At 60.4% G+C, this 57,671-nt stretch carries 51 protein-coding genes (2 of these 51 cut by a window edge); 36 read left to right on the forward strand and 15 right to left on the reverse strand.

Annotated features, from left to right (window positions below; all coding sequences use genetic code 11):
* The 3 genes in view from ABF990_RS07160 to ABF990_RS07170 are tightly spaced (at most 46 nt apart) and all read left to right on the forward strand, a layout consistent with a single transcriptional unit that may run on beyond the window.
* On the forward strand, window positions 1-163 hold the 3' portion of the coding sequence (locus ABF990_RS07160; RefSeq protein WP_415490404.1) for an iron-containing alcohol dehydrogenase. It extends 995 nt beyond the left edge of the window; only the last 163 of its 1,158 coding nucleotides appear in the window; the start codon falls outside the window, past its left edge; it ends in the stop codon at window positions 161-163.
* A gap of 20 nt (window positions 164-183) precedes the next feature.
* Window positions 184-1,560, forward strand: a complete 1,377-nt coding sequence (locus ABF990_RS07165) for an MFS transporter (RefSeq protein ID WP_415490403.1) — start codon at window positions 184-186, stop codon at window positions 1,558-1,560.
* Window positions 1,561-1,606: 46 nt separating this feature from the next.
* Complete coding sequence (locus ABF990_RS07170; RefSeq protein ID WP_415500388.1) at window positions 1,607-3,100, forward strand: CoA-acylating methylmalonate-semialdehyde dehydrogenase; 1,494 nt, start codon at window positions 1,607-1,609, stop codon at window positions 3,098-3,100.
* A 127-nt stretch (window positions 3,101-3,227) separates the two neighbouring features.
* Here ABF990_RS07170 and ABF990_RS07175 read toward each other — a convergent pair whose 3' ends face one another.
* From ABF990_RS07175 to ABF990_RS07185, 3 genes are read right to left on the reverse strand one after another with little or no spacing between them, the layout of a single operon-like run.
* Window positions 3,228-4,862 carry a GMC family oxidoreductase gene (locus ABF990_RS07175; protein ID WP_415490401.1) on the reverse strand — a complete coding sequence of 545 codons (1,635 nt, stop codon included), beginning with the start codon at window positions 4,860-4,862 and terminating at the stop codon, window positions 3,228-3,230.
* 16 nt (window positions 4,863-4,878) lie between these two features.
* Window positions 4,879-6,333, reverse strand: coding sequence for a c-type cytochrome (locus tag ABF990_RS07180; RefSeq protein WP_415490400.1), 1,455 nt, complete (start codon window positions 6,331-6,333; stop codon window positions 4,879-4,881).
* Window positions 6,334-6,346: 13 nt separating this feature from the next.
* Window positions 6,347-6,859, reverse strand: coding sequence for a sugar dehydrogenase complex small subunit (locus tag ABF990_RS07185; protein WP_415500389.1), 513 nt, complete (start codon window positions 6,857-6,859; stop codon window positions 6,347-6,349).
* Window positions 6,860-7,684: 825 nt separating this feature from the next.
* Between ABF990_RS07185 and ABF990_RS07190 the strand changes: the two genes are divergently transcribed.
* A complete protein-coding gene (locus ABF990_RS07190) occupies window positions 7,685-9,175 on the forward strand; it encodes a carbohydrate porin (protein ID WP_415500989.1) in 1,491 nt (496 codons plus the stop codon).
* Between the two features lie 78 nt (window positions 9,176-9,253).
* Window positions 9,254-9,805: a GlcG/HbpS family heme-binding protein gene (locus ABF990_RS07195; RefSeq protein WP_415500990.1), complete on the forward strand. Its 552-nt coding sequence runs from the start codon at window positions 9,254-9,256 to the stop codon at window positions 9,803-9,805.
* An 87-nt stretch (window positions 9,806-9,892) separates the two neighbouring features.
* Here the strand turns inward: ABF990_RS07195 and ABF990_RS07200 are convergent, their stop codons facing one another.
* The gene (locus tag ABF990_RS07200) at window positions 9,893-11,188 is read right to left on the reverse strand and encodes a PQQ-dependent sugar dehydrogenase (protein ID WP_415500992.1); all 1,296 of its coding nucleotides are present in this window, start codon (window positions 11,186-11,188) and stop codon (window positions 9,893-9,895) included.
* Between the two features lie 289 nt (window positions 11,189-11,477).
* A complete protein-coding gene (locus ABF990_RS07205; RefSeq protein WP_415490396.1) occupies window positions 11,478-12,410 on the reverse strand; it encodes a LysR family transcriptional regulator in 933 nt (310 codons plus the stop codon).
* A 118-nt stretch (window positions 12,411-12,528) separates the two neighbouring features.
* On the opposite strand from ABF990_RS07205, the gene ABF990_RS07210 reads away from it, so the two are divergent.
* The 6 genes from ABF990_RS07210 to ABF990_RS07235 all read left to right on the forward strand — a co-directional run bounded on the left by ABF990_RS07210 (window position 12,529) and on the right by ABF990_RS07235 (window position 19,746).
* A complete protein-coding gene (locus ABF990_RS07210; RefSeq protein WP_415506534.1) occupies window positions 12,529-14,166 on the forward strand; it encodes an MFS transporter in 1,638 nt (545 codons plus the stop codon).
* A gap of 16 nt (window positions 14,167-14,182) precedes the next feature.
* A complete protein-coding gene (locus tag ABF990_RS07215; protein ID WP_415500279.1) occupies window positions 14,183-15,259 on the forward strand; it encodes an HlyD family secretion protein in 1,077 nt (358 codons plus the stop codon).
* Between the two features lie 7 nt (window positions 15,260-15,266).
* Window positions 15,267-16,781, forward strand: a complete 1,515-nt coding sequence (locus ABF990_RS07220) for an efflux transporter outer membrane subunit (protein ID WP_415500278.1) — start codon at window positions 15,267-15,269, stop codon at window positions 16,779-16,781.
* 8 nt (window positions 16,782-16,789) lie between these two features.
* Window positions 16,790-17,518 carry a hypothetical protein gene (locus tag ABF990_RS07225; RefSeq protein WP_415490392.1) on the forward strand — a complete coding sequence of 243 codons (729 nt, stop codon included), beginning with the start codon at window positions 16,790-16,792 and terminating at the stop codon, window positions 17,516-17,518.
* A gap of 219 nt (window positions 17,519-17,737) precedes the next feature.
* The gene (locus ABF990_RS07230; protein WP_415506535.1) at window positions 17,738-18,319 is read left to right on the forward strand and encodes a DedA family protein; all 582 of its coding nucleotides are present in this window, start codon (window positions 17,738-17,740) and stop codon (window positions 18,317-18,319) included.
* Window positions 18,320-18,591: 272 nt separating this feature from the next.
* Window positions 18,592-19,746 (forward strand): alpha-hydroxy acid oxidase, encoded by a 1,155-nt coding sequence (locus ABF990_RS07235; RefSeq protein ID WP_415500276.1) that lies wholly within the window; start codon window positions 18,592-18,594, stop codon window positions 19,744-19,746.
* An 85-nt stretch (window positions 19,747-19,831) separates the two neighbouring features.
* On the opposite strand, the gene ABF990_RS07240 is transcribed toward ABF990_RS07235, so the two are convergent.
* Window positions 19,832-20,647: a DODA-type extradiol aromatic ring-opening family dioxygenase gene (locus ABF990_RS07240; RefSeq protein ID WP_415500275.1), complete on the reverse strand. Its 816-nt coding sequence runs from the start codon at window positions 20,645-20,647 to the stop codon at window positions 19,832-19,834.
* A 251-nt stretch (window positions 20,648-20,898) separates the two neighbouring features.
* Between ABF990_RS07240 and ABF990_RS07245 the strand changes: the two genes are divergently transcribed.
* A complete protein-coding gene (locus tag ABF990_RS07245) occupies window positions 20,899-21,504 on the forward strand; it encodes a YceI family protein (RefSeq protein ID WP_415490452.1) in 606 nt (201 codons plus the stop codon).
* Window positions 21,505-21,632: 128 nt separating this feature from the next.
* On the opposite strand, the gene ABF990_RS07250 is transcribed toward ABF990_RS07245, so the two are convergent.
* The 4 genes from ABF990_RS07250 to ABF990_RS07265 form a co-directional block, all read right to left on the reverse strand.
* Window positions 21,633-22,517, reverse strand: a complete 885-nt coding sequence (locus tag ABF990_RS07250; protein WP_415500274.1) for a LysR family transcriptional regulator — start codon at window positions 22,515-22,517, stop codon at window positions 21,633-21,635.
* A 90-nt stretch (window positions 22,518-22,607) separates the two neighbouring features.
* Window positions 22,608-23,243 carry an alpha/beta hydrolase gene (locus ABF990_RS07255; protein ID WP_415500273.1) on the reverse strand — a complete coding sequence of 212 codons (636 nt, stop codon included), beginning with the start codon at window positions 23,241-23,243 and terminating at the stop codon, window positions 22,608-22,610.
* Window positions 23,243-24,244, reverse strand: coding sequence for a glutathione S-transferase family protein (locus ABF990_RS07260; protein WP_415500272.1), 1,002 nt, complete (start codon window positions 24,242-24,244; stop codon window positions 23,243-23,245). Before ABF990_RS07260 ends, ABF990_RS07255 begins: the two co-directional genes overlap by 1 nt.
* 149 nt (window positions 24,245-24,393) lie before the next feature.
* Window positions 24,394-25,047 carry a 2-hydroxychromene-2-carboxylate isomerase gene (locus tag ABF990_RS07265; RefSeq protein ID WP_415500271.1) on the reverse strand — a complete coding sequence of 218 codons (654 nt, stop codon included), beginning with the start codon at window positions 25,045-25,047 and terminating at the stop codon, window positions 24,394-24,396.
* Between the two features lie 471 nt (window positions 25,048-25,518).
* Between ABF990_RS07265 and ABF990_RS07270 the strand changes: the two genes are divergently transcribed.
* The 9 genes from ABF990_RS07270 to ABF990_RS07310 are packed head-to-tail and all read left to right on the forward strand — an operon-like array spanning window position 25,519 to window position 36,589.
* The gene (locus ABF990_RS07270; RefSeq protein WP_415490384.1) at window positions 25,519-27,864 is read left to right on the forward strand and encodes a TonB-dependent receptor; all 2,346 of its coding nucleotides are present in this window, start codon (window positions 25,519-25,521) and stop codon (window positions 27,862-27,864) included.
* Between the two features lie 15 nt (window positions 27,865-27,879).
* Window positions 27,880-28,848, forward strand: a complete 969-nt coding sequence (locus ABF990_RS07275) for a LysR family transcriptional regulator (protein ID WP_415490383.1) — start codon at window positions 27,880-27,882, stop codon at window positions 28,846-28,848.
* Window positions 28,835-30,292, forward strand: a complete 1,458-nt coding sequence (locus tag ABF990_RS07280; protein WP_415490382.1) for an NAD(P)-binding domain-containing protein — start codon at window positions 28,835-28,837, stop codon at window positions 30,290-30,292. The genes ABF990_RS07275 and ABF990_RS07280 overlap by 14 nt, the downstream gene beginning before the upstream one ends.
* On the forward strand, window positions 30,289-31,293 hold the full coding sequence (locus tag ABF990_RS07285; RefSeq protein ID WP_415490381.1) for a membrane dipeptidase: 1,005 nt from the start codon (window positions 30,289-30,291) through the stop codon (window positions 31,291-31,293). The genes ABF990_RS07280 and ABF990_RS07285 overlap by 4 nt, the downstream gene beginning before the upstream one ends.
* Window positions 31,290-32,351, forward strand: a complete 1,062-nt coding sequence (locus ABF990_RS07290) for an extracellular solute-binding protein (protein ID WP_415490380.1) — start codon at window positions 31,290-31,292, stop codon at window positions 32,349-32,351. Before ABF990_RS07285 ends, ABF990_RS07290 begins: the two co-directional genes overlap by 4 nt.
* Complete coding sequence (locus ABF990_RS07295; protein ID WP_415490379.1) at window positions 32,344-33,420, forward strand: ABC transporter ATP-binding protein; 1,077 nt, start codon at window positions 32,344-32,346, stop codon at window positions 33,418-33,420. Before ABF990_RS07290 ends, ABF990_RS07295 begins: the two co-directional genes overlap by 8 nt.
* The gene (locus tag ABF990_RS07300; RefSeq protein WP_415490378.1) at window positions 33,417-34,283 is read left to right on the forward strand and encodes an ABC transporter permease; all 867 of its coding nucleotides are present in this window, start codon (window positions 33,417-33,419) and stop codon (window positions 34,281-34,283) included. Before ABF990_RS07295 ends, ABF990_RS07300 begins: the two co-directional genes overlap by 4 nt.
* On the forward strand, window positions 34,280-35,074 hold the full coding sequence (locus ABF990_RS07305; protein ID WP_415490377.1) for an ABC transporter permease: 795 nt from the start codon (window positions 34,280-34,282) through the stop codon (window positions 35,072-35,074). Before ABF990_RS07300 ends, ABF990_RS07305 begins: the two co-directional genes overlap by 4 nt.
* A 21-nt stretch (window positions 35,075-35,095) precedes the next feature.
* Window positions 35,096-36,589, forward strand: a complete 1,494-nt coding sequence (locus ABF990_RS07310) for a carboxylesterase/lipase family protein (protein WP_415500268.1) — start codon at window positions 35,096-35,098, stop codon at window positions 36,587-36,589.
* 109 nt (window positions 36,590-36,698) lie between these two features.
* Here ABF990_RS07310 and ABF990_RS07315 read toward each other — a convergent pair whose 3' ends face one another.
* Together ABF990_RS07315 and ABF990_RS07320 are read right to left on the reverse strand one after the other, a co-directional pair.
* Complete coding sequence (locus ABF990_RS07315; protein WP_415490375.1) at window positions 36,699-37,031, reverse strand: DUF6525 family protein; 333 nt, start codon at window positions 37,029-37,031, stop codon at window positions 36,699-36,701.
* Entirely contained in the window at window positions 37,024-38,259 is a 1,236-nt protein-coding gene (locus ABF990_RS07320) for a GTP-binding protein (RefSeq protein ID WP_415490373.1), read from the reverse strand. The genes ABF990_RS07315 and ABF990_RS07320 overlap by 8 nt, the downstream gene beginning before the upstream one ends.
* Window positions 38,260-38,326: 67 nt before the next feature.
* On the opposite strand from ABF990_RS07320, the gene ABF990_RS07325 reads away from it, so the two are divergent.
* From ABF990_RS07325 to ABF990_RS07340, 4 genes are all read left to right on the forward strand, one after another.
* Window positions 38,327-38,938, forward strand: a complete 612-nt coding sequence (locus ABF990_RS07325; protein ID WP_415500267.1) for a DUF1826 domain-containing protein — start codon at window positions 38,327-38,329, stop codon at window positions 38,936-38,938.
* A 423-nt stretch (window positions 38,939-39,361) separates the two neighbouring features.
* Entirely contained in the window at window positions 39,362-40,177 is an 816-nt protein-coding gene (locus tag ABF990_RS07330; RefSeq protein ID WP_415500266.1) for an ImuA family protein, read from the forward strand.
* A gap of 10 nt (window positions 40,178-40,187) precedes the next feature.
* Window positions 40,188-41,627, forward strand: coding sequence for a DUF6504 family protein (locus ABF990_RS07335; RefSeq protein ID WP_415490451.1), 1,440 nt, complete (start codon window positions 40,188-40,190; stop codon window positions 41,625-41,627).
* The gene (locus ABF990_RS07340; RefSeq protein WP_415500265.1) at window positions 41,624-44,785 is read left to right on the forward strand and encodes an error-prone DNA polymerase; all 3,162 of its coding nucleotides are present in this window, start codon (window positions 41,624-41,626) and stop codon (window positions 44,783-44,785) included. Before ABF990_RS07335 ends, ABF990_RS07340 begins: the two co-directional genes overlap by 4 nt.
* Window positions 44,786-45,012: 227 nt before the next feature.
* Here the strand turns inward: ABF990_RS07340 and ABF990_RS07345 are convergent, their stop codons facing one another.
* Complete coding sequence (locus tag ABF990_RS07345) at window positions 45,013-45,693, reverse strand: flavin reductase family protein (protein ID WP_415490366.1); 681 nt, start codon at window positions 45,691-45,693, stop codon at window positions 45,013-45,015.
* A 112-nt stretch (window positions 45,694-45,805) separates the two neighbouring features.
* On the opposite strand from ABF990_RS07345, the gene ABF990_RS07350 reads away from it, so the two are divergent.
* From ABF990_RS07350 to ABF990_RS07375, 6 genes are all read left to right on the forward strand, one after another.
* Window positions 45,806-46,591 (forward strand): IclR family transcriptional regulator C-terminal domain-containing protein, encoded by a 786-nt coding sequence (locus tag ABF990_RS07350; RefSeq protein WP_415490365.1) that lies wholly within the window; start codon window positions 45,806-45,808, stop codon window positions 46,589-46,591.
* Between the two features lie 165 nt (window positions 46,592-46,756).
* The gene (locus tag ABF990_RS07355; RefSeq protein WP_415490364.1) at window positions 46,757-47,461 is read left to right on the forward strand and encodes a 3-oxoacid CoA-transferase subunit A; all 705 of its coding nucleotides are present in this window, start codon (window positions 46,757-46,759) and stop codon (window positions 47,459-47,461) included.
* Complete coding sequence (locus ABF990_RS07360; RefSeq protein WP_415490362.1) at window positions 47,458-48,120, forward strand: 3-oxoacid CoA-transferase subunit B; 663 nt, start codon at window positions 47,458-47,460, stop codon at window positions 48,118-48,120. Before ABF990_RS07355 ends, ABF990_RS07360 begins: the two co-directional genes overlap by 4 nt.
* Complete coding sequence (gene pcaF, locus ABF990_RS07365; RefSeq protein WP_415490361.1) at window positions 48,113-49,318, forward strand: 3-oxoadipyl-CoA thiolase; 1,206 nt, start codon at window positions 48,113-48,115, stop codon at window positions 49,316-49,318. Before ABF990_RS07360 ends, pcaF begins: the two co-directional genes overlap by 8 nt.
* Window positions 49,319-49,437: 119 nt before the next feature.
* The gene (locus ABF990_RS07370) at window positions 49,438-50,304 is read left to right on the forward strand and encodes a 3-keto-5-aminohexanoate cleavage protein (protein WP_415490360.1); all 867 of its coding nucleotides are present in this window, start codon (window positions 49,438-49,440) and stop codon (window positions 50,302-50,304) included.
* 178 nt (window positions 50,305-50,482) lie between these two features.
* A complete protein-coding gene (locus tag ABF990_RS07375) occupies window positions 50,483-51,862 on the forward strand; it encodes a short-chain fatty acid transporter (RefSeq protein ID WP_415490359.1) in 1,380 nt (459 codons plus the stop codon).
* Window positions 51,863-51,985: 123 nt separating this feature from the next.
* On the opposite strand, the gene ABF990_RS07380 is transcribed toward ABF990_RS07375, so the two are convergent.
* On the reverse strand, window positions 51,986-52,654 hold the full coding sequence (locus ABF990_RS07380) for a GntR family transcriptional regulator (RefSeq protein ID WP_415500264.1): 669 nt from the start codon (window positions 52,652-52,654) through the stop codon (window positions 51,986-51,988).
* Window positions 52,655-52,750: 96 nt separating this feature from the next.
* Here ABF990_RS07380 and ABF990_RS07385 point away from each other — a divergent pair, with 96 nt between their 5' ends.
* Window positions 52,751-53,968: an MFS transporter gene (locus tag ABF990_RS07385; RefSeq protein ID WP_415490356.1), complete on the forward strand. Its 1,218-nt coding sequence runs from the start codon at window positions 52,751-52,753 to the stop codon at window positions 53,966-53,968.
* Window positions 53,969-54,022: 54 nt separating this feature from the next.
* Here the strand turns inward: ABF990_RS07385 and ABF990_RS07390 are convergent, their stop codons facing one another.
* Complete coding sequence (locus ABF990_RS07390) at window positions 54,023-54,913, reverse strand: LysR family transcriptional regulator (protein WP_415490354.1); 891 nt, start codon at window positions 54,911-54,913, stop codon at window positions 54,023-54,025.
* A gap of 119 nt (window positions 54,914-55,032) precedes the next feature.
* On the opposite strand from ABF990_RS07390, the gene ABF990_RS07395 reads away from it, so the two are divergent.
* From ABF990_RS07395 to ABF990_RS07410, 4 genes are all read left to right on the forward strand, one after another.
* Window positions 55,033-55,194, forward strand: coding sequence for a hypothetical protein (locus ABF990_RS07395; protein ID WP_415490352.1), 162 nt, complete (start codon window positions 55,033-55,035; stop codon window positions 55,192-55,194).
* On the forward strand, window positions 55,187-55,822 hold the full coding sequence (locus ABF990_RS07400) for a glutathione S-transferase family protein (protein WP_415490351.1): 636 nt from the start codon (window positions 55,187-55,189) through the stop codon (window positions 55,820-55,822). The genes ABF990_RS07395 and ABF990_RS07400 overlap by 8 nt, the downstream gene beginning before the upstream one ends.
* 28 nt (window positions 55,823-55,850) lie before the next feature.
* Complete coding sequence (locus ABF990_RS07405) at window positions 55,851-56,942, forward strand: alkene reductase (protein ID WP_415500263.1); 1,092 nt, start codon at window positions 55,851-55,853, stop codon at window positions 56,940-56,942.
* Window positions 56,943-57,044: 102 nt separating this feature from the next.
* Window positions 57,045-57,671, forward strand: the 5' portion of a protein-coding gene (locus ABF990_RS07410) for a peroxiredoxin-like family protein (protein ID WP_415490349.1). 51 nt of this gene lie beyond the right edge of the window; only the first 627 of its 678 coding nucleotides appear in the window; its start codon is at window positions 57,045-57,047; its stop codon lies off the right edge, out of view.

Below are 57,671 nucleotides of genomic sequence, written 5' to 3' on the forward strand. Positions count from 1 at the left end.
TGGCGTGCCCAGCCCCAAGGGGTTCGGGCTGGATGCCAAACGCTGGGACAACCTGCTGCCGCTTATGGCCGAACAGGCTCTTGCCTCCGGCTCCCCCGCCAACAACCCCCGCGTGCCGACGGCATCAGAGATCGTCGAACTCTACTGCCGTGTCTGGGCCTGAATGGAAGGGAGGGTACGACCATGGCTACCGCACCAGCACAGACCCGCTCCATGCACGGTCTTGTTTTCGCCTCCAGCGTCGGCACCGTTATCGAATGGTACGACTTTTTCCTTTACGGCAGTCTTGCCATTTTTTTCGCCAAGCTGTTCTACCCCCCGGGGGAAGGTGTTGCCGCAACCCTGATCAGTGTCGCGACCTTTGCAACCGGCTTTGCCGTGCGCCCTCTGGGCAGCCTTATTTTCGGCCACCTGGGAGACAGGTTCGGCCGCAAGGTGACGTTCCTGTCCACATTGCTGATCATGGGGTGTTCCACCGCCGCAATCGGCATTCTGCCAACCTTTGCCACTGCCGGTTACACGGCTCCGGTGCTTCTGGTATCGCTGCGTATCATCCAGGGGCTGGCGCTGGGGGGCGAATATGGCGGGGCGGCAACCTATGTCACCGAACATTCCCCACCGCATGAACGGGGCAAATGGGCCAGCTATATCCAGGCCATGGCATCTGGCGGGTTTATCCTGTCGCTGGGCATGGTTATCGGGCTGCGTCTTTCATTGGGCGAGACCGCGTTCGGGGATTGGGGATGGCGCCTGCCTTTCCTGATTTCGATCGTGCTTGTCGCCGTGTCGTTCCGTATCCGCCTGCGGCTGCATGAATCGCCGGTTTTTGTCGAAATGCAGCAGAACCGCCAGCTTTCGGCCTCGCCCATACGGGACACCTTCGCCATACCGGGCAATGCCCGCCGGATCGTTACCTTCCTGTTCGGGGTCGCCTGCGCACAGGCTGTGACGTTCTATACGGCGCAGTTCTACGCCCTGTATTTTCTGCAAAGCGTGCTCAAGGTCGCCTTTCTGCCCGCGACACTGGCAGTCGCTGCCGGTGCTTTTCTGGGCCTGCCGTTTTTTGTCATTTTCGGCGCCCTGTCAGACCGGATCGGCCGCAAGCGTCTCTCGCTCCTTGGTATGGCGGCTGCCGTGGTGCTTTACCTGCCGCTGTTCATGCTGCTGCGCTCCGCCGTTCACCCTGACGGGATTACGTTCCTGCCCGTCATTTTAACGGTTTTTGCTCTGGTCGTCATTGCCGCCCTTATTTACGGACCTTACGGCGCGTTCATTGTCGAGAGCTTTCCGGCCCATGTCCGCTATACCTCCATTTCCATCCCCTACCATATCGGCAACGGCATTTTCGGCGGTTTTCTGCCCCTTATCAGCCTCAGCTTGGTCAGCCGGACCGGCAATGTTCTTTCAGGCCTGCTTTACCCTGTTCTGGTGTGCGCCGTGGGTTTTGTCGTCACACTGATATGCGTGCCCGAGACACTGCCCGCCGGACACGACGAAAAACGCCAGGCCTCGTCCCTGTCACATACTCCGCTCATGCCCGAACCCGACCAGGCCGCCTGAGCCCCGCAAGTATTCAATCATTTCCTGTCATTCGAGGATCGCACACATGACCATCATTCCCCACGTTATTGGCGGCTCGCACACACAGGGGGTGGGCACACGCCGCTCAGATGTGTTCAACCCCGCGACGGGCGCTGTGACCGCGCAGGTCGCACTTGGCACGCAGGCTGACCTTGACGCCGCCATTGCCGCCGCACAGAAGGTGTCCGCAAGCTGGGCCAGCACCCCGGCACTGACCCGCGCGCGCATTCTCTTTCGGGTGCGGGACCTGCTGGAAACCCGGGCCGATGAACTGGCGGCGGCCATTACGGCCGAACACGGCAAAATCCATTCAGACGCCAGGGGCGAAATCACCCGTGGGCTGGAAGTCGTGGAATTTGCCACCGCCGCGCCGGAAATTCTCAAAGGCGATTATACCGAACAGGTCAGCCGCGGGATCGACGCCTATACCGTGCGCCAGCCACTGGGCATTGTCGCGGGCATAACGCCGTTCAATTTCCCGGTCATGGTGCCGCTCTGGATGGCGCCCATGGCTATTGCCACAGGCAACTGCTTCATTCTCAAACCCTCTGAACGCGACCCTTCGGCATCCGTCATACTGGCGGATATCTTCAGGGAAGCCGGGCTGCCCGATGGTGTGTTCCAGGTTGTGCAGGGCGACAAGGATATGGTGAACGCCATTCTCGAACATCCCGCCATCCAGGCGGTCAGTTTCGTAGGCTCCACCCCCATTGCAAAGCATGTCTACGCGACTGGCACAGCCCACGGCAAACGTGTGCAGGCCCTGGGCGGCGCGAAGAACCACGCTATTGTCATGCCCGACTGCGACCTGGAAAAAACCGTGGATGCGCTGCTGGGCGCGGCCTACGGTTCAGCCGGGGAGCGCTGCATGGCCATTTCCGTCGCGGTCGCGGTCGGCCCCGTTGCCGATCCGCTGATCAAGGCGCTGGCGGAACGGGTACGCACGCTGCGGATCGGCAATGGCACGGATGACAGCAACGAGATGGGCCCCCTTGTTACAGCCCAGCATCTGGCCCGTGTGCGTGATCTTGTCACCTCGGGCGAGCAGCAGGGGGCGACACTGGTGGTGGACGGACGCAACCTGAATGTTGCAGGACACGAGAAGGGATTTTTTATCGGCGGGTCACTGTTCGATGCCGTGACGGCGGACATGCAGATCTACCGGGAAGAAATTTTCGGCCCCGTCCTGGCCGTAATGCGTGCTCCTGATTTCGAAACCGCACTCAGGCTGGTCAATGACAGCCCCTATGGCAACGGCGCCGCCATTTTCACCCGCGATGGCGACACCGCACGCACATTCACCCACAGTGTGAAAGCCGGCATGGTGGGCGTGAATGTGCCTATTCCCGTGCCTATGGCATTCCACTCCTTTGGCGGATGGAAAGATTCCCTGTTCGGAGACCACCATATGCACGGGCCCGAGGGGGTACGGTTCTATACACGCCTCAAGGCCGTGACCACGCGCTGGCCCCAGGGTATTCGCCAGGGAGCGGAATTTGTCATGCCAACCCTGGGCTGACATCCGCAACCGGACGTGACTTCAAACAGCGATGGCGCGGCCCTTTCCAGGGTCGCGCCATCCGCGCTTGCAGGTATCGCCAAGGTCCCGAAATAGACTGGATTTTTCAGAACCCCATGGACAAATATCAGCCGTGTTTGTGATCGTTCAGAATGGCATCCCCCGCGCGGAGCGACAGTGCAGCCATTGTCAGCGTGGAGTTCACTGTTCCTGACGCCGCCATGGCCGCCCCCGTGGCCAGGAACAGGTTGGGATGGTCATGCGTTCTCAACCAGCTATCGACCACGGAATCCTTGGGGTCATGCCCCATCATGGCCCCGCCCGTAATGTGGTTGTTAGGCGTGAAAAAGGGCGACATTTCAATTTCTGTCCCGCCCATGGCGTGGGCGATCTTCATCAGGTGCTGGCGTGACAGTACCGCCGATTTACGCACATATTCGCCCACATCATACGTGACTTCGGGGTGGGGAATACCCAGCGCGTCCTTGTGCTCCCTGGACAGTACAAGACGGTTGTCGGGGTTGGGCAGCACTTCATGGTTGGCGTAGATATCCACCCCATGGGCCGTACGACGGCGGATTTCCTCATCCAGTTTTCTGCCAACCAGCCCCATGGACAGGGCTTTCATCCCTGCGCGGGAATTTTGGGCGGTATTGTTGTAACCGATCTGGATTGCCGCATATTCCGACCGGAAATCGCCATCACGGAAATTGGTGATGGAACTCATCTGCACCGAACCTCCGCCAGCCCATACAGGTTCGGCCGACTGGAAACTCATGCCGATACCGGGGTGGTCCATCATGTTGCGCCCCACCTGGTCCGACGAATTGGCAATACCGTTGGGGTTGCGCTCATTGGCGGCCAGCAGCAGCAGCTTGGGCGTTTCGATCCCGTTGGCCGCGATCACGAACGTTCTGGCGACAACACGGTGCGACCCTTTGTCCGGATCGTAATAGTTCATGGCGACGATGTTGTTTTTGCCGTCGGTCTCGATCGAATAGACAACGGCATTGGCAATAATTTTCGCACCATGACGTTCGGCTTTCCACGCCCCGTACACGCCGTGATACATCGCCCCGATCGGGCAGATCGGCATGCAGTTGTTATTGCCCACACATTGCGGGCGGCCATCATAGGGGCGGCTGTTGCGCGCCTGGGGCACGGGCGTGTTGTCATAGCCCATGGGCTTGACGATATCGGTAAACAGCCGGTCACCCGGGCCGAACGGCATGGAATCCATGGGCCAGGGATTTTTGCGGGGGGCGGAAGGTACAATCTCCTGCCCGTTCGGACCTTTTACGCCCATTTCAAGTTCAGCCGCATAATAATACGGTTCGATCTCGTCGTAGCTCAGGGCGTAGTCCCGCCCGACGCCATAGGTCGATTTCAGGCGGAAGTCGTTGGGCAGGTAACGCCAGCTTGACCCGGCCCAATGCCAGGTTGTGCCGCCAACCCCCTTGATAATACCCTGCCGGTAGGCGCTGGCATCTGGCCCCTTGACGATCAGATACCCGTTATCGGGGAAATAGTTCGTATGCGGCGCCCACGGAACGGACGGATAGGGCGTGGCGTAATCATATTCGGATTTATTGTGCGGCGGCATGTTGCGCCAGTTTTCCACGATCTGGTCGCGGTCGCGATGCGGCCCCGCGTCCAGCAGAAGCACCGACAGACCATTGCGTGCCAGCTTGTGCGCCAGCATTGACCCGCAAATACCAGCGCCAACGATAACGACATCCGCCGTCTGCGTATCTTGTGCCATGACTAATTTTCTCCTGTTACCGGGCTTGACGTCTGGATTTGATGGCGTAACGCAGCGCCAGAACGAGAGCGCCCAGCACTACCAGCCCTGCAAGGACAAGCCCCGCCAGCACCCTGGGGTCGGCCAGCCTGGCAATGGGAACCTGCGAACTGCCCGCCCGGACCATGGCCACGGCCTCGGGCGTTACCGACGCCTGAGCGTTACCGAAATGGGTCAGAACATAATTGGCGATGGAGGCGATCTGCCGGTCATCGAGCTGCTGGACCAGTGAATTTCCGTCAAAACCGGGCATAAGCACGCGGTGGCCGTTCACGCTGCGGTCGACCCCGAACAGAATACTGGCGACCAGATCGTTCGGGTTACGCTGCCCCGTGGTCGTATTGCCGACCAGGGACGGATAATAGCCATCCGCCGTGCCCCTGCCGTCAGAATGGTGGCAGCTTGCGCACACGGCCTCATACAGCACATTGCCCGCGGCGTCGCTGGCCAGAAGGCTCTGGCCACGACGGGCATTGGCGGCACCGTAATCGAACGGCTCAGGCGCTCCGCCATGGCTGAAATTGGGCCGTGTCACACCGGGTTCGGCAATGGGCGGCACGGTTTTCAGATACGCGACAATCGCCGCCATATCGGCTGGTGACAGATACTGAAAGCTGTGCTCGACCGCCTCGGCCATGGGGCCTGCGGCGCGTGCGTGAGCGGTCTTGCCGGTCAGCAGGTAGTCCTGCAGGTCCTGCGCGGACCAGGCCCCGATCCCCGCTACCGGGTCGCTGGTGATGTTGGGCGCTCTCCACGACCCGATATCCGCCCCTGCCAGATAGGCGGACGCCTTGGGGGCTAGCAGCAGGTTTCTGGGCGTGTGGCATTCCCCGCAATGGGCCGGGCCGTCGGTCAGGTATTTGCCCCGGTTCCATTGGGCGTCATGCCTGGGGTCGGACACGTAAGGTGCCTGAACAATGCCGTTCGCCAGTTTCCAGCCCCACAGGCTTGCACGGACCGAGAACGGAAAAGGCAGGCTGGTCCTGGGGGCAGGCTGGTCGAGTGCCGGCACTTCATGCATGAAATAATCATACAGGGCCGCGATGTCGGCATCCGTCAGCAGGCTGAACGACCCATAAGGCATGGCGGGGTAAAGCTGCGCGCCGTCACCACGGACACCATGCCGCACCGCCTGTTCGAACTGTGCGAGCGAATAATTGCCGATACCATACTGTTTGGAAGGCGTGATGTTGGTGGAATAGATCGCCCCCATGGGGGACTGAATGGCGTAGCCGCCCGCCATATAGGCACCGTCGCGCCCGTTGGTATGACATGCCGCGCAGTCCGAGGCGATTGCAAGGTAATGGCCCCTGCTCATGGGGGTTTCGGCATGGCCGAAAGACGGGCAGAGCGGGCCCAACAGCGCCGCCAAGGGGGCCGCCAGCAGGAAACGCCGAAGAGACACCCCGGCTTTCGAGACAGATTTTTTCATGGTTCGGCCCAGTTTAGAAGTTTGGCATCTGCTCGACGGGAGCAGGTTCGGCGACCCAGTAATTCGGGCCGTTATGCGCGTAGGTCGGGATAACCACTACGTCGCGGGCGGGCTGGTACATCAGCGCGTTCTCAAATGCGTAAACCCTGGCCTGCGTGCCGTCCTCGATCACGCCCGAATACCACCCCCGCACGATCAGCAGCAGCGTGTCATGCAGCGGAGTGCCGCGCAGGGCGAGTTCCAGCGCCTCCACATCGGCGGGGGCGGTGTCGGCCACCGTCTTGGCCAGAGCTGCCAACTGCGCTGCAAACCCGGCATTCTGCGCCTGTAACGCCGCCAGCAGGCCACGCCCGACAAGCGGGTCCAGATTGGCGTGCCCCGTGGCGAAGCGTGAAAACGCCAGGAAGCGGGATGTCTGCTCGTCCACCGCCCCCGCAGCGGCCTGGGCCACGGCAGGCCGGAAAGACGCCGCAACCATCCCGAAACCCACAGCGCCAGACACCATCAGCAGGCTGCGACGAGACACTCCGCGGCTGCCAGGATGCAGCACCCTCCGTCCTTCAGTGTTTTCCATCTCATTCCCGAACTTGTCAGATATTAGTCGTTACGATACCGAAATACGCAAAGCCTGTTCACAAAACAGGAAACTTTAGAAAAATTATCCAAATTCAGCGCCACCGTCGGATCGTGCGAAGTCGGGGCACCATAGCCGCAGACATCTGGATGGATTTGTAACTTTTTTTTGATAAATTACGAGAAAGCCGCTTCAATTCATAAATTTTATGTATTAAACTGTCATAACAAATGCGTTTGGCGTTGAATATTTCATTCAAATATACGATTACCAAAACTTCCGACTAAAAAAAATTGCATTAATGTTAATTAACAAGGTATTTACAGATCAAATGTCGCCGCAGTAGTCATGTCAATTCAGTATAATTCTTGATTTGCCAAATCTATAACCAATATAACGAAACGTGATCGTTGTATTTTATTTTGGTTTTAGCGCATATAAAAACTTCTAAAATAATTTTTAACTGGATATTATAATCGTTAACACATTATTCGACTGGGGAACGCATGACAGAATCGATACGTTGCATTTTCGATGATTATTTTTCTGTAACAGGTGCCTTGCCATGATCAGAGACTTTGCCCACGAAGTCCGTACACCGTCCGGGCCGCTGACGGCATGGTACCACAGCAGCAAGGTATTCAGGGATATTGAAACACATCATGCAGGCATTTGCGCGCGTGCACAGGTAAACAGGCTTCACTGACCTGCCTTTTGGCACTTAATCGTACCAGTAAATTCAGATCACAGAACTTAGCGGTTTTCTACAGGACTCCAATGGCTCGACACAACATCCGGAACCATTCACGTTATTTCTTGAAAAGTGCCATATGGTCCACTCTCATTTACGGTCTGGTATGCTTTTTCCACATCCATGCCTCGTCTGCCCAGACCTCTCCGACCAAGGACACTCTTGATATCAAGAGCACGCCCCCTGCCCCCGCATATGTACCCACAGCGTATCCGATGGATAATATCGGCGAATTCAACGTCGGTCCCATCATCCCGACGCTGGCAGGTGGCCCCCATCTGTTCGGAGACTGGCATGGCATGCAGCCATGGCTCCTCAAGCACGGAATTTTCCTGAATTTTTCCCTCAATGAAGAATTCATGGGCAACGTCACCGGTGGCAGAACGCGGGCCAACGTGCTGGCAGGACAGGTCGCGGGCGAACTGGACATCGACTGGCAGCGCCTTGCCGGGCTGGACGGTGTATGGACGCATATGCTGGTCATCAACGGCCACGGGCGCAGTTTCAGCTACACGCTGGGTGATTCCATCACCAACCCCGAGCAGATCTATGGCGCGCGCGGCAACGTGGTTGCCCATCTTGTCGAACTTTACATGGACAAGGCGTTCCTGAACAAACGCATTATCCTGTCCCTGGGGTATATCCCGACGGGCAGCTTTTTCGCGTATGATTACACCGCATGTTTTTTTATGAACGTATCGGTCTGCAGCAACTTCGCACCGGGCAAGTACAATCCGGGCGGGCGTGACTGGCCTTCGGGCAATCTGGGCGGGGTGCTCCGTGTACGCCCGACAGAGCAGACCTATATCATGGGTGGTATTTTTGCCGTCAGCCCGCATGCCTATAATGGTGGCATTTCTGGCTGGGCTTGGGCACAGGACGGGCTCGGCAAGTTTTCCTCGCAGGTCGAAATCGGCTGGATGCCCGAATTCGGCAAGGACAAGCTGCGCGGCAACTACAAGATCGGCTATTGGTACGACAATTCGCGCTACCCCAACCTGTATGAAGACATCAACGGCAATTCGTTCCAGGCAACCGGCCTGCCCCGCCGTTATGAAGCAGGCATGAGCGTCGCGTGGGTCATGTTCAACCAGATGCTGGTGCGCAACGGCCCGGGGCTGATGAACGGCCTGATTATCGAAGGCGGCGCGGGCTATGCACAGGGGAACGAGGTTGCCATGCGTGACCGTGAATGGGTCGGGTTCGTGGACAGCGGCACCCCCTGGCAGCGCCCCAATGATTCAGCGGGCATTCTGTTCCAGCATGTCGATATGAGCCACACCGTGCAACTGCAGCAGGAATCTTCTGCGGCACTTGGCATGCCGTTCCTGTCCAACCAGTGGGGGCCGGTTTATGGCGTTCAACGGTGGGAGAACATGTACGAAGCGTTCTACAGCTTCAACCTGGCTCCGGCCACAAACCTCCAGGCCGATTTCCAGTTTCTGCAACATCCCGGGGCTACAACGACCTTCAAGGACATTGCCGTTCTCGGTGGCCAGTTCACAACGAATTTCTGACCGGCTGCCCATGGGTGCGGACCGCCTTGCCGGGCGTGCCCGCAGCCATGACCTTCATGTAACAATGGTGGATTTATCATGACTTTTCTTACCCGCAGCTTTTCAGGCCCTGCCGGCCACGCCACGCCGTCACGCAGCGTGACATTACGCGGCACAATGCTGGCAGCCGCCACCTGCGCCATGATGGCAGCACTCGGTCTGGCCCGGCCGGCACAGGCGGCGGATGTCCAGGCCATGGACCTGAAAACCTCTCTCGCCTTCATTGAACAGGCCAGGCAGGCAGCCAATGCTGCTCATGCCCATGTCGCCATTGCCATTGTGGATGCGGGCGGCAATCTGGTAGCGTTCGAGAAAATGGATGAGACACAGCTTGGCAGCACCAGGCTGGCGGTGCTCAAGGCCAAGACGGCGGTAAACTACCAGCGCCCGACGGCGGACATGGAACACGCCCTGAACGCCGGCAACTACATGATTGCCACCCTGCCCGACACCCTGCCCGCCGGGGGTGGCTACCCTATCGTGGTGAACGGCAAACTGCTCGGTGCGCTGGGCCTGAGCGGTGGCGAAGGGGAAACCGATGCCAAACTGGCCAGGCAGGCGGTAACCACCAGCCTCCAGTCCGGCAGGTAACCGGCAGGTAAACAGACCCCGCCCGGCATGGCGTGCAGGGTCCTGCGCAAGCGTGCGGGGCCTTGCAGCCAGGCGGTACCGTAACCGTCAGGGCTGCTCGGCGCTGCTGACACGCCAGACGGTTTTACCGACATCATCCGTGACCAGAAGCGCACCATCCTTGGCCAGGAGCACGTCGACAGGCCGCCCATAAACATGCTCCTCACCGGGGGTGAGAAAACCGGTCAGCACATCGACCGGCAGGCCCGAGGGCTGCCCGTTCTCGAAGGGTACGTAAATCACCTTGTAACCGCTCTTGGGTCTGCGGTTCCATGAGCCGTGCTGCGCAACGAAAAGGCCGTGCCGCCATGTTTCGGGCAGAGCGTCAGCCCCCTGCGAAAACGCAATTCCCAATGACGCCGTATGCGGGCCGACCGCATAATCCGGTGCAATCGCCTTGACCACAAGATCAGGCTGGGCCGGCTGGGCTCGCACATCGACATGCTGGCCATAATAGCTGTAGGGCCAGCCATAAAATGCCCCTTCCTTCACCGCGGTTATGTAGTCGGGCACGAGATCGCTGCCGATTTCATCCCGCTCGTTCACGACGGCCCACAGGGCACCGGTCTGCGGTTCCCACGCCATGCCATTGGGATTGCGCAGTCCCGTGGCAAAGGGGGTCAGGGTACCCGTTGCAAGATCCAGCCGGTCGATCCGCGCGCGCCCTTCCTCCACTGCCATGCCGTTTTCGCCGACATTACTGTTCGACCCGACGGTAACATAAAGCATCCGCCCATCCGGGCTGGGCAGGATGTTCTTCGTCCAGTGGTGATTATACCCCGAAGGAAGATCCACAACCTTGACCCCCGGTTCCGTAATGCGCATGTCGCCGTCATGATAGGGAAAACGCATGATGGCATCGGCATTGGCGACGTACAGGTCATGCCCGATCAAGGCCATACCGAATGGCGAATGCAGTTTTTCAAGAAATACCGTGCGGGTTTCCGCTTTTCCGTCGCCATTCGCATCTCTTAAAAGAACAATGCGGTCCGGGCTTGGAACGCCTGCTCCGGCACGGCTCATGATAAGACCTGCGATTTTCGTCTTGAGTGTCGGCACGTCGGTGCCGGGCGAATTGCTTTCGGCCACCAGAATATCGCCATTGGGCAGACGATAGAGCCAGCGCGGATGGTCCAGTTCATTCGAAAAGGCCGAAACGCTCAGCCCGGGGGCTGCCACCGGTGTCTGACCGGCCTGCCACCCGACCGGGCGGGCAATGTTGACTGTCGGCATAAGGGTTGCATCGGGCTGGGGCAGTTTGGGATGCGGGCCCATTCCCTCCATAATTGTCAGGGTCGCGTATTCGGGCCGTGCCACGACATTCCAGAACACCACGCACGCCATTCCGATACTTGCCAGTATCGCCACAAAGACCAACGCGTTCCTTGCCATTTTTGCCCTCGCCCTCATTCTGCCGCCACATGGACTGCCCCCGTACCCAACCCAGGGTCACTGGACATATGCCCTGTCGCCCAAATGGTACTTACGGCGTCAAACGCTGTGCTGGCGGCAATGTTCCGATAAAAACAGTATAAAAACCGATACTTCCGCAAAGTTCGAGATAAATCGCACCGGACAGAACTCCCCCAGTCATCCGGTTAAGGCCGGGGCTCGGACAGGCATGCTCCATGCCTCAGCTTCCGACTGTCTTGCCTGCAAAGACCTGTTTGGAGACCTGGAACAGGGTTTCCCTCAGCCACCTGTGTACGGGGTCCGTGTCCTGGCGCGGGTGCCATGCCTGAAAAGATTCAATCCTTGGCAGGGAAAGGGGAAATTCGAAAGTCGTAAGCCCCAGCGCATCCATGGAGATATGATCGAGCACGATGCCGGGTAGCGGCAGAATAAGGTCGGTATGGCACATGCTCTCCACCATGGCGTGGTAGGTGGGCACCACCATGGCGATCCGCCGTTCCAGCCCATGATGGTCGCGCAGGGCCCAGTCGATGGGACCATGCGCACGCCCCCGGCGCGACACGCTGATATATTCGTAAAGAACCATGTTCTCGGGCGTTATGGGCCGGGACAGGATAGGATGTCCCCGTCGCACCAGCCCATGCATGATGTCGCGGAACAGCGTCTGGCGGCGGATTTCGGGTTTAAGCGCATCCATGGTCGCCCCGATATACAGGTCGATGCTGTTATAACGCAGTGGGTCGGATGCCGGGTCGTCCACCTCGGGCGCGAAAACGATCTCGCATTTCGGGCAACTCTGGCGGAGCGTGCGCAAAAGCGGCAACCCCAGGGACGATACGATCAGGTCGTTCGCACGGATCGTGAACCGGGGGGCCATGTTGGCGAGATCGGCCAGAGCCTGGGTTTCGACCAGGCTGTCGGCCGCGCGCACGGTCTCCTGCACACGGGTAAGGATATTGGCCGCGAAGGACGAGGCGATCATCCGCCGCCCCGACTGGACAAGAATGGGGTCCGCAAACACCTTGCGCAATTTCGCAAGCTGTCGGCTCATGGCCGGTTCGCTCACCTGCATACGGCGGGCGGCGGCGGACACGCTTTCCTCCTCCACCAGCACCTGGAGGTAGCGTAGCAAATCAAGGTCGTAACGTCTCATTCCTCCATTTTTAGACATCATTGATTGCAGGCGCCAACCTTTATGGTTCCAGAAAGTGGAATCGTCGTTTGTCAGGAATGAGGGTTTTCAGCGCCTGTAATTTTTTGAACATAGCGGCATGACAAGTGCCGCAACCCCACAGGCTGATGTGACTCCGGTCATTCATGCCTCACCCCCCATACCGTCGTATATTCCCCCGTTCGGCATTCGTACGGTCATTGGCTGCCTTGGCATGCTGCTGGCAGTACACGTTGCGGGATTTAACGAGCATGTGACGGAAATCGGGCTTTCCGACATCCGTGGGGCCATGCATATCGGTCACGACGAAGGCACCTGGCTGGTCGCAATCTACGAAGCGTTCAATATCGCGGCCATGGCTTTCACGCCGTGGTTCTACATGACGTTTTCGATCTATCGCTTTTCCATGTTCATGACGGCGGCCATGGCCTTGCTGGCCATTCCCGCCCCGTTCATGCCCGATGTGACATCGCTGTGCATCCTGCGCGCCTTTCAGGGCCTTACCGCAGGGTGCCTGCCCCCCGTGCTCATGACCGTCATGCTCAAATACCTGCCGCCCGAAATCCGTGTTTTCGGCATTGGCGGATATGCCATGAGCGCGACTTTCGGCCCCAATCTGGGCCTGCCGCTTGAGGCATTCTGGTTCGAGCATGTCGGCTGGCACTGGCTCTACTGGGAGATCATCCCCCTTGCGGCCCTGGCAGTGGCCATGCTGGCATACGGGCTACCGCGCGACCCCATGCATTTCGAGCGGTTCCGGAGCTTCAACTGGCTCGGTCTGGTCGTGGGCCTGCCCGCCATCTGCTCGCTGGTGATCGTCCTTTATCAGGGCGACAGGCTGGACTGGTTCCGCTCACCTGTCATTACCGACCTGACCCTGTGGGGCGGTGCTGCGTTCGTGGTGTTTGTCGTCAACGAGGCATTTCACCCCAGCCCGTATTTTCGTATCCAGTACTGGAAGTCGCGCAATATCCAGGCATCCCTGCTGTCACTTGTCGGCATTCTGGCCATATGCGCGCTTATGGCCGATATTCCCGCAACCTACCTCCAGGCCGTGCGCGGCTATCGCCCCATCCAGACAGCCCCGGTCTCGCTTCTGGTGGCGTTGCCGCAGCTTGTCCTGCTGCCGCTTATTGCCGCACTCTGCAACAGTCGCAGGGTGGACTGCCGGCAGGTGCTGGCCGCAGGCATGCTCTGCCTGGCCGCCGCCGCATGGCTTGGCACATGGCTTACGCCCGACTGGGTGCGCGACAACTTCTATCCGCTGCAAATTCTCCAGATCTTTGGCCAACCCATGACGGTCATCCCCACACTCATGCTGGCCACTCTTGCCATGGGGCCGGCCGACGGACCGTTTATCTCGGGCATGGTGAACATGCTCAAGGGGTTGGCCAACGCCGTGGCGTTCGCGTTGTTCGCCGCCGTCTCCCGCCGCCGCGAACAGTACCACTCCACCATGCTGCTGGACCAGCACGGTACACACCGGACCGCCCTTGCGGGTATGGGCGACCCCGTGACCCAGCAACTTGCAGGTACATCCCCCGACACAGCGCATGTGGCCCGCAACGCGCTCCAGGTTTTCCATACCTATGTTCACGAACAGTCGCTCGTGCTCGCTCTGGCCGATGTCTACTTCGTGCTGATCTGGGTCTGTATCGGTTATGCGGCGCTCAATCTCGTGCTGCCGCACCGTGTCTACCCGCCCCGAGCCCCATCCCCCAATACGCCCGCACGCTGAACCCGGAATACAAGCCATGATTTACCGAAAGCCCCTTCTTTACGCCGGTTGCACCGCCGCGGCCCTGGCCCTTGTCGCATGGGGCGGAACACGCCTGATCAATGGCAACGGCGTGGACCAGTATACGAACGACGCCTATGTGACGGCGGATTTTACGACGGTCGCCCCCAAGGTGGCAGGGCGTATCGACCGGGTCAGCGCGCAGGACAACGAACGCGTACACACCGGCGACGAACTGGCCCACATCGAGGACGACGACTACCGCGCAGCCCTTGAGGTCGCGCGTGGCAACCTGCTGGCAGCCCAGGGCGATGTCGCCAATCTGGAAGCCGAACTGGCCCGGCAGGATGCCATTATCGCCCAGGCCCGCGCGGCCGTGCAGGCAGATGACGCCGATCTGGTATTCGCCCACCAGAACGCCACCCGGTATCGCACGCTTTCCACGGGCGGCGCAGGCACCGTCGAGCAGAAACAGGCGTCGGAATCGCGCGAAAAGGAAGTCGCGGCTACTCTGGCCCGCGATCATGCCGGGGTCGATGCCGCGATCCGGCAGGTGGATGTGCTCAAGGGTCAGCTCGACCATGCGCGTGGCGCACTGGCCCGCGCGCAGGGCGATGCCAGACAGGCCGAGCTTGACCTGTCCTACTGCACCATTCCCGCACCTGTAGACGGTACGGTGGGCGAACGTGGCGTGCGTGTTGGGGCCTACGTCCACCCTGGCACCGGTATTCTGGCCGTGGTTCCGACACAGGCGGCCTATGTCCTGGCCAATTTCCAGGAAACCCAGCTGACAAAGGTGCAGACCGGCCAGCGCGCCACGGTCTGGGTCGATACGTTTCCCGGTCATCCGCTCAAAGCCCATGTGGACTCCCTGGCTCCGGCCACGGGGGTTGCCTTTGCCCCGATCCAGCCAGACAACGCCACCGGCAACTTTACCAAGGTTGTGCAGCGCGTGCCGGTCAAACTGACATTCGACGCGGGCCAGCCCCTTGCCGACAGGGTTCGGGTAGGCATGTCGGTGGAAGTCAGTATCGACACCGCGTCCAGGCCGGAAGGGCCGCATGCCGGGGATGCACGCTATGTCTGGCAGTAAGCGTTGCATGCGCCCGGTGCTTCTGGCCTTACCTGCTCTCGCCCTTGCCGCCTGCACGGTCGGGCCGGATTTTCACAAACCCCAGGTCAACGCTCCGAACGGGTGGCGCCAGACCCTGCCAGCAGAGGCAAGCCGCCCCGTTACGGCATCCAGCGATCCGGCATGGTGGACCGTGTTTCACGACCCGGTTCTGACCCAGCTCGAGAATGACGTGGCGAACGCCAATCTCGACCTCAAGGCTGCCTCTCTCCGGCTGGCTGAAAGCACGGCTGAGCGGCGCATTGCCAGTGCGGCCCAGTTTCCCCATGCCGAAGCCAACGCCTCCTACGCACGCGAACGCGCCAGCACCAACGGTATTCTGGGCCTGCTTGGCGTCATGGAACGTGAACAGGCGGGTACTATTGCCAGCGGCACACAGGGCTTTGGCCCCACAGCCCTGCCCGGCGGCATGGGCAATCCGTCCTTCAACCTGCCGCAATATGGCATGAGCGCATCGTGGGAGGTGGACCTGTGGGGGCATGTGCGCCGGCAGGTGGAGGCCGCCACCGCCGCCATGCAGGAAACCGAGGATATGCGGCGCGATATTCTGGTCTCGCTCATGGCGGAAACGGCGCAGGACTACATCGCACTGCGCGGCGTGCAATCGCATATCGCCATTGTGGAACACAATATCGACATTGCACGCCATAGCGTGCGCCTGACGACCCTGCGTTTTGAACAGGGTGCGGCCACACGCCTGGACGTGGCGGATTCAACCGGCCAGTTGCACGACTTCGAATCCCGCCTTGCCCCGCTGAAAAGCCAGAAAGTCCATCTGCTGAACGCCCTGAGCTTTCTGGTTGCGCGCGAACCCGGCGCACTGGACGCGGAACTGGGCAAACCCGCCGCCATTCCCCCAACCCCACCAACCGTGCCCGTCGGACTGCCGTCCGAACTGGCGGAGCGCCGGCCCGATATTCGTATGGCGGCAGACAGGCTGCATGCCGCCACGGCCAGCATTGGCGTGGCTGTGGCGGATTTTTTCCCGCGCATTACACTGTCTGGCAGTCTGGACGTGCAGGCGTTGCAGTTCAGCGGTCTGGGCTCCTGGGCGTCACGCCAGTACGGGTTCGGCCCCACCGCCACACTGCCTATTTTTGAAGGCGGGCGGCTGACCGGCCAGCTTCATCTGCGCAAGGCCCAGCAGCAGGAAGCCGCCATCCTGTTCCAACGCACGGTGCTGAAAGCCTGGCAGGAAATAGACGATGCGCTGGCCGATTACACGGCCGCGCAAAATCAGCGCGACCGTCTGGCTGAAGCTGTGCACGACAACGAAATTGCCGTTCAAACCGCGCAGGCCCAGTATGTGCAGGGGGCCTCGGACTTCCTGAACGTGCTGACCATGCAGAACGCGCTCCTTGCATCGCAGAATGCGCTGGTCGATGCCACAGCCAGCGTGGCGGGGTCTCTGACCCATGTGTACCGCGCACTTGGTGGCGGGTGGGAACGTCTTTATCCTGCAACCCGGTCCAGACAGGGATAGGACGAGCCATGATCAGCATCCGCCGCGCCGCAACACGTGGAAGCATCCATTCCGGTGCGACCGAACTGTTCTGTTATTTTTCCTTCGCCACATGTCTCGATCCGGAACACGGGCATGACGGGCGACTGCGCGCGGTCAATGCCGGGCATATTCCCGCCGGGCAGCATTATACGCTCGGCGCCGAGCAGGACATGGATATCCTGACCTGGGTGGAATATGGCATGCTGAGCGCCACCACCGAGGGATTTGAGCCCCAGACACTCTCGGCCGGTGGGCTCCATGCCGTCAGCACCGCCACGGGATGCCGTTCCCTGGACTGGCACGCTGGTTCAGAGACAACCTTCTTCCAGTTCTGGGTCCTGCCCGATACCGAAGGTGGCGACCCGGCGCAGGAGATACGCCCCGCGCCAGCCCAACCCGACGATGACGGTTTCAGAATCCTGGCGTCCGGTTTTCCAGAGGATGATCCCGAAGAAAGCGGGAGTGTCACGGATGGCGCGCCGGTCGTTTTACGGGCCAGGGCCCGACTGCTGCATGCCGCGATCCGGCAGGCGGAAGGTGCGGCCTACCGCACCACAGCGGGGCGCGCCCTGTACCTGGTGGTCGTAACCGGCGAGGTCCGCATAGGCAACGAACGTCTGGGCGCCGGGGACGCGGCAGCATTGGACAATGAAGACAGCCTGACTGTCGTCGCGGAAAAAGAATCCGTCGTGCTGCTGACGGATGTGGCGCTATAAAACACGCGAACGAAGGATGCCGCGCATGCCCGCGCAAAGTGCTGGAAGGCAGCCATGCAAGGCGTCCGTCTTTCCCTGATAAAAATATTGATCCATTGTCCGCCGGCACAGGACGTATAAATGTCCCGACCGTTCTCCGGATGAAGGTTCTGACCGCTGCTTCACCACCTGGATCACCTGCTTCAGCACTACGGTTACGGTATTGTAACCCTGATCGTCATGATGGAAAGCATGGGCCTGCCGGTCCCGGCCGAAGCCTGTATCATTACCGCCTCGCTCTACTGCCTCAAGACACATCATCTGGCCATTCAGGGCGTGGCTTTTGCGGCAATAGCCGGCGCGATCATCGGCGATAATTTCGGCTATCTGATCGGGCGGCGGGTCGGGTTTCCGCTCCTGCAACGCTATGGCCCCAGAATGGGCCTGACACATGACCGGCTGATCCTGGGCCAGTATCTGTTCAGCCGTCATGGCAACGCTATCGTCTTTCTGGGGCGGTTTGTGGCGGTCTTGCGTGTTTTTGTAGCAGTACTGGCCGGAGCATGCCGCATGCGCTGGCCGGAGTTCATGGTCTTCAATGCTTTGGGCGGGACCTGCTGGGCGGGTGGTTATGCGCTTGGAACCTACATGCTCGGCCGGCGGATTTCGGAAGTATCCGGCCCGGCGGGTATCGCGATCGGGATTGCGACTGTGCTGGGTCTGATCGTAACCGGCGCTTTTTTGAAGAAAAACGAAAAAAGACTGACCGACCAGGCCCTGCAGGCCGCCAGGCAGCAGGCCAACACCGGGCCGAGCCTATAGGGCGTTCTGCGGCACACACCGAACACGGCCGGGCCGGGCCGCGTTTTCCACAGCGCAACACATACCCCTGCACCCGGCTTATCGGGTACGCCACCCGTTATTCCGGTCATGCGCATCCAACATGACCGGAATGGGAAACACGGATTACCCATTCCCTGTCCGCTCAACAAAAAATGTTCTGACATCAAGGCCGTGCAGGCGTACGAATGGGAACGCCCGGTCGTTAAGGCGTGTGCCATCCGTTTTGCTGGCGTCCTGCAGTCGAGCTGCCCATGAAACCTGCCTCCTTTCTCGCCCTGAAAGACTTTGAACTTTCAGCCCGCAAAAAGCTGCCCCGGCCCGTTTTTGCCTATGTATCCGGCGCGGCGGAAGACAACCTGTCCTATACCGCCAACGATGACGCCTTTTCCGACCTGGACCTGATCCCCCAGGTTCTGATGGATGTTTCCGCCAGAACGCAGCAGACCACGCTACTGGGCAGGACATATGCCGCACCCTTTGGCATAGCACCCATGGGGCTTTCAGCCCTGTCGGCTTACCGTGGCGATATTGTCCAGGCCATGGCGGCCCGTAAAGCCAGCATCCCCATGGTGCTCAGCGGTTCCTCCCTGATCCCGATGGAGGACGTGATTGCCGCGGCCCCGGGCACGTGGTTTCAGGCCTACCTGCCAGGTGAAACCACACGGATCGACGCCCTGCTGGACCGTGCCCGCAACGCAGGATTTCACGAGCTTGTTGTCACGGTCGATATCCCTGTCGCGGCCAATCGTGAAAACAACGTCCGCGCCGGGTTCTCCACCCCCCTCCGCCCCAGCCTGCGCCTGGCTCTGGACGGCCTCAGTCACCCACAATGGCTTATCCGCACATTTGGCCGCACCCTGCTCCGGCACGGCATGCCGCATTTCGAGAATTCTTTTGCCGAACGCGGGGCACCTATCCTGTCCTCAAACGTACTGCGTGACTTTACCGCCCGCGACCATTTCAACTGGGATCATATCCGCCATATCCGCCAGCGCTGGAAAGGCCCGCTGATTATAAAAGGCATTCTGCATCCCCATGACGCCCGCATTGCGCAGGATGTCGGTGTTGATGCGATTATCGTCTCCAACCATGGCGGTCGTCAGTTGGATGGCGCTATTGCGCCCATGCGTATTCTGCCCGACATTGTTGCAGCAACAAGCCTGCCGGTCATGATCGACAGCGGCTTTCGGCGAGGCAGCCATATTCTCAAGGCCATGGCGCTGGGGGCTGCCTTTGTTTTTGTCGGCCGTCCGTTCAATTACGCCGCAGCCCTTGGCGGAGAAGCCGGAGTGACCCATGCAGTCGGGCTTTTGAAAGCGGAAATCGATCGGGACATGGCCATGCTGGGTGTATGCACATGCAGCGAACTTACCCCCTCGCACGTACGCTACCGCCATAAAACCTGAACCCTGCGTGCGACCGGCCTGCTTTCGGTCCGCCACATCAATCAAACGTCCGCCGTTGCACTCCGCCCCTGTATAGCCCGCCCTGTCAACCGAAGCGAAACCCCGAAAGGGCCTTGCCCATCACGGTATCCGCGTAATCATGCACACCGGCTTCGTCCCCTGCGGCACCGGCGGCAAACATGAGCGGGAGCAGGTGTTCCTCCCTCGGGTGGCAGATCCGTGCGCCGGGTGCAGTCTCCCACTCCAGCAAAAGGCGGTTACGCTTCTCTGCCGGTGCTTCTACTGCGGCGGACAGCCATGTGTCGAACCGGCGGGACACCTCATCCGTCTGCGGGCTGCCGCTCATGAAATGCCGCAGGTTGTGGTATGTCATCCCCGTCGCCACGATCAGGATGTTCTCGTCCCGCAGGGAGGAGAGTGCCTGCCCGATCCGCATTTCCTGCGCGGCGTTCATGTCCTGCCCCATCGATAGCTCGACAACCGGAATATCCGCCTCCGGAAAGGCCAGCATGAACGGAATGAACACCCCATGATCGAGACCGCGCGCACTATCTCCATCGCATGGCAGGCCATCCGCCCGCACAAGCTCCTGCACGCGCGACGCCAGGGCCGATGATCCGGGAACGGGGTATTGCAGTTTATAGGTGTGATCCGGAAAACCATAATAGTCATAGATCAGTTTCGGGTTTTCGGCTGTTGTCACCGTGGGGCGGGACGTTTCCCAATGCCCCGACATGACCACAATACCTGCCGGTTTCTGCGGTAATGTCCGGGCTATGTGCTTGAGATATGCGGCAAGCTTTTCCCAACCCGGCCAGTCCATGAAAAAACACGGCCCCCCGCCATGCGGCAGAAACAGGACAGGCTGGCGGGCTATGTGTGTGGCTGGTGGGACGGACATGGACAGCTTATCCTTCAACTGGAAGCAGGTCGTGACCGACGCGACGGCGTGTATTCCATAAAACGTCAGATCGGTATCGTGCCATAGCATGGCCTGCCACGCTTTATTACTTCCGTTTCAGACGGAATGAAGTTCCATCCGACGTGTAGATGAACGTTCTGCCCCGCGGCATGTTGAATGTCATGATCATTTGCGCCGATGCAAACCCGGCTTTGACATCGGCCACCAAAAAGGAAGGAAACACGCTTATGATGCTAACGCGCACATTGCTGCTGACAGCCGCCGTTCTGGCCGCGCCGCTCGCCGCGTCCGCCCAGACCGGCACCAGTTTTTCGCAGGTGCAATCCGGCACCTATGCGGTTGAACCCGGTCACACGCAGATCGGCTTTTCCGTCCTGCATTTCGGGTTCACCAACTATTCGGGCGTGTTCTCCAACGTATCGGGCACGCTGACGCTGGATACAAAAACACCGTCGGCCTCCAGGCTGTCCGTGACTATTCCGGTATCCTCCGTGCAGACCACAAGCGACAAGCTGACGGATGAACTCAAGGGCGATCAGTGGTTCGATGCCGCAAAATTCCCCAACGCCACCTTTGTGTCGACCAGCGTAAAATCCATCGGCAAGGCTGACGCGGTGGTAACTGGCAACCTGACCCTGCATGGCGTCACAAAGCCAGAAACGCTGAAGGTGCATTTTATCGGCGCGGGTGAAAACCCGATGGATAAAAAATACACAACAGGCTTTGAGGCCACGACAACCATCAAACGCAGTGATTTCGGCGTGAAGATGTACGTTCCTTATGTCAGCGACGACGTGCAACTGACTATCGCCGGCGCTTTCGAAAAGCAGGACTGAAAACATGCCGCTGTGCCGTCCCGCACAACCAAGGGGTGGCACAGCCCTTATTTATCCGTTTTTTTGAGGGCGGTGTCCGCAAAGGGGGCCGCCCTCCCCCAACACCACATGGAACCGGCTGCCTGTAGCTACCAGCCTTTGTCCCAGTCCGGCTTTCCCTTGAAATGCCGGGCCAGAAAATCCGAGGCGGCCCTGGTTTTCAAAGCCAGATGGCGGGCGGGCGGGTAGACCACGTATACGCCCAACGATCGTGGTTCCGCATCGCGAAGAATGGCCACCAACCTGCCATCCCTTATGCAAGGCCCCGCAATAAAGCTTGGAACACAGGCAATGCCCAGTCCTCTCTGCGCTGCGGTCATGCAGGCCTCCCCATTGGAAAGAGACAGCCTTCCCGAGACGGGCACCGTCATGGGCTGGCCGGAAACCGGATCGCTGAAAGGCCAGCTCCGTGGGGTGCGGAGATTGGTGTCGATGATACACGTATGGTGTATCAGCTCTTCCGGTCTCCGGGGTGCGCCGTATTGTTCGATATATGCGGGTGCCGCCACGGTCACGAGCCGCGCGTCGCACAATTTACGGGCAACCAGCGTGCTGTCGGCAAGTTGACCGACCCTGACTGCCAGATCAAAGCCATCTTCCACAAGATCGACCATTCTGTCGGTAAAGCTGACATCGATCTGGATCGCGTCATACTGTTCGGCAAAATCCAGCAATGCGGGCATAAGCTGCGTGGGGCCGAACGATGTCGGCGCCGTAATCCGCAACCGCCCTGAAGGCGCGCCTGCAATATTGCGAATGGACGCATCCAGTTCGTCGCGTTCATCCAGAATGGCCCTGATCCGCTCATAATAGGCCTGCCCGACCTCTGTGGGCGAAAGCGCGCGGGTGGTTCGCTTGATCAGTTGCACGCCCAGATCGGCTTCCAGCCTCGAAACCATTTTTGACGCCTGCCCGCTGCTGATCCCCATTCTGGCGGCGGCGGCGGCAAAGGTGCCGGTATCAAGCACAGACACAAAAAGACGATCCAGGCTGAGACGGTCTACCACGTCATACACACTCTCTCAGTGATGTTCGGGCAAAAGCCGGCTTACGCACAGGCCCGGTCACGCGCCATGACCTGGAGGAGATGGCGGCAGGCCCAGCACCTTGCGAATAAACGATGCAGCGATAGCCACCCCGGCCCCCGACAGGTTATGCCCCAGGCCAGGCAGCACGTGCAGTTCCGCGGCAAGACCCGCATTGCTGAGCGTCTTTTCGGCGTTGACGGAATCCTGTGCTGGTATGACCGGATCGGCATTGCCATGCACAAGCACAACAGGAGTGCCCACAGCAGGCGTATAGGGCCGGGGCGAGGCAAGGCGGCCAGAAAACGCAACAACCCCCGCAAAATTCCAGCGCCCCGACATGACCACATCCAGCGCCATGATGGAGCCCTGGGAAAAACCGACAAGCACCACCTGTTCAGGCCTGCTCTCAAAACCCGCTTCAGCCAGGCATTGCCGGAGTATCGTATCGAACGGCTCACGCGCGGCTACAATGCGCCCTGCACGATTGTCCTGCGTTACATTTTTGACGCTGAACCACTGCCGGCCAACCGGTCCCATATCGAACGGATAGGGACCGTCGGGCGCTGCAAAGCGAAGGCCGGGCATTTCGGTGCGCCATAGCTGAACCAGCGCCGCAAAATCCGCCCCCTGGCTCCCCACCCCGTGCAGAAAAATGACCAGACCGTCATGCATCAGATAAAGTCTTTCGTTTGGGAAGCAATACCGCCCGGCAGGCCGTGGCTCCAGCGCAGCAGCGGCCCGGCCGGCACGATCCCGTTCGGATTGAGCGCCTTGATGGAATAATAACCTTGCTTGATATGATCCAGGTTAACCGTTCCGGCAACGCCGGGCACCGCCAGCATGCGTTCAAGATACCGACTGAGCGCGGGGTAGTCGGCAAGACGTCGCAGATTACATTTGAACAGGCCGTTATAGGCCGCATCGAACCTGACAAGCGTGACGAAAAGACGGATATCGGCTTCAGTCAGGGTGTTCCCGACCAGCCAGTTGGTGCCACTGTCTGCCAGACGCTGTTCAAGTTCATCAAGCATCCCGAACACGTCGGCAAAAGCTTCCTCATAAGCCTGTTGCGTCGTGGCAAAGCCCGCACGATACACACCGTTGTTCAGGCGCGGATATATACGACTGTTCAGGCTGTCGATTTCATGACACAGGTTTTGCGGATACAGGTCGTATGCGGACGATGCGAATGCGCGAAAGCCGCTGTTGAACATCCGCACAATATCGGCAGACTCATTGTTTACAATTGTTTTACGCTGCCTGTCCCACAGCACCGGAACAGTCGCCCTGCCGGTGTAATGCGGGTCGGCACGCGTATAAAGCTCGTGTATCCAGGCAGCACCGTTCAGATCGTCACGGTTGGCACCCGGATAATCCCCGAAGCCCCAGCCCTGATCGGCCAGAAACGGCTCGAGAACAGAAACGCTGATAACATCGTCCAGCCCCTTCAGGCTCCGGGCCATGAGCGTGCGTGACGCCCACGGGCAGACCAGCGCGACATAAAGATGATAACGCCCCTTTTCCGCCTGAAAACCGCCAACGCCCGCAGGCCCTGGCTGTCCGTCTGGCGTTACCCAGTTGCGGAAAGACGAGATCTGGCGGACAAAGCCACCTTTCTCGTCCTTTGCCTGAATGGGTTGCCAGTTTTCGACCCATGTTCCATCGACAAGCATAATGGTGCCTTTCGGTTTGGAAGCACCCGAACTGGGGCGTTCATGGTTCCAGTTACACGATCCTTGCGGGTCGAATGAGAGGCAATGCGGTAATACACTCTTTCCTTAACGGAATGGATCGGGGCAGAGAAAAATAAAACCGCCAACAGTCAGGATATATCTTCTTTTTCCATCCGATGAGCTGCAGATGCTTTCATGGCCTGCAATTTGCGTTGCACAAAGTCCAGACGATCCTGCCCCCAGAACAGTTCATGATCCACAACGTAAGTGGGAGTGCCAAAAATACCGAGCCGTTCGGCATCCTCAAGGTTATTCAACCACGCCTGCATGACATCAGGCGCGTCTGACGCGGCCATAAGAGCCTGCCCATCCGTGCCGGTGGTTTCCTCCACCAGAGCGCAGAGCGTCGCAGGATCGGCAATATCCCTGTCTTCGGCCCAGAGCGCGGACTGGATACCCCACGAAAGCGCCGCACCATCAAGCCCCTGAAGGTCTGCTGCAATGACCAGGCGGGCGGCGGGTTCAATGGTGCGACACGGATAAAATGCCGGGTCCAGGTTCAGGGGAAGAGACAGGAAATCGCGCCACCGGCGCAGTTCCATACGGTGGTATTCCTGGCGTGCGACGGGCCGTGTACGCAGCGGAATGCCCCCATTGGCCTGAATGATACGGATCGGGCGAAGCACCAGACGGGCGCCTTCCTGCGCGACAATCTGCCTGAGCCGTGGAAAACCCAGATACGCCCACGGGGAAGAAATGCCGTAAAATGCCTCGACCACGGGCTGAGAGCCGTTTCTGTTCACTTGTGATGTCCTTTCGCTATGGAAAACGATTCCTGAAGGGTTATCCCCAAAACAACAAAATGAATTCGCTTATCTTCTTGGTGGCAGACATAAACCCCAAAACCAATCGTGTTCATTTTGAAATCTTTCAATCTGTGATGTTATTTTTTCACGCCGATTTTTTGTTTATAATTCACTATATTTATCCGTTTATTTATTCAATAATAAATTGATATATATGCATAATATTTTTTCCATCCCCCACTCATTCTTTTTGCCATCAAAAAAAATGAAGTCCATGACGCTGATCGCGCTTGATGATATTATAGAATTCATGTTGCTATGTCATTCTGAAACATCATATAAGGACCAACGAGACAGACTCGTTTATTTATAAAAACACATTATGGAAATGTGGTTTACGGAGTTCCCGCCATGGTTTTCGTTGTCGCGAAAATACGTTTCATACCGGTTGCGTTTGTCCTCACCTGCATGAGTTCGACAGCGCTGGCGACCACGACACCGACGAAAAAGCCCGTAACGAACAAGGTCGCCCTGCCCGCCCCGCGCTCAGCCTCAGCCTCAGCCGTCAAGAAGGTGCATTCCGGCCCGGTCAGCGCCCGCCAGAGAGAAGAGCTGGATGTCGTGTCGACCCGTGCGCCGGACGGGGTCGGCAACACCACGCCCGGCGGCGGGCTGTTGCCTGTGCAGACAACGCCACACCTGCAAAGCGGCGTAACGCGCGATTTCATTGCCAAACAGGCACAGACCTCCAACGCGCTGAGCCTTCTGCAGATGTCTCCCGGTGCGGTCGTCGGCAGTGCCGACCCCCTTGGGCTGTCGGATCATGCCGGGATCAGCGTGCGGGGTATGGATGTCAGCGAACTTGGGCTTGTGTTCGAAGGCATGCCGGCGGGCGATCCCATTTATGGTATCGCCGATACTGCCGAATGGGCAGATACGGAAAACATCTCCCGTATTGACCTGACACAGGGCAGCAGTGACATTGCAACACCGTCTTACAGTGCTGTAGGCGGACAGATCTCGGCCGAACTTCGGAACCCGTCAAGCAAACGTGGGGGTTTTCTGGAACTGAGCGGCGGATCGCATGCCACGAACAAGGATTTCCTGCGCTTCGACACCGGGGAACTGGGGCATTCGGGCGTATATGCTTTTGTTTCCGGGTCTTACACCCGCAATAACAACTGGCGCGGCCCCGGCACGAACCGCCGCTACCATGTGGATGCCAAGCTGACCAAGAGCTGGGGCGAAGGAAGCCATACCGCTGCCGTGTTTACGTGGAACACAGTCGATGAATCGCCCACGCGGTACCTCTCCCTGGCCCAGTGGCAGCAATATGGCCGTTCCTATAACTATGCGGGACAGTACAAGCCCGGCGCCACCGACTATTACCGCCAATTCCAGTACGATCGCACATCGGTCATGATCAGCGCACCCACGCATTTCAAGCTGACGAACAGCCTGAGCGCCGATATCACACCGTATTATCAGTGGATGAGCGGCTCCGTTCCCAGCGCCACGACACTGACCCCGGGCAAGATCTATTATGGAGATCAGTCTGCCGGAACGATTGATTTCCCCACCGTCTACAATGGCAAGGCGGCAGTTGCGGCCATAGCGGGTTCCAACAGCTACAATGCGGGCTTCACGGGTAATCTTGCCCTGCACACAGGTATCAATACGCTGCGCCTTGGCTACTGGTATGGCAATCTGAACAAGAACTCCCTGTACGACTACGCCCCCGTCAGCAGTACCGGCAACATTATGGACGGAACCATCCACACCCAGTCCGGAGCCGTGCTTGCGACGAAGAATTTCCACCTGATGCAGCAGGTCAATGGCTTTTATATCGAAGATACACTCTCGCTGCTGGATCACCGTCTTGATATCACCGGTGGTTTCAAGGAAGTTCTGATGTCCCGGTCCGGCACAAACAATATTCCCGGAGCGACGTATCGCTGGTCCACCAACACAGCCACGCCGTTGCCGCGCATGTCTGTCAGTTATAAAATCACGCCGCAGGATACGGTGTTCTTCAATGCATCGACCGGGTTCCATGCGCCCGCGTCCGACGTGCCCTATTATGACGCGTTCAACATGTCCACCGGCAAGCTGGCCACCCGCGGCCGCACAGACCTGAAGAACGAATACGCAATCAGCGAGGAGCTGGGTTTCAGGCATACCGGGTTGGTCAACGTTTCCGTCGGCCTGTTCAACTACAACTTTACAAACCGCCAGGTATCCAGCTCGGTTTACGTCGACGGCGCCCTGACCACCAACTTCATCAACGCAGGGGGGCAGACCACGCGCGGTGCGCAGGCAGAAGTCGCATTAAGGCCATGGCACCATTTCAGCCCCTATGTTTCGGGTCAGTATCTGCATGCCACACTCGACAACAACATCGCGGTCGGGAACGATTACCTGCCGACCAAAGGCAAGACAGCGATCATGAGCCCCAAGTTCACGGCATCGATCGGTGTATCCTACGATGACGGACGTTTTTTCGGAAATGTCTACTTCAACTATGTCGATTCCCAATATTCGACCTTCATGAACGACGAAAGCATTCCGGCTTACAAGACTGCCAACGTCACGCTTGGCTATCGCATGAAATCGATCGGATTCCTGCATAGTCCGCAGATCATGGTCAACCTGATCAATGTGGGAGACAGCAATTACCTGTCTGGTATTTATTCGGCAAAAACCAATACCAAGACAACCCGGGGCATCTATGGTACATCCATCGCAGGGAGCGCGCCGACCTACTACCTTGGCGGTGGATTTGCGACTGTTGTTGGAATTAGCACAGGCTTTTGATCTCTCATGCTCACAATGCGGCAAATCGAGGCGTTCCACGCTGTCGTATCCATCGGCAGCATGACAGGGGCTGCAAAATATCTTGAAAGAACGCAGTCCGCTGTCAGCCGCCTGATCCTGGAACTGGAACAGGCCACGGGCCTGACGCTGTTCCAGCGTTCGGGCACGCGTATCCGAGCGACCGAAGATGCCATGCTGCTTTACGAGGAAGTCCGGCGCTCGTTTATCGGCCTGCGTTCCATAGAGGACAAGGTGCGCGAAATTGCCAGCGGCGTGGGCCGCAGGCGGATTACGGTCGGGGCAACGCCCGCCCTTGCAAGCGGGATCGTGCCACGGGCCATAGCCCGCATGGATGACGACATCACAACCACCCTGACAGCCATGACGTCGGAAAGCGTGTGCCATGCGGTGGCTGATGGGGGAATTGACCTCGGGCTGGCCACGCTGCCCCTGGAACACGAAAACGTGCATCTGCACTGGATCGGGGAAGCGCCCTGCGTGGCTGTTCTGTCCGAGCACGATGCGTTGGCGGGAGAAGCCATTATCTCGCTCAAGCACCTGTATAACCGCCAGGTTCTGACGGTGGCCAATCCTTTCCGGCTGAGGGGGGTGGTTGACGTTGCATTGAAGGCCAGCGGCGTCAGCACCCATGCTAGGCTTGAAACCAACACGTCCCTGACCGCAGTTCTGGCCGCACGGGAAAATCTGGGCATCGCCCTGGTGGAGCCTGTTACGGCTTACGGCATTCCCGTGCAGGGCACCGTGGTACGGCCGCTGGCCGAAATCATACCCTGGGTATGGAGTGTGCTGACACCTGTTTTCAGGCCCCTGAACACCGAGGTCGAACGTCTGATCGAAAGTATCGGCGGCCTTGCGGAAGATCTGATCCCGGGCTTTAACCGGCATCCGCCCGAAGATCTGGAAAAACTTCAAAAGCGACTGTTCAGAGCAGGCGCGGAGGACAAGGCTCTTGGCGCACGGTAATGGCCTGGCAAGGCTGGAAGAGCGGCTGAAACGGGAAATGGAAGACCTGAATCTTCCCGCCCGCCCCTGGGTTTGCCGCAAAAGCAACGAAACCAGACCAGATTACGACGTGATCGTCATTGGCGGTGGCATGCTTGGGCTGTCCGCTACCGCGGCATTGCTGTTTCAGGGCGTGACATCCGTAATCTGCCTCGACCGTGCGGAACAGGGGCGTGAAGGTCCGTGGCTGAATTACGCCCGCATGCGCACCCTGCGCACCCCCAAAACCGCCGTAGGGCCAGCACTCGGCGTTCCTGCCCTGACATTCCGCGCATGGTTCAGCGCGCAATATGGGACCGATGCCTGGAACGAACTGGATAAAATTCCAACACCGCTCTGGATGGCGTATCTGTGCTGGTATCGCAAGGTTCTGGCTTTGCCGGTGCGCAACCAGACGAACGTGACGGATATCGCCTTTTGTGACAATGGGTTGATAGCGGTCTCGACCATGGGGGGTGCCGCTCCGCTGACCGCGCGCCGCGTCGTGATCGCAACCGGAATTGACGGGCTGGGCCAGCCAGCCCTGCCGCCAGTAGCTGGCAAAATTTCCCGCCGGTTTTATGCGCATTCGTCAGACATGGTGAATTTCGAAGCCCTTCAGGGCAAGCGGGTTGGCGTGGTGGGAGCCGGAGCCTCCGCCATGGACAATGCTGCAACCGCGCTGGAGGCGGGGGCCAGCAGGGTTGATCTGTTTGTCAGGCGCGCACACCTGCCGGATATCGACAAATTCAGCGGCATCAGCCATGAGGGCCTGATTGTCGGCTACGTAACGCTGCCCGATGAGATCAAGTGGAAAATCATGCGTTCGGGCTACGACTTTCCGGTTCCCGCCCCACGCGAGAGCGTTCTGCGTGTTTTCCGCCATGCCAATGCCCATATGCGTCTGGGCAGCCCGATTGTGGATGCGCGCGAGAATGCCGACGGGCTGACAGTAAGCACCCCCCATGACGAGGTGGAACTGGATTACCTTATTTTTGCAACCGGCTTTGCCTGCGCGCTGGACAAAAGGCCCGAACTGCACAGGATCGCCCCTCTGGTGCGCCTGTGGCGGGACAGCTTTACCCCCGCAACCGGGGAAGACTGCGCCGGGCTTGCTGCACTCCCCGACCTCGCGGACGATTTTTCATTCAGGGCTAAAAACCCCGAACATGCGGCTGAGCTTTCCCGTGTTTACGCATTCAGTTTCGACGCGACACTCAGCCATGGCAAACTGACCAGCGGTGCCCCCGGACTGACCGAGGCGGCCCAGCGCCTGGCCCGTGGCATTGTCTCGTCCCTGTTGCGGGAAGATGCAAAATTCGTCCTGCAACAGTTCCACGATTACAGTCGCTCCGAACTGCTGGGCAACGAATGGTCGCCCGAACAGGTCGTAACGACCGCCAACACAAAGGAGGCAACGCCATGACACGCGACGCGCAAACGCTTTACAGCAACAGCCTGGTGATAGACGGCCTGCAGACCTGCGCATGGAGCCGGCCTGTTTTCGAGGAAATGCGCGCCGCTGGGCTGACCGTGGTGAATGCTGCGTCCCTCCTGTGGGAAAACTTCAGCGAAGGCATGGCGTATATCCGCACATGGGAGCAGCTTTTCGCGGACAATGCCGATCTGATCATGCCGATCCGCAATGTGGGCGATATTGAAACGGCCAAACGCACCGGACGGACAGGTATCAGCATTGGCTGGCAGAATACCTCGCCCCTGGAAGACAGGCTGGACTATATCCGCCTGTTCAAGCTGCTGGGCGTCAACATCATGCAGTTGACCTATAACACGCAGAATTACTCCGGCGCCGGCTATCTGGAACTGCGCGACAGCGGGCTGACAGGTTTCGGGCGTGAGGTCATTGCTGAAATGAACCGCCAGGGCGTGCTGTGCGACCTCAGCCATGTGGGTGACCTTACGGCAGCCGAGGTCATTGCCCACTCGCGCAAGCCGGTCTGCATTTCCCATGTGCTGCCGCGCGCGCTGCACGATGTCAAACGCAACAAACCCGACGATCTGTTCAAGGCCTGCGCGGCCAAAGGCGGCGTGATCGGTCTCAGCCTGTTCGCACCGGGCCTGAAGGCCGGGAACGATGCCACGATAGAAGACTATCTGGACGCCATGGCCCATGTTCTGGACCTTGTGGGGGAAGACCACGTCGCTATCGGCACCGACTTCAGCACGGGGCACCCGCGGCCTGGCCCGTGGCAGGTCTGGGCGAACCGTGACAAGGGCTATGCCCGGCAACTGACCAATTTTGCCCAGACGGTTATCCGCAAACCGGCGGGTATCGCAACGATCGCCGAAACACCCAACCTTGTTCCGGCCATGCTCCGCCGGGGCTGGCCGGAAACACGGATTACAAAAATTCTCGGGGAAAACTGGCTCCGTATTTTCCGCGAGACATGGACGGCTGAAACATGACTGCGCCGCCACTGCTGGACCGGCGCGGTTTTCTGCTCGGGGGTACTGCGGCTGGCGTCACGCTTGCCGCCAGCACCCGCGCGGACACCATGACCGTGCTGACGGTCGCGGGTTTCGCGGGGCCGTTCCAGAGTATTTTCCGCTCGGTTGTCATGGATACGTTCGAGCGCAGGCGGCCTGATGTCAGGGTCGTTTACAGACCGGTCATGAATTCCGCCCAGATGCTGGCCATGCTGCGGCTGGAACGCCAAGCCCCGCAGATAGACGTGGCCATTACCGATATTTCGATCTCGTTTCTGGCGACCGCGGAAAACCTGCTGGCGCCGCTGGCCGAGCAGGCCATACCCGCTCTTGCGGCACTTCCTGCGTGGGCGCGGCCCGAGGGCATGCACGGCGTTGCGTTTTCCACCGATAACCTGACCCTTTTATACGATACCCGCGCCCTGACACCGCCCCCGACAAGTTGGCTCGATCTGGCCAACCCGGATCTGGCCGATCAGATCTGCCTTCCTGTGGAAGACACGAGGGGCGTCGTGCTCCTGCCCTTGCTGACCCGTATGCAAGGGGGCGACTACCGGCAGAGCATAGAACCCGGTCTGGCGCTGATGCGCCGGTTCGCCCCCCTGGTCGCGACATGGAACGCCCAGCCCGACCTGTACACCCTTTTACTGGCCGGAACCGTGGCACTGGGCGTTGGCTGGAACGGCCGTGGGCGCATGATCGCGCAGGCCAATCCGGGCACGCTGTCCGCGGTAATCCCGCGTGAGGGCAGTGTGGCGCAGATCAATACACTCAACCTGACCGCACATGCGCCTGCGGGCGATCTGGCCCAGGCGTTTATCGATCATGCCCTGTCAGCGGACGTTCAGGCGGCGTTTGCAGCCAAGGCGTATTATGGACCGGTGAACACCCATGTCGAGCTGCCCGACGCCCTGAAGCGTGCCATATCGGGGCCACCGGACGTGGCGGCCAACGCCATGCAGCTCGACTGGCGTTTTGTCAGCGCGCATTACAGTGAATGGGTACGCCGTATCCAGCGGGAGGTTATCAGTGGTTGATGCCGCATCCTACCTGACGATCCGGAACCTGCGCAAAACCTATCCCGGTTCAGCGGTGCCGGCGGTGGCGGACGCCACACTGACGCTCGAACGCGGGCGCATGCTCACACTTCTGGGGCCATCGGGCTGTGGCAAGACCACCTTGCTGCGGATGCTCGCCGGGCTGACACTGCCGGAGTCAGGACTGATACTGGTCGGTGGCCGCTCCATGATCGGTGTGCCGCTGCATAAACGCAACATGGGCATGGTGTTTCAGTCCTACGCCCTGTTCCCGCATCTGGATGTCGCGCGCAATATCGCATTCGGACTGGAGGTGCGAGGGCTGAACGATGCGGCCCGCCGCAAACGCGTGGGCGACATGATAGACCTCATGCATCTGGGCGGGCTGGAACGCAGACGCGTTGCCGATCTGTCAGGCGGGCAAAGGCAACGTGTCGCCCTGGCCCGGGCTCTCGCCATCGAGCCCGATATTCTCTTGCTGGACGAACCTCTGGCCAATCTGGATGTCAAGCTGCGGAGCATCATGCGCGATGAAATCCGCACCCTGCAACGCCGTCTTGGCATGACCTCGGTCTTCGTGACACACGATCAGGAGGAAGCCCTGTCGATCGCGGATGTCGTGGCCGTCATGTCTGGCGGCCATATCCGCCAGATCGGAACACCAGTCGAGATTTACGACCGCCCTGCCAGCCGTTTTGTCGCATCCTTTGTCGGGCGCGGCAATTTTCTGCCCGCACGCTACATCCACCCTGGCAGCGCCGATGTGGACGGTCTGGGCCGCATACCCGTTCCAGACGACATCCCCCCCTGGGATGGCGTCGGCACCCTGTTTGTACGCCCCCACCATATCCGCCTTGGCGCGGCACAGGCCGAAACCTGCACATGCACCGCAAATGTGGAGGATATCGTCTACGCGGGGGACCGCTACCTTATCGCGGCAAAGGCCGGCCAGCATCGCCTGTGCGTGGAACAGGCCGCTCCCCTGCCTGCGGGAATAAGCATCGGGCAGGACGTGTCCCTTTCCTGGCTGCCAAGGGACATGCGCCTTGTCGCAGAGGACAGGGCATGAGCGGGAGCATGCAGGCACAGCCCCGCTGGCTGCGCGGGCTTCTGCTTGCGCCGGGTCTGCTGGCACTGGCCGTAACCTTCATACTGCCGCTGATATGGCTGGGCCGGATATCGGTTCTGCCCAGAAGCGGTGACGGTGCGACCCTTCCCGGTTTTACACTGCAAGCCTACCAGCACGTGCTTGGTGACGGGTTCTACTGGTGGGTGCTCTGGAAAACTGTCTGGCTCGGGGTTCTGACGGCAGCGCTTGCCGTGCCCATGGCTTTTCCCATCGCACTCTTCCTGGCCCGCACGACAACACGCTGGCGCGGGGTTCTGGCGGCTCTGGCGATAGCACCGCTGCTGACATCCACGGTGATCCGCACCTATGGCTGGATGGTCATTCTGGGGCGGCATGGCATGATCAACGACATGCTGCTGTGGTCCGGACTGCTGGCCATGCCTGTCAGGCTTGATAACGGCACACTGGCAACGGTTATCGCACTGACCGAAATCCTGATGCCTTATGCCATCATATCGATCCTGAGCAATCTGGGTCGGCTGGATACGGAAATCGAACAGGCCGCCGCCCTGCTGGGGGCACCTCCCCTACAGGTGTTCCGCCGCGTCGTCCTGCCCCTGGTTCTGCCGGGGCTGATGACTGCGGCATTGCTGGTTTTTGTCCTTGCTGTCAGTTCCCTTGTCACACCACAGCTCATGGGCGGAGGGCGGGTCTTTGTACTTGCCACCGAAATTTTCAATGAAACGACGGTTACCCTGAACTGGCAGGCCGCCGGAGCCCTCTCCATTCTGCTGCTGGTTCTGTTCGGCGGGGTCATTACCGTCTACCAGCGCATTCTCAGTCGTATGGAGGAGCGGTTTTGAAACGCTCTGTCGGCCTGCTGTGCTGGAGGGGGCTGATTGTCGCCCTTTATGCGTTTCTGCTCGCCCCGCTCGTGGTTGTGCTGGTTGTCTCGTTCGACACCAGACCCTACCTGCGTTTCCCGCCCGAACACCTGTCTTTGGGATCTTACGCAGCTGTTCTGCACAATACCGCGTTCCTGCATGCGGGGCTGCTCAGCCTCCTCGTCGGAGGGGCGGCGGCGGCAGTGTCTCTCGCTGTGGGTACCGGGGCGGCCTTTGCATTGGGTGGCAGGTCTTTTCCCGGTCGGGCTGCCGTGCAGGCCCTGCTTTTTTCCCCCATGGTGGTGCCCCATATCGTGCTCGCGGTCGGGCTGATGATGACATTGCAGCCGCTCGGTCTGCTGGATACCCTTAGCGGTCTGGTTATCGCGCATGTCGGCATTACCCTGCCCTATGTCGTGCGGATCGTGCTGTCCGGACTGAAAGGCCTGGACCCCGCCTGCGAAGAAGCCGCCCGCCTGCATGGTGCCACACCCTGGCAGGCATTCTGGCGTGTGACACTGCCCGGCTTACGCATGACACTGGTTGCGGCCGGGCTGATCGCCTTCCTGTTCTCGTTTGACGAGGCGGTCATCGTTCTGTTCATCGCGGGGCACCGGGCCACGACTTTGCCGCTTGCCATCTACCATTATATCCAGTTCAGGACAGATCCGCAGGTCGCGGCCCTGTCCGTTCTGGTTGTCCTGGCCAGCATGATCCCGGTGGTCATCATCGAGCGCGGCATAAACATTCGTCGCGCGCTGGCAGGATAGAACGGGAGCAATTCGGGACACATGGCTGACATAACACATGCGCGCACGCAGTATGGCCTTCTGGAAGGGCGTGTGGTCGACGGGGTTCATGCTTTTCTGGGCGTTCCCTATGCCGCGTCCCTGCGTCCTGGCAGGCGTTTCGCCCTGCCACAGGAACCAGAATCCTGGCATGGTATCCGCCCCGCCCTGACACATGGGCCTGTGTGCCCGCAACGCCCCACCTACGGGCCGGTGGGGCATGGCGCCACATCCGCGCTGAATGCGGGAGAAGACTGTCTGACGCTGAATATCCGCACGCACGACATGCAGGGCAAGGCACCTGTACTTGTCTGGGTGCATGGGGGTGGATATGCCCTTGGTTCGGCAAACGAAACCGTTCTCCAGAGCGGTGCTTTCGCGGCCAGCGGCATTGTGGAAGTCACGCTGAACTACAGACTGGGGGCCCTGGGTTTTCTGCATCTGGACGATGCGCCGGATAATCGCGGGCTGCTCGATATCATCCGTGCGCTACAGTGGGTGCGTGACAATATTGCCGGTTTCGGGGGCGACCCTGCACGCGTAACCCTTGCCGGCCGGTCGGCTGGCGGCTTTGCCGTGGCAACCCTTATGGCCATGCCGGAGGCCCGCGGGCTTTTTTCCCGCGCCCTGATACAGTCCGGCGCGACACCTGCTGTCCTGCCGGTGCACTGCGCCCAACGCACGACAGAACGGTTCCTGTCCTGCCTGGGGGCCAGGGCCTCCGCGCTGGAGACGACGGATATCACGCATATCCTGAACGCCCAAAAGCAGATATGCGATGAATCCTATAACAGCCATGACTGGCAACGCGACGGTTCCGTCACGGTCGTTGGCATTCCCTTTCAGCCCGTTATCGACCCGCACACCCTGCCCTGCCACCCCGAGCAGGCGGCAACGCAGGGCCGCGTGGCACCCGTGCCAGTCATGATCGGCACAACATCGGCTGAATATCTGACGCATTCACGCATGCACCCGCACCTTGACTATCAGGATCTTGTCCCTTTGCTGGACCCGCGCGTACGCCCCCTGGGAACAAGCGGAAAAACCATGGTCGAACGCTACCGACAGGCATTGCCCGAGCACAGCCCCACAGGACTGTGGCGCGCCATAGCCGGCGACCTGGTGTTTCAAAACCCCACGACACGCTATGCGTCTTTGCTTTGCCAGACCCAGCCGGTCTACAAATATCTGTACGGAGATATCCTGCCGGATGAAACGGGTGCCGCGCACGGCGCAGAACTGGCCGAGGTCTGGTGGCGCGAAGGCCTGCGCGTTCAGAACCTTCCCCAACGCTATCACGGACTGAACGCCGTTTCTGCACGGCAGGTACATGAGATATGGCGCAGCTTCATTGCCGATCCGGCACCCACCCTGCCACACGGGGCGCATTGGTCACCTTACACACGCGCTGAACGGACTGTTCTGTCCATTTCGGGCGATGTCATCGGACAGAATGCAGACCCTTTTGCGACCAGGGAAGACCTGTGGCACCCCTGACCTTCCGCTTTGCAACAAACAGCAAACGCGCCCAAAGTGCTGCGGGATCGGAGCCTCCCCCAACGCCGCATGCTGACAGCGCCTGTTCCGGGCCGCGTCTGCTGTCGTATTATCTCAAGACCGCCACGCATGCAGCCTCATGCGGCAGAACGGCACGGTAGGCTTCGGTATAGCGCGACGCAAAAGCGGCCCGTTCCAGTCGTTCGCAGTAATCGAGATACCGGATCAGGGCCCGTTCCGCACGGGGGGTGCGTCCGTAAAGCCGTTTGTAATGCTGCCAGAGGATCATGACATTGACCGACCACGCGTCGTACGCATGTTCCGCCACACGTTTGCGGATTGCAGCAGGCAGGGCATCGAACGCGGCCCAGTCATCCCCCGTATAGCGGCGCCACATCTCATGGCGCAGCGTACGCTCATTATCGTTGCGCGCTTCAGGCATTTTCCGGCACCACATCGCTCCCCCAGGCAGGGAACGGGTCAGGCAGATGTGCAAACAGCAGCGGGTCGAACCGCTCCATATCCAGTTCCGGCACAAGGCAGGCCGTCAAGGCTGCACGTATAGCGGCCTCATCCATATCAGACGTGCCGATAAACACGATTTCCTGCCGGCGGTCCCCGTAGACCGGGTTCCATTTCGACAGGATCAGATCCCGCCATTCGTCACTGTCCGGCCAGTGTTCCCGAGGGATCGTCACCCACCAGCGCCCGAGCGCCTGCGTGCGGACCAGTGCCCCCGCCTGCCCCAGTTCTCCCACCCATTGCGGGCGTGTCGCCAGCCAGAAATGCCCCTTGGCCCGCACCACACCCGGCCACATGCTGTCGATGAACGCCTTGAACCGTTCGGGAATCAGCGGCCTTTGCGCCCGCCAGACAAAACTGCGAATCCCGTATTCCTCAGTTTCGGGAACATGGCTGTTAAATTCAAAAAGCTCTTTGTACCAAAGCGGATGTTTTTGTGCCCGGTCATGATCGAACAGATGCGTATCCAGAATTCTGTGGCACGGTACGGCCCCCATATCCGCCTCAATCACATCCGCATCGGCATTCAGTGCCAGAATGATATGCCGCACCGCCTCACGCTGTTCTGGCGTTGCGGCAGAAACCTTGTTCAAAACGACAACATCTGCAAATTCAATCTGTTCGACCAGCAGGTCCACCAGTGCGCGATCATCTTCCTCGCCCGCCGTTTCTCCCCTGTCGCGGAGAAAATCCGTGGAGCTGTAATCCTTCAACAGATTGACCGCATCCACCACCGTTACCATGGTGTCCAGACGCGCTATGTCGGAAAGGCTCTGCCCGGCTTCGTCCCGGAATTCGAATGTCGCGGCAACCGGCAGCGGTTCCGCGATCCCGGTCGATTCTATAAGCAGGTAATCGAACCGTCCTTCCGCCGCGAGGCGTCGCACTTCGTGCAGAAGATCATCTCGCAAGGTGCAGCAGATGCAGCCATTGCTCATCTCGACAAGCGCTTCGTTCGTGCGTGAAAGATCGCTTCCGCTCCGCACCAGATCGGCATCGATATTCACGTCGCTCATGTCATTGACGATCACCGCGACCCTACGGCCCTCGCGATTGTTCAGCACGTGGTTGAGGAGCGTCGTCTTTCCAGCGCCCAGAAAGCCGGAAAGCACGGTGACCGGCAGTTTTTCAGCCATGACAGATACCATTCAATCGGTTGCGACCGGCGCAGCTTACATGTTATATTATAACATAACAATAGCTATGGAGCCCGAAATGAGACAGGCCTGCCCGACCCGCCAGCTTTTCGCTGCCCCTCCGCCGTTTCATACAATCCGCAACCCCGCCTGCTCCATGGTTCAGGAACCACGGCAGTTGAACGAGGATCTCCGCAAAGCCGCAGCGCTGTGGACCGCACAGGGCCCCAGGCTGTTCCTAAAGCGCGGAAGCACCGAAATCCTTGAAACCGAACTCATCGCACTCATGCCTGCGGGGGCACAGGCACTCATTCATGACATGCTCGCTCTCGCGCACCGTTATCAGGCCCTGTCAGACACGCGCGAAATCCGCTTCCGTCTGGAAAAGATCAATCATGACAGTTGTTGCCGTTTCCATGTCGACACTGTTCCCCTGCGCCTTCTGTGCACCTACACAGGTCCCGGCGTTCAGTGGAAACACAACGACAGCGAGACCGTCCATGAAACACCGGAAGGCTGGCTCACTCTTCTCAAGGGTCGACTTTACCCCGGCTGGTCGGCGGACACATCCGTCCTCCATCGCTCCCCACCCCTGTCCGGTCATGCAAAGCCCCTTACACGCCTTCTGCTGACCCTTGATCATCCCGATGCGTGTGGCATGAACCGGCGCGCCCCCATGATGGACACATAATGTTTTACATGATTGTGCGGCCCCATAAGTTTCAGCAGGCATAAAGCCGCTCATGGCTATCTGCGCATGCCCCGTTCTGTTCCGGTTTGTGAACCCGGCCGTCAGGGGGACATCCTTCCCATACCGGCGCGTGTTCCTATTTCGTTCTCGATCATTGCAAACACCCCCATAAGCCGGGCCAAACCCCGGCCCTGACTGAAGACTGCCTATGCCGCGCCTTGGGTCGCGCAACAGGCAAGGCCATGGTCCGGCGAATACCGCACAGGCGCCAGAAGGCGCCGTCACCAACAGTCCCGGCTGGCGACACATTCAACCTTTATGCCTGGAATGATCCGCCTTGCATTGGCCTGCGTACTATAATAAGAACAAATCAAGAACATATACCGTGAAAGCAAGCCGGACAAGGTGTGACAGACCCGTGATATGACAGCCCGACCCAAGACAAAGCCCGGCCTGGAAACGCTGCGTGCCGCAATCGGCCGTCTTGAGGGGCACGGCAGCCGCAGACATGTGACATTGCCCTTTGGTGTGCCGGAAATAGACCAGAAACTTCCCGGCGGGGGGCTTGCCCTTGGCGCCCTGCACGAAGTGGCGGGGGGCGGTCATGATGCCCTGAACGCCAGCGCCGCGGCACATTTTGCAGCAGGCATTGCCGCACGCACGAAGGGCCAGGTGCTGTGGATCGTCATGGTGGCCGATCTGTTCGCGCCCGCGCTACAGCAGGCCGGGCTTGCCGCCTCCCGGGTGCTCTTTGTGCAAGCCCGCACCGACCGCGAAGCGCTGGCCTGTTTCGAGGAAGGGCTGCGTCATGGCGGCCCGGGCGCTGTGGTGGCCGAGGTCGGACGGCTGGGCATGACCGCCTCGCGCCGGTTGCAGCTCGCGGCCGAAAGCGGGGGCGGGATCGGCCTGCTGCTCCGGCGCTGGCGGCGGCAGGCCGATATGGTGGATTTTGCCCAACCAACGGCCAGCACGACACGCTGGCGAGTTTCACTGCTGCCATCGGCTCCACTGCCGGTGCCGGGGGTGGGTCATGGCCGATGGCGGCTGGAACTGCTGCGCGCCCGTTCGGGCGAAAATGCCGCTTTCGAAGTGGAGGTGCAAAATGGACGGGCAGAACTGCGGATTGCCGGGGCACCCGGGCAGCCAGCGACCGGCACGGCGGATCACGTCGATCTGGCTGCCGCTATGGGCCACCGACCGGCTGCGCCGCGCACTGGGCGACGCAGCACCGCCGCCTGAAGCACCGCTGGTGCTTGCCGGCCGCGAAGGCAGCCGCCGTGTGGTGCTGGCTGCCGACCGCGCCGCGCGCAGAACCGGGCTTGCGGTCGGCATGCCGGTGGCGAAGGCACAGGCTCTTCTGCCCGGCCTGACTGTCATGCCCGCCCGGCAGGATGAAGATCGCGCAGCCCTCGTGCGTCTGGCACTCTGGCTGCAACAGCGCGTGACACCCATTGCCGCCACCGACGGGGCCGACGGGCTGGTTCTGGACACCACAGGGGCCGACCATCTTCTGGGTGGCGAGCCGATGATGCTGCGCGATATTGCCCGCCGCCTGAAAGGTGCCGGCATTACGGCACGGACAGCCGTAGCCGATACGCTGGGGGCGGCCCACGCCATGACACGCACCTCAGTTGGTGCCGCAGTCATTGTCCCGCCCGGCGAACAGGCCATGGCCCTGGCGGACCTGCCCGTTGCGGCCCTCCGCCTGCCGGCTGAAATCGTGGCCGGCCTGACCGATCTGGGCCTGACCCGGATACGCGCCCTTGCCAGCGCCCCGCGCGCACCGCTGGTGCTGCGTTTTGGCGACATACTCACCCGCAGGCTGGATCAGGCCTATGGCCGGGTGGACGAACCCATTCAGCCGGTTCGGCCGGTCGATCCCGTCACGGTGTCGCGCAGTTTTGCCGAACCCATTGCCGCCGCCGAAACCATTGCGCGTTATATCGGCAAGCTGGTGCTCCCGCTCTGTGCCGGGCTGGAAGAACGCGGTCTGGGGGCCCGGCGGCTGGACCTGCTGCTGCACCGGGTGGATAGCGCCATACAGGCGGTCCGTGTGGCGCTGGCCCGCCCAACCCGCGACCCCGGACATCTGCAACGTCTCCTGTCCGAACGGATCGAGACCATTGATCCGGGTTTTGGCATCGAGCGTATGGAACTGACCGCGGTGCTGGCCGAACCGCTGGAACAGCGCCAGCAGATATCATCCCTGATCGACGCGCCGGAGGCCGACCTGTCCGGACTGGTCGATACGCTGGCCAACCGGCTGGGGCACAAGGCGCTTTACCGCGTGGTTCCGGTGGAAAGCGACGTGCCCGAACGCTCGGTGCGGCGTGTGCCGCCTCTGGCTCCTGTCGGCAATGCGACATGGCCGGAAAAATGGCCCGAAAGCTGGCCCCGCCCCACCCGGCTGCTGCCGCACCCGGAACCGATCGAGACCATGGCCATGCTGCCCGATCACCCACCGGTATTCTTCGTCTGGCGGGGTGTTCGCCACAAGGTGCAATGCGCCGACGGGCCGGAGCGCGTGTTCGGGGAATGGTGGCGGGACGATGCCGAACTGGCGACGGCACGCGATTATTTCCGTGTCGAGAACACATCGGGCGAACGGTTCTGGATTTATCGTGCCGGAGATGGAGAACATGGAGAAACAGGGTCGCAGCGCTGGTTCCTGCACGGGCTGTTCGCATGACTGCCACAGTACGCCGCTACGCCGAACTCCAGGTCACGACCCACTTCTCCTTCCTGCGCGGCGCGTCCTCGCCGGATGAACTGTTCAGGCGTGCGAAATCGCTTGGTATCGCAGCCCTTGGCGTCACGGACCGCAATACGCTGGCTGGCTTGGTGCAGGCCCATCTTGCCGCCAGGGAATACGGTGTCCGGCTGGTGGTGGGCTGCCGCCTCGATCTGGAGGACGCCCCCCCCATCCTGCTCTACCCGACGGACCGGGCAGCCTATGGCCGGCTGTGCCGCCTGCTGTCGCTTGGCAAGGCCCGGGCCGGAAAAGGCAGGTGCAGCCTGTTCTGGCGCGATCTTGTGGACTGGCATGAAGGGCAGCTTGCCGTGCTGGTACCCGATAGCGCGGATGAGGATTGTGCCGCGCACCTGCGGCGGCTGCACGCGACATTCGGCGATCGGGCCTATATGGCGCTGACCCTGCGCCGCCGCCCCAACGACCAGATGCGACTTTACGAACTGGCCGATCTGGCACACCGGCAAGGCGTAAAGACCGTCGTAACCAACGATGTGCTGTTCGACATTCATGATCGCCGCATCCTGCAGGATGTCGTCACCTGCGTGCGACACAACACAACCATCGATCAGGCCGGCTTTGCCCGCGAACGGCATGCTGATCGCTACCTGAAACCACCAGCCGAAATGGCGCGACTGTTTTCACGCGCCCCCGAGGCGATAGACCGAACTCTGGAAATAACCGAACGCTGCGGCTTTTCGCTGGACGACCTTGCCTATCAATACCCCGACGAGATCGAAACACCCGGTCAGACTCCGCAACAGGCGCTGGAAGCGCTGACCTGGCAAGGCGCGCACGACACCTATGACGGCGCTGTTCCACCTGGTGTGGCAACAGTCCTGCACCACGAACTCGCCCTGATCGGGCGCCTGGAGTACGCGCCCTATTTCCTTACGGTCCACTCTATCGTGCGCGAGGCGCGGCGGCGTGACATTCTCTGCCAGGGGCGTGGTTCGGCCGCCAACAGTGCCGTGTGTTTCGTGCTCGGCATCACCGCCATAGATCCCGCGCGCACCACGCTGCTGTTCGAGCGGTTCATTTCCGAAGAGCGGCGTGAACCCCCTGATATCGACGTCGACTTCGAACATGACCGCCGCGAAGAGATCATTCAATGGGTGTACGACCATTACGGGCGGGAACGTGCCGCGCTGACCGCCGTTGTCATCCGCTATCGGGCCAAGGCCGCACTCCGTGATGTGGGGCGTGTCATGGGGCTGCCAGAAGACGTGATCGGCCTGTTGTCCAGACAGATCTGGGGCTGGTCGCGCGAGGTGGACCCCGACACATTCGCTCAAACCGGGATCGACCTGACCGACCGGCGTATCCGCTTGACGCTCGAACTGGCCCGCAGCCTGATCGGGGTGCCACGCCACCTGTCCCAGCATCCCGGGGGTTTTGTGCTGACACGCGACCGGCTGGATGAACTGGTGCCGATCGAGCCCGCCGCCATGGATCGTCGCCAGATCATCGAATGGGACAAGGACGATATCGACGCCCTGAAATTCATGAAAGTCGACGTTCTGGCGCTGGGAATGCTGACCTGCATGAAAAAGGGGATCGATCTGCTGGCAGCCCACAAGGGGCAGCATGTCACGCTCCAGACCATTCCGGCGGAAGACCCGCGCACCTACGCCATGATCAGCCGCGCGGATACGATCGGCGTTTTCCAGATCGAATCCCGCGCCCAGATGTCCATGCTGCCGCGCCTCAAGCCCCGGACCTATTACGATCTGGTCATCGAGGTCGCAATCGTGCGCCCCGGCCCGATCCAGGGCGACATGGTTCACCCCTATCTGCGGCGACGGGAAAAGCTGGAAGAGCCGGACTACCCCACTCCGGAACTGGAAAAAGTGCTTGAACGCACGCTCGGCGTGCCGCTGTTTCAGGAACAGGTCATGCAGGTAGCCATGGTCTGCGCCGACTTTACCGCCGCCGAGGCCGATGGGCTACGCCGGGCCATGGCCACTTTCAAGAACACCGGCACAGTCTCGAAATTCCAGACCCGACTGCTCGAGGGCATGACACGCAAAGGCTACCCGGAGGACTTCGCCCAGCGTATCTACCGGCAGCTTGAAGGCTTTGGCAGCTATGGTTTTCCCGAAAGCCATGCGGCGTCCTTCGCCATTCTTGCCTACACGTCAAGCTGGCTGAAATGCCACCATCCCGATGTGTTTCTGGTTTCGCTGCTCAATTCCCAGCCCATGGGGTTTTACGCTCCCGCCCAGCTTGTGCGCGACGCGCAGGCCCATGGGGTTGAGATCCGTCCGGTCTGTATCAACGCCTCACGATGGGACAGCACACTGGACGGAACAGGTGACGGGAACAGCCACCTTCCGGTACGGCTGGGCATGAGCATGGTCAAGGGACTGGCCAATGCCCATGCCGCAGCGATTGTCGCGGCCCGTGGCGAACGCCCCTTCACCTCGATCGACGATCTGTGGCGCAGGGCCGGTGTCCCACAGGAGGCGCTGGTGCGACTGGCCGAGGCCGATGCGTTTTTCGCGTCTCTCGGGCTGGCACGGCGTGAGGCGCTATGGGCGATCAAGGGGCTGCATGATACGCCACTCCCGCTTTTTGCCGCGGCGGATGAAGCGCATGAGGTCGACGAACCTGCCCTGACACTCGCCCCCATGACCGACGGGGCGGAAGTCGTGCGGGATTACAACCATATCGGGCTCAGCCTGCGAGCTCATCCCGTATCGTTTCTGCGGCATGACCTCGATGGGCGGAGCATCGTTCCCTGCGGTGTTGCAATGGCCCTGCGTGATGGCAGACGCGCCCAGGCAGCCGGATTGGTGCTGGTACGCCAGCGCCCCGGATCGGGAAAAGGCGTGTGTTTCATCACGCTGGAGGACGAGACCGGCATTGCCAACCTGGTGATCTGGCCGGATATTTTCGAGAAATACCGCCCCATTATCATGTCGGCCGGGATGATCGCCGCCAAAGGCCGCATCCAGCGCGAAGGCGACGTTGTGCATCTGGTGGCCCTGGAACTGACAGACCTGTCAGACCTGCTGAAACAGGTCTCCAGCCGGGGGAACGCCGGGGTCATGGGAACCGCGCACGATCTCAGTTTCCATTCCCGGAACTTTCATTGAACAGGAGGTCGGTTTTCTTCAACCCGACAGAGCGGGGCTGGCCACCACGCGGCACAACAGCGGGCCGCATAATTTAACAATACCCTTCCCTGCACTTCATGTTTACCATAATTGTCACGCACAACCCCGATCACCCCGCCTGCGGTTCGGCCGCATCCCGCATGTTCGCACCTGAAAGGGTATTTTACCCGAACGGATCAGGACAATACGTAAGCACAGAGTCAGGTTCAGGCCCCGAGTAGCGCAGGCCCCAGTTGTTCGGCCATTGCCATGGCCGTTTCGACCGAGGGCGGGCGGTCGAGTTCGAACATGCTTTCAGGCGTAATCGTGCTGTACCAGCCGGCCCCTCCGGCCCGCAGAACCGGATGAGGGTTGCCCGTATGATAGACCCCGCCCGGCACAAGATCGCGCCGGATATGCACACACACGACCTCGCCCAGGGTCAGCCAGGTCGCCAGGTCATTGCCCGATGCCGCAGTCAGGCGCACGATCTGCGTCAGGCGGCATTCGAACTGCACGGGGCTTGCGGCAACTCTCGGGGGGCGCACCACGACTGACGCCGCCTTGGCCAGCCGCGCAATTTCGAATTCATCGACTTCAGGCGCGAACGTGGCCGAAGACATGTTCATGCGCTCCACCAGTGGTTGCGTCACCAGATTCCAGACGAACTCTCTCGTTTCATGAATATTGCGCACCGTATCCTTCCACCCGATGGAAGAAAAACCGATGATCGGCGGCCTGTAGTTGAAAGCGCTGAAAAAACTGTAGGGCGCAAGATTGTCGCAGCCATTAGCACCTGTCGTAGAAATCCAGCCAATGGGGCGCGGTGCGACAATGGCGTTGAACGGATCATGCGGCAGACCATGCCCCGTTTCGGGGCGGTAGGTATGATAGAGGTCTTCGGACACGGCTGGGTGCTCCTTTTTATCGCGAGCCTATCACGGCCCGGCAATAAACCAACCGCCAACATGCTTTCACAGCCTGCTTGGCAACGCGCAGGGCCCGTGCAACATAAGGGGCATGAGCGCGCCACGCCCCGTAACCGACCGTGATTATGTCGATGCCCTGGCGCGCGGTCTCGATATTCTCATGGCCTGTGCCACAGAACCCGCTGGACTGACGCTGGCGGAGGCCGCGCGCCGGACGGGCACCACGCGTGCGAGTGCGCGCCGTTCGCTCCTGACCCTTGTGGCCAAGGGCTACCTGATCACGGATGACCGTCTGTTCCGCCTGACGCCAAAAGTCCTGGCTCTTGCAGCCCCGCTGGCCGCCGCACCGATCATGCGCACGACACAACCGGTGCTGGACGACCTGAGCCGTCGCTTTGACGAAAGTTTCTCTCTCTCGACACTGATCGACTCCGACATCGTCTATCTTGCCCGGTCCGAGGCGCGCCGTATTGTCGCACTGAACCTGGGAGCAGGCTCCCGCCTGCCTGCGTGGTGCACGTCCATGGGACGCGTGCTGCTGGCCAACCTGCCTGACACCACGCGTGAAGCCCTTGTACCCGCCCAGTTGAAAGCCCGCACGCCCAAAACGCTGACAGACAGGGCCGCCCTTATGGCGGTTCTCGAGCGTGTTCAGGCCGATGGCTACTGCATTCTGGACGAAGAACTCGAACTGGGCCTGCGCTCTCTTGCCGTGCCGGTCACCCGCCCGGACGGAACGGTTGCGGCGGCCCTCAATATCGGCACGCAAAGCCAGCGCACCAGTGCCGCGACCCTGACCCAAACCATGCTGCCTGCCCTGCGCGAAGCCGCCTGCCTGCTCGCCCCCGCCTTTGGCGGCAACGGCCTGACTGGCTGAACGCCAGCCCTTTTCCACCCCCCGGATTACGTCACGCACCACCTCGCGCAAAAGCGATTGAGGGCGGGCGCTTTTTGTCTTGCGCAGCCCCCTCCGGTCCGGCTTATGTTCGTTAGGCGCATAGTAGTGCGCTAGTCGCACAAATGATCTAGCAAGGAGGGTGGAATGATCGACAAGCGCGTGCGTGACATCGCTGCGGCGCTGCACGGGATCAAGGACGGGTCAACCGTCATGGTCGGGGGGTTTGGCGCCGTCGGTCAGCCCGACGCGCTGATCGAGGGCCTGATCGAACAGGGAGCAAGGGATCTCGTCATCATCGCCAACAATGCGGGCAGCGGACGTGTCGGGCTGGCCCGCCTTATGGAAGCGGGGCGGGTGCGCAAGATCATCTGTTCGTTCCCCCGCTCGGCAGGTTCGGTGGTGTTCGAAGAGCTTTTCCGGGCGGGAAAGCTGGAACTGGAAATTGTGCCGCAGGGCACGCTGGCCGAACGCATCCGCGCGGCCGGGGCCGGTATTCCGGCTTTCTACACGCCAACCGGGGTCGGCACGAAAATTGCCGATGGCAAGGAAACACGCATTTTCGGCGACAAGACATACCTGCTCGAACGCTGGCTGCCCGCCGATGTCGCACTGATCGAAGCATGGCGCGCGGACAGGTGGGGCAACTGCGTTTACCGTGGCAGCGGCCGTAACTTCAACGCTGTCATGGCTACCGCGGCCCCCCTGACCATTGTGCAGACCTGTCACAGCGTCGAACTGGGGGACCTTGACCCCGAAAACATTGTCACACCCAGCATTTACGTCACCCGGGTTGTGCATGTTCCGCAGACCGCGGCCGTTCCGGCGGAACGGCAAGGAGAAAAACAATGAGCGAATTCAAACCGCTGACACGCCAGCAGATGGCCCAGCGCGTGGCCCGCGACATTCCCGAAGGCTGGTATTGCAACCTGGGCATTGGCATTCCCACCCTGATTGCCGACTACCTCCCCCCCGACCGCGAGATCGTCCTGCATTCGGAGAACGGGCTGCTCGGCATGGGGCCCGCCCCCACGCCAGAGACAGCCGACCCGTGGATGATCAATGCGGGCAAGCAGCATGTCACCCTGCTCAAAGGTGCGTCCCTTTTCCATCATGCCGACAGTTTTGCCATGATCCGGGGCGGCCATATCGATTTGTGCGTGCTCGGCGCGTTCGAAGTGGCCGAGAACGGTGATCTGGCGAACTGGGCGACCTCTGCGGCGGATGCCGCGCCGGCTGTGGGTGGCGCCATGGATCTGGCGGTAGGGGCCAGGAATATCTGGGTCGTGACCGAACACACGACCCGAGAGGGCGCGCCCAAACTGGTGGAACGCTGCTCCTACCCGCTGACAGCGCCCGGGGTGGTAACGCGCATCTATACAAACCTTGCCGTCATAGACGTGACACCGCAGGGGTTCGAAGTTGTCGAGATCGTGCCGGGGCTTGATTTCGACGGGCTTCAAAACCGCACGGGGGCACGGTTGCGGATGCTGGAGACCACCCATGGCTGACGCTTTCATCTGCGATTTCACGCGCACGCCCATAGGCCGCTTCGGCGGAGCGCTGAAAGACGTACGGGCCGACGACCTGGCGGCTCATCCGCTGCGGGCCCTGCGCGAACGCAATGCCCGTGTGGACTGGGACGCTCTGGATGACTGCTACATGGGCTGCGCCAACCAGGCGGGAGAAGACAATCGCGACGTTGCCCGCATGGCGGTACTGCTCGCGGGGTATCCGGTCGGAACAGCGGCATCCACCGTCAACCGTCTGTGCGGCTCCGGGCTGGATGCGCTTGGCACCGCCGCACGTATGATCCGCACAGGCGAAGGCGACCTGCTGCTGGCTGGCGGTGTGGAAAGCATGACCCGCGCCCCCTTTGTCATGGGCAAGGCGACAGAGGCCTTCAGCCGACAGGCCGAATTACAGGACACCACCATTGGCTGGCGCTTCGTCAATCCCGCCATGAAAGCGCAATGGGGGGTCGATACCATGCCTGAAACGGCCGAAAACGTGGCCGAACGGTACCAGATTTCGCGCAAGGATCAGGACCTGTTCGCCTACACGTCCCAGCAGCGGGCCAAACGCGCGCAGGAAGAGGGTGTTTTCGCAAGCGAGATCACACCCGTCACCATTCCCGCCAGAAAAGGCGAAATCACTGTCAGCCAGGACGAACACCCCCGCCCGGACACCACACTGGACGGTCTGGCAAAGCTGCGCGCACCGTTCAGGGCCGAAGGGGGCACCGTGACGGCGGGCAACGCATCGGGCGTCAACGACGGTGCGGCAGCCCTGCTCCTTGCCAGCGAGGCGGGTGTCCGCCGTCATCACCTCACTCCACGCGCACGGGTCATTGCCATGGCCACCGCCGGTGTCGAACCTGCGATCATGGGCATGGGGCCAGCGCCTGCCGTGCGTAAACTGCTGGAACGAACCGGCCTTGCGCTGGGTGATATCGACCTGATCGAACTGAACGAAGCCTTTGCCAGCCAGTCGCTTGCCGTTCTGCGCGCCTTGGGGCTTCCCGACAATGCGGCCCACGTCAACCCGCATGGCGGCGCCATTGCACTGGGGCACCCGCTTGGCATGTCGGGGGCTCGGCTGGCCCTGACCGCCGTCAATGCCCTGGAACGCCTTGGCCTGAAGCGCGCGATTGCCACAATGTGCATTGGCGTGGGCCAGGGCATTGCGCTGCTGCTAGAGCGCGTCTGACATTCACCATCCGCCTGCCCATGGTGTCACATCATCGATGCCTGGGAACCGATACCGCAAAAAAAGGTTGCAACCGCAAAGCGGTTCCTCACCCATAACAAGAAAAAGGGAAAACCCCAATGCGCCCCTGTGTTGTTGCCGTAGCCATTACGGGCTCGGTCCCGCGCAAATCCGACAACCCCACCCTGCCCGTCACGCCGTCGGAACAGATTGAATCCACGCATGAGGCTTACGAGGCGGGCGCCACGCTCGTGCATATTCATGTGCGCAACGCGGACGAAACGCCCTCGTCCGACCCGGCGCGCTTCGCAGCCGTGCAGGACGGCGTGCAACGCTACTGTCCGGGCATGATCATCCAGTTTTCCACCGGCGGGCGGGGGCGTGATCCGTCACAACGGGGTAGTGCGCTCTCCCTGCGGCCCGACATGGCCTCCCTTTCCACCGGCTCCGTCAACTTCCCGAGCATCGTCTATGAGAACGGTGCCGCCCTGGTGACGACACTGGCGTCATCCATGCAGACTTACAATGTCGCACCCGAAATCGAGATTTTCGATCTGTCGCACATTCACGGCGCGAGACGCCTGATTGATGAAGGGCTGATGGGCCCGGCCCCCCACGTGCAGTTCGTTCTGGGCGTCAAGAACGCCATGCCCGCGGATGAACATGTGCTGGACATTCTGCTGGCGGAAAAACAACGGATCCTGCCCGAAGCAACCTGGACAGCAGCCGGGATCGGCCGGTTCCAGACAACCGTGATGGACTGGGCCCTTGCCCGGAACGCCGATGCCATCCGCACGGGACTTGAAGACAATATCCGTATCACGCGGGATCGGCTGGCCAGGGGCAACGCCGAACTGGTGCGGGTTGCCTGCGAACATCTTGCCGCTGCGGGCCGCAAACCGGCAACGCCGCTCCAGGCGCGACAGATGCTGGGGCTGAGACCTGAAAGCGCAAGCCAGCAAGCTGCACTGAAAGTCAGCGGATAAGAACCGACCAGCCCCATATCGCTCCCCTGCCCGGCAGGCAGACGAACGCCGGGGCGAACAGCCAACACATTCAACCCGTACGGACACGTCAGCCCCGATCGGGGCTGCATGCGGGTTTCAAAGGTATTTTACTTTCCTGGAGGTGCGGCTTGCCCCTCCGATAACGGGATATCGCACAATGTCCGACATAAAAAAAATCCCAGATGAACTGGCAGGACAGAACTCTTTCCAACGCGCGGTTGTCGAATTCTGCGTCGTTTTTTTCGATCGTTACATGCCGGATCCGTTTGCGATTGCGCTGCTGCTGACATTTGTCACGGCGGCCCTCGCAATGGGGTTTGCGCCACACGGAACCCCCGCGGATATTCTGGGCGCGTGGTATGGGGGCGCCTTCAAGATTGTCGCTTTCGCGTTCCAGATGATGCTGATCCTGGTGACAGGCCACGCGGTCGCGGGCGCTCCCCCCATGAAACGACTGCTCAGCCGCATGGTCGCATGGGTCAGGACGCCTGCACAGGCCGTTCTGATGATCTATGTGCTGGTGGGGTCTTCCACCTGGCTCAACTGGGGGCTGGGCCTGGTAGTGGGGGCGTTCGTCGCGCGTGAAATCGCACGCCATGTGCGGGTCGATTACGGCTGGCTGGTCGCATGTGGCTATTCCGCCTGGTGGATCTGTAACAGCGGGCTGTCCAGTTCCATTGCCCTGTCACAGGCGTCACACGGCAACCCCATGAACATTGTGGAGCAGATGACCGGGCAGATGGTCCCCCTGCGTGACACGCTGTTTTCGCCGTTCACGATAATACCCACCGCGATCACGGTCATTGTATCCGCCCTGGTTTTTCCACGTTTCTGCCCTGCCCCGGAACAGTCGATTTATCTGGACAGTCACGAAAGCGAGCAACCCGCACAGGTCGAACGCCCGACAAAATGGTCCCCCCGACTGGCGGCAGAGTATTCACCGACCCTTTCCATCCTGATTGCACTGTTCGCGCTGGCGGCTCTTGTGCTGCACTGGCACGACAAGGGTTTCGGCTTCGATATCGACAGCCTGATACTCACATTTCTGATCGCGGGACTGTTCCTGCAAAAACGCCCGATTGCGTACGTCAATGCCGTGCGTGAAGCCATTTCGCAAACCGGCCCCATTCTGCTGCAATTTCCATTTTACGGCGGCATTATGGGTATCATGACGGCCACTGGGCTTGCGGGGGTCATTTCCCTGTTTTTCGTGCATGTCGCATCCGCCCACACCCTGCCGTTCTGGAGCTTTGTCAGTTCGCTGCTCATCACCTTTCTTGTACCCAGCGCAGGTGGCCACTGGGCTGTGCAGGGGCCGTTCGTGGTGCCTGCGGCACTCAGCCTGCATGCATCCATCCCCCACGTGATCATGGCCGTCGCCATTGCCGAAAACGTGGCGAACATGCTTCAGCCGTTCTGGGCCGTGCCGATCGTTGCCATTGCGGGCATTGGCATCCAGCGTGTCATGGCCTTTACATCCGTTACTTTTGTCATCTCTCTGGTGGCCTGTTCGATCTGCGTGTTCCTGCTCGGATGAAAGGCAACGCTCCCGGTTCTTAATTTACAGCCAAAAACGTCACTGTCGCCCTCCCGCCTGCTCAGGCGCGAGGGCTGCACCGACCGGGGATATGAACGTGTCGAAACCCGCGATATCAGCCCGTCATGCGGGCAAAACCAGTGCCCCGCGCGCTCTGAGGCTGCGGCGGCTTCTCTGCAAGGCTGCCAGCAGATTGTGCCGTGTTTCAGTCAGGTGCGCTTTTGTCAGCGCCATTGCGTCATGTCTTTCCCCGTTTTTGAGCGCCGCGACAATCCTGCGATGTTCATCCCACCCATGATGCGATGGATTGTTGTCCAGCCAGCGTGCCCGTCGCAGGCGTGTCATGGCGTCCTCCACACCCTGACAGATGAAGCGGTTCCCCGATAATCCCGCGATCCAGAGGTGGAAGTCGCGACCGGCCTCATCCAGGTCTTCAGGGCTGGTAGTCGGCACGATCGACTGCAACAGATTTTCGGCTGTTGTTATATCGTCTGCCGCAATCACGGCGGGCGCCAGCCTGAGAGCTTCCAGCTCCAAGACCTCGCCATAGATACAGAGTTCGGCTATTTCCTCCAGATCTATCGGCGGCACCATCCAGCCGCGCCCTTCACGGCAGACAAGCCCTTCTGCCTCCAGGCGGAACAGGGCCGTTCGCACGGAAGTTCTGGAAACGCCGAGCAGCACCTCCACCCCACGTTCCGTCAGACGCTCTCCGGGCCCGAGTTCCATGTCCAGAACCAGTCGTCTCAACCGGTCTTGCGCATGCTGCATCTGCGTGACGATTTTCGCCATCGCATTCTCCCCTTGACCTGACGCCAATGCCTTCCTTAACGGCATTCCAATTTGGTATACCAAGAATCGAACGGCTTTTGAAGGATGACTGCCCCCATGTCTCCCCATTCCCAACCTGATGGGCATGAGCCTCATTGGCGGCGCAACCTGATCGTCTGCCTGTTCGGTTCCTTTACAACCCTGGTCGCCATGACGCTCATGCTGCCGTTCCTGCCTTTGTATGTTCAGCAACTGGGTGTCGAGGGGCAGGCCAGTATCGCCCGGTGGTCCGGGGTCGCTTATGGCGCGACCTTTCTGAGTGCCGGACTGGTCGCCCCGCTCTGGGGCCACATGGGAGATCGGTATGGGCGTAAACTCATGCTGGTGCGAGCCAGTCTGGGCATGGCGGTCACAATGGCGCTGATGGGGTGTGCCACCACAATCTGGCAACTGGTGGGATTGCGGCTTATCGCGGGTCTTGCCGGGGGATATTCGTCCGGAGCAACCATCATGGTGGCGGCTCAGGCACCCCGCAACCGCTCGGCATGGGCGCTCGGCCTGCTGGCCTCGGGCGTGATGGCTGGCAATCTGGCTGGCCCACTGATTGGCGGTATTCTGCCACCCCTGATCGGAATTCGCATGACGTTTCTGGGAGCGGGCTGCCTGATTTTTGTGGCGTTCCTTGCGACCGTTCTGCTGGTGCGCGAAACACCACGCCGATCAACCACAGGAGCCCGCAGCCGGGCCGGCTGGGCAGATATTCCCGACAAATCTCTTGTGCTCACCACGCTCGGCACCGGAGTACTGCTGATGGTCGCCACCATGTCGATCGAGCCGATCATCACCCTGTATATCCGCACCCTGATTACCGATCCCGCGCGTGTTACCTTTACCGCTGGTCTGGTCATGTCGGCGGCAGCACTCGGGAGCATCGTGTCTGCCTCCCCTCTGGGCCGGCTGGCGGACAGGGCCGGGCATGGGACTGTCATTACCGGTGCCCTTGCAGTGGCCGGCATACTGCTGGTTCCGCAGGCGTTTGTGACGGCAGGCTGGCAACTGATCGGCCTGCGTTTTCTGATGGGACTGTCCCTTGGTGGACTGTTGCCCTGTCTGTCCGCCTTGATCCGGCACAACGTCCCGGATCATTCGGTCGGGAGCGTCATGGGGTATGCTATTTCCGCACAATATGGCGGGCAGGTTGTGGGGCCGCTGATCTGTGGTTTTGTTGCCGGGCAGATGGGTATGCGCGCGGTTTTTCTGGGAACCAGCGTTCTGCTGCTTCTGGGGGCTGTCTGCAACTGGCGGGTTTTACGCCTGTCACCACCGCCCCCGTGACTTTCCATCATATTATGCACGGAAAACGCCTATGCAGGTTCGGGTATTTTCCTGTCAGGGATTTGGCTCTCCCTTCATGATGTTTTCCACAAAGTCCGCGAACTGACGTGCCTTGGCTGTTATCATCCGGCCTGCGGGAAAAACCGCCCACAGATCGATCGAGGACAGTGACCACGCATCGAGAACACGAACGACCGTGCCATTTTCCAGTTCGGGCGCGAACATCCAGTCGGACGCAATGGTCAGCCCCATGTCTGCCAGAACAGCGGCTCTTATTCCTTCCGCAGCACTGGTCCTGAGCCGCCCGCTGACAGAAACCGACACCGCCGCACCATCCCGCATAAACGACCATGCGCTTTGCAACTGGCTGTAAATGATCGCTTCATGGTTCGCCAGATCTGCCGGTGTGCGCGGGGTTCCCGCCCGTTCAAGGTAGGTGGGTGTTGCCAGAACCGAGCGTGCCCCCGTTGCAATCTTGCGCGCAACCGCCGTGGAATCGGCCAGTGCACCTATCCGCAGGGAAATATCGATACCTTCCGCCACAAGGTCGATCATGCGGTCATCGAGAATGATCTCAACGCCCAGGTGCGGGTGTTCAGCCAGAAACCGTGGCAGTCGCGGGATAATGTGCAGCCTGGCAAACGTTGTGGCAGCCGAAACCCGCAACCTGCCTGAAAGACCGGCCCCCGCCCCCTTGGCGGCAAGCTCTGCCTCATCCGCTTCCTGCACCGCATTGCGCGCCCGCTCGTAAAAACTCTGCCCAGCCTCGGTTGGTGTCAGACCATGCGTGGAACGGACCAGCAGGCTGACCTGCAAATGCGCCTCAAGTTGCGCAATGCTTTTGGACACGGCCGGTTGACCCACACCAAGCTGACGCGCCGCAGCAGAGAACGATCCCGTATCCACCACACGTATGAACGTGGCCATTGCCTGATAACGGTCCATGTCATTCCTCCAGGGAATAACCTTTATCGCCATAAGCTGCCTGCCCTGTCGAGCCCGGAAGAGGCATCTCTTATGCAGCAACCCGGACAGGCCGGGGTCAGACAGGGAAAAAGCCCCAGATGTTCCGTTCATTCATGCGCGTCACCTCCGCACCCGCCATCGCAGACGGTCTTCTGACCTTCCATCTGACAGGCAGCCTGGTGCATGCCGCGTCCGCCCTGCTGGGCCATGCGCTCACCCGCTTATCGTCCAGACAACAGGGAGAATTCTCCGATGTTTGATGTCTATGCATTCGCGACGCCTAACAGCGTCAAGGTAACAGTCGCCCTAGAAGAGCTTGGGCTAACCTACACCCTGCGCAGTGTGAACATACGCAGGGGGGCGCAGAAAGAGCCCGCATTCCTCGCCATAAACCCAAATGGCAAGGTGCCGGTTCTCGTAACAACGGATGAAACAGGGCGCACAGTCGCCCTTACGGAATCTGCTGCCATTCTTGTCTTCCTTGCGGAAAAAACAGGACAGCTTCTGCCATCTGCCACCATCGCCCGTGCCCGCGTTTTCGAGCAGCTTTTCTTTCATGCCTCCGGCCTGGGCCCCGCATTCGGGCAATCCGGCTTTTTCCAGCGATTTGCCGCAACGGCAGAACCGATCGCACTGGAGCGCTTCTCGACCGAGGCCAAACGGACGCTGCACGTGCTCGACACGACCCTGGCGAAAAGCCGCTTTGTAGCCGGAGATGAGTTCACCATCGCCGATATCGCCCATTTCGGCTGGATATGGCGGCGCAGCTTTCCCAACATCACGCTCGACAGCACACCACATGTCGCACGCTGGTATTCAGAAATCGAAGGTCGTCCTGCCGTGCAACGGGGCATCGCCCGTGTCGAAGCTCTTGTCCAGCCAGCCTGAAGCCACAGCTTTTTCAAAAGGAAAAAACATGTCCAGACTATTTACACCCTTCAAGGCAGGGGCGCTCCTGCTCGACCACAGGGTTGTCATGGCGCCGCTGACACGCATGCGATCAGAGCCCGGTGACAGAGCCGGCGCGTTGATCCGCGAATACTACACACAAAGAACATCCAGAGGTGGTCTTCTTATTTCCGAAGGTACGCCGGTCGCACGGGAAGGTTACGGTTACGCCGGAGCGCCCGGCATATACGATGATGCGCAGATCGAAGGCTGGCGAACGGTCACAGACGCGGTTCACGCAAAGGGTGGCAGAATTGTCATGCAGCTCTGGCATGTCGGACGGCAATCCCACCCAGACCTTCAGCCCGGTGGCCAGGCCCCCGTCGCACCCTCCGCCATCCAGGCGGAAGGATATGCTTATACACCGCGGGGGCTGGAACCGTTTTCAATGCCACGCGCCCTGGAACTCGACGAAATTGCGGGCATTATCGAACAGTTTCGCCAAGGTGCGGTACGGGCCAGGGCCGCAGGATTTGATGGTGTGGAAATTCATGGCGCCAATGGCTACCTGCCGGACCAGTTCCTTCAGGATGGCACCAATCAGCGGACAGACGGGTATGGCGGACCGATCGAACGCCGCGCCCGCTTCCTGCTCGACATTACACAGGCCGCAATCAGCGTGTGGGACGCGGATCGTGTGGGGGTCCGTATCAGTCCAAGCGGCACCTACGGCACCATGTCGGACAGCAATCCGCGAGAGACGTTCGGATATGTTGCCCGCACACTTGACGCTCTCGGCCTTGCCTATCTTCATGTTGTCGAGCCGCGTACGACAGACACAGCGTTCCTTCCGGAAGCGGCACCTGTAACGGCACAATACCTGCGCAACCACTTCCACGGTACCATCATTGCCGCTGGTGGCTTCAAGGGTGAAAGCGCTGAAATGCTTCTTCAGGCCGGATATGCCGACGCCGTGGCATTTGGCCGATATTTCATCAGCAACCCGGATCTGCCGGAAAGACTGCGCCGCAACCTCCCTCTCACGCCTTACGACCGCAGCACTTTCTATGGGGGTGACGCGCATGGCTACACCGATTATCCGCGCGCCACCCCGGACTGAGGCCCATTCCGCCGCAATCCGCTCGATAGCCCTGCCTCCTACCCTGCCCGAAAAATTCCCCCGCCCCTGACCACAGGCCCCATATCCATAAAGGAAATACCCATGTCTCTTCAGAACAAACTCGACGCTTTCAAGGCCGATTTCGAAGCCGGGAAACCGCCCTACAATGTTCCGGCTTCGGTAATCGAAGTCATGCACCGCGCAACTGCCGAACTGCTTGCCTCCGGCGCAGCGGAACACGCGCTCAAAGCGGGTGACAAGGCTCCATCGTTCCTGCTCAACGACGCGCAGGGCAACGCCGTATCCTCAGCCGATCTGCTGGCAAAAGGCCCGCTGGTCATCAGTTTCTATCGCGGTGTGTGGTGCCCTTACTGCAACATGGAGCTCCAGGCCCTTCAGGCGACGCTCCCCTCTTTTCGCGACCTTGGTGCGAGCCTGATCGCCATTTCACCACAGACATCGGTAAACAGTCGAAAATCCGTTCGGCAGAACCATCTCGACTTCCCGATCCTGTCAGACATGCATAACGACGTTGCAGCCCTGTTCGGCCTGCGCTTCGCCCTGCCGGATTACCTTGTGGCACTCTACACGAGCCTGAAAAACGATCTGCCGTCGTTCAATGGTGACCAAAGCTGGACCCTGCCCATGCCCGGCCGCTTCGTCATCGGTCAGGATGGTGTGATCGTATATGCCGAAGTCAATCCCGACTATACCCGTCGCCCGGAACCG

Origin of the sequence: Acetobacter sp. (assembly GCF_047723915.1) — a bacterium.
Classification (GTDB): domain Bacteria; phylum Pseudomonadota; class Alphaproteobacteria; order Acetobacterales; family Acetobacteraceae; genus Acetobacter.

What these genes read in the sequence shown, in the direction of transcription:
- ABF990_RS07240 (WP_415500275.1), bottom strand. Translation starts at nt 20,647, where the DNA reads ATGTCCGTCCCACCAGCCACACACATAGCCCGCCAGCCTGTCCTGTTT.
- ABF990_RS07170 (WP_415500388.1), top strand. Translation starts at nt 1,607, where the DNA reads ATGACCATCATTCCCCACGTTATTGGCGGCTCGCACACACAGGGGGTG.
- ABF990_RS07180 (WP_415490400.1), bottom strand. Translation starts at nt 6,333, where the DNA reads ATGAAAAAATCTGTCTCGAAAGCCGGGGTGTCTCTTCGGCGTTTCCTG.
- ABF990_RS07355 (WP_415490364.1), top strand. Translation starts at nt 46,757, where the DNA reads ATGATCGACAAGCGCGTGCGTGACATCGCTGCGGCGCTGCACGGGATC.
- ABF990_RS07270 (WP_415490384.1), top strand. Translation starts at nt 25,519, where the DNA reads ATGAGTTCGACAGCGCTGGCGACCACGACACCGACGAAAAAGCCCGTA.
- ABF990_RS07395 (WP_415490352.1), top strand. Translation starts at nt 55,033, where the DNA reads ATGTTCCGTTCATTCATGCGCGTCACCTCCGCACCCGCCATCGCAGAC.
- pcaF (WP_415490361.1), top strand. Translation starts at nt 48,113, where the DNA reads ATGGCTGACGCTTTCATCTGCGATTTCACGCGCACGCCCATAGGCCGC.
- ABF990_RS07340 (WP_415500265.1), top strand. Translation starts at nt 41,624, where the DNA reads ATGACTGCCACAGTACGCCGCTACGCCGAACTCCAGGTCACGACCCAC.
- ABF990_RS07390 (WP_415490354.1), bottom strand. Translation starts at nt 54,913, where the DNA reads ATGGACCGTTATCAGGCAATGGCCACGTTCATACGTGTGGTGGATACG.
- ABF990_RS07200 (WP_415500992.1), bottom strand. Translation starts at nt 11,188, where the DNA reads ATGGCGTGCGTGGTGTTCTGGAATGTCGTGGCACGGCCCGAATACGCG.
- ABF990_RS07260 (WP_415500272.1), bottom strand. Translation starts at nt 24,244, where the DNA reads ATGCTTGTCGATGGAACATGGGTCGAAAACTGGCAACCCATTCAGGCA.
- ABF990_RS07310 (WP_415500268.1), top strand. Translation starts at nt 35,096, where the DNA reads ATGGCTGACATAACACATGCGCGCACGCAGTATGGCCTTCTGGAAGGG.
- ABF990_RS07370 (WP_415490360.1), top strand. Translation starts at nt 49,438, where the DNA reads ATGCGCCCCTGTGTTGTTGCCGTAGCCATTACGGGCTCGGTCCCGCGC.
- ABF990_RS07375 (WP_415490359.1), top strand. Translation starts at nt 50,483, where the DNA reads ATGTCCGACATAAAAAAAATCCCAGATGAACTGGCAGGACAGAACTCT.
- ABF990_RS07285 (WP_415490381.1), top strand. Translation starts at nt 30,289, where the DNA reads ATGACACGCGACGCGCAAACGCTTTACAGCAACAGCCTGGTGATAGAC.
- ABF990_RS07255 (WP_415500273.1), bottom strand. Translation starts at nt 23,243, where the DNA reads ATGCATGACGGTCTGGTCATTTTTCTGCACGGGGTGGGGAGCCAGGGG.
- ABF990_RS07190 (WP_415500989.1), top strand. Translation starts at nt 7,685, where the DNA reads ATGGCTCGACACAACATCCGGAACCATTCACGTTATTTCTTGAAAAGT.
- ABF990_RS07175 (WP_415490401.1), bottom strand. Translation starts at nt 4,862, where the DNA reads ATGGCACAAGATACGCAGACGGCGGATGTCGTTATCGTTGGCGCTGGT.
- ABF990_RS07275 (WP_415490383.1), top strand. Translation starts at nt 27,880, where the DNA reads ATGCGGCAAATCGAGGCGTTCCACGCTGTCGTATCCATCGGCAGCATG.
- ABF990_RS07290 (WP_415490380.1), top strand. Translation starts at nt 31,290, where the DNA reads ATGACTGCGCCGCCACTGCTGGACCGGCGCGGTTTTCTGCTCGGGGGT.
- ABF990_RS07325 (WP_415500267.1), top strand. Translation starts at nt 38,327, where the DNA reads ATGAGACAGGCCTGCCCGACCCGCCAGCTTTTCGCTGCCCCTCCGCCG.
- ABF990_RS07315 (WP_415490375.1), bottom strand. Translation starts at nt 37,031, where the DNA reads ATGCCTGAAGCGCGCAACGATAATGAGCGTACGCTGCGCCATGAGATG.
- ABF990_RS07215 (WP_415500279.1), top strand. Translation starts at nt 14,183, where the DNA reads ATGATTTACCGAAAGCCCCTTCTTTACGCCGGTTGCACCGCCGCGGCC.
- ABF990_RS07380 (WP_415500264.1), bottom strand. Translation starts at nt 52,654, where the DNA reads ATGGCGAAAATCGTCACGCAGATGCAGCATGCGCAAGACCGGTTGAGA.
- ABF990_RS07210 (WP_415506534.1), top strand. Translation starts at nt 12,529, where the DNA reads ATGACAAGTGCCGCAACCCCACAGGCTGATGTGACTCCGGTCATTCAT.
- ABF990_RS07350 (WP_415490365.1), top strand. Translation starts at nt 45,806, where the DNA reads ATGAGCGCGCCACGCCCCGTAACCGACCGTGATTATGTCGATGCCCTG.
- ABF990_RS07225 (WP_415490392.1), top strand. Translation starts at nt 16,790, where the DNA reads ATGATCAGCATCCGCCGCGCCGCAACACGTGGAAGCATCCATTCCGGT.
- ABF990_RS07195 (WP_415500990.1), top strand. Translation starts at nt 9,254, where the DNA reads ATGACTTTTCTTACCCGCAGCTTTTCAGGCCCTGCCGGCCACGCCACG.
- ABF990_RS07360 (WP_415490362.1), top strand. Translation starts at nt 47,458, where the DNA reads ATGAGCGAATTCAAACCGCTGACACGCCAGCAGATGGCCCAGCGCGTG.
- ABF990_RS07230 (WP_415506535.1), top strand. Translation starts at nt 17,738, where the DNA reads ATGATGGAAAGCATGGGCCTGCCGGTCCCGGCCGAAGCCTGTATCATT.
- ABF990_RS07385 (WP_415490356.1), top strand. Translation starts at nt 52,751, where the DNA reads ATGTCTCCCCATTCCCAACCTGATGGGCATGAGCCTCATTGGCGGCGC.
- ABF990_RS07320 (WP_415490373.1), bottom strand. Translation starts at nt 38,259, where the DNA reads ATGGTATCTGTCATGGCTGAAAAACTGCCGGTCACCGTGCTTTCCGGC.
- ABF990_RS07300 (WP_415490378.1), top strand. Translation starts at nt 33,417, where the DNA reads ATGAGCGGGAGCATGCAGGCACAGCCCCGCTGGCTGCGCGGGCTTCTG.
- ABF990_RS07205 (WP_415490396.1), bottom strand. Translation starts at nt 12,410, where the DNA reads ATGAGACGTTACGACCTTGATTTGCTACGCTACCTCCAGGTGCTGGTG.
- ABF990_RS07245 (WP_415490452.1), top strand. Translation starts at nt 20,899, where the DNA reads ATGCTAACGCGCACATTGCTGCTGACAGCCGCCGTTCTGGCCGCGCCG.
- ABF990_RS07405 (WP_415500263.1), top strand. Translation starts at nt 55,851, where the DNA reads ATGTCCAGACTATTTACACCCTTCAAGGCAGGGGCGCTCCTGCTCGAC.
- ABF990_RS07220 (WP_415500278.1), top strand. Translation starts at nt 15,267, where the DNA reads ATGCGCCCGGTGCTTCTGGCCTTACCTGCTCTCGCCCTTGCCGCCTGC.
- ABF990_RS07400 (WP_415490351.1), top strand. Translation starts at nt 55,187, where the DNA reads ATGTTTGATGTCTATGCATTCGCGACGCCTAACAGCGTCAAGGTAACA.
- ABF990_RS07330 (WP_415500266.1), top strand. Translation starts at nt 39,362, where the DNA reads ATGACAGCCCGACCCAAGACAAAGCCCGGCCTGGAAACGCTGCGTGCC.
- ABF990_RS07235 (WP_415500276.1), top strand. Translation starts at nt 18,592, where the DNA reads ATGAAACCTGCCTCCTTTCTCGCCCTGAAAGACTTTGAACTTTCAGCC.
- ABF990_RS07165 (WP_415490403.1), top strand. Translation starts at nt 184, where the DNA reads ATGGCTACCGCACCAGCACAGACCCGCTCCATGCACGGTCTTGTTTTC.